Below are 57,671 nucleotides of genomic sequence, written 5' to 3' on the forward strand. Positions count from 1 at the left end.
CGTGAAACCACCGAAACCGAATCTCAGAACTACGGTTACAAATTCGGACAAGAAGAAGAAACCTACAACATCGTCGCAGCCCACGGCTACTTCGGTCGGTTAATCTTCCAATACGCTTCCTTCAACAACAGCCGTTCCTTGCACTTCTTGTTAGGTGCATGGCCCGTCGTCGGCATCTGGTTCACCTCTTTGGGAATCAGCACGATGGCCTTCAACCTGAATGGTTTCAACTTCAACCAGTCAGTGATTGACAGCCAAGGTCGGGTCATCAACACTTGGGCAGATGTCATCAACCGCGCCAACCTGGGTATGGAAGTAATGCACGAGCGCAACGCTCACAACTTCCCCCTCGACTTGGCAGCAGGTGAGTCCACCCCAGTGGCTCTGATGGCTCCCAGCATCAATGGCTAATTGCTAAAACTTAGCTAAATCAAAACGCTCTCCGCAAGGGGGGCGTTTTTTGTTTGGGGAAATAGAGAAAGCAAAGGACGTACAAGAAGCGATCGCAACCGATTATAAAACTTTGCTTGATAAGGTGAGCAAACGTGCTGGAGTGCGTGTGGCTGCTGATAAGTAGATAGAGGAATTAAAAAAATATAAGCTCTCTCCTCTTCCCTCTGCGTTCTCTGCGCCTAAAGCGCTAACGCGCATCCCTCTCGCGCATCCGCGCCGCTACGCGAACGCTAAGGCGGTTTGTTTAAATAACAACAGTTTCAGCGATCGCTCCCCATCTCAATCGCGATCGCTGTTAAGATACAAATCGCTATGCATCCTCCTTAAGTATTATGGGCAATACCTTCGGGCATCTATTTCGCATCACTACATTTGGCGAGTCCCACGGCGGTGGCGTCGGGGTGATTATCGATGGGTGTCCACCGCAATTGGAAATTTCTGCCGAAGAAATTCAGGTAGAACTCGATCGGCGGCGTCCGGGACAAAGTAAAATCGTCACACCCCGCAAAGAAGCTGACACCTGCGAAATTCTTTCCGGCGTATTTGAAGGCAAAACCCTGGGAACGCCAATCGCAATTTTGGTGCGAAACAAGGACACTCGCCCCCAAGATTATGATGAGATGGCGCAGAAATATCGCCCTTCTCATGCTGATGCGACTTACGATGCTAAATATGGAATTCGCAACTGGCAAGGTGGCGGCAGATCCTCAGCGCGGGAGACAATTGGACGAGTAGCTGCTGGCGCGATCGCTAAAAAAATTCTTCACCAAGTTGCTGGAGTTGAAATCATCGCCTATGTCAAACGCATCAAAGACTTAGAAGGCGTTGTCGATCCCAACACTGTCACTTTAGAACAAGTAGAAAGTAATATTGTCCGCTGTCCGGACGCTGAATGTGCAGAGCGGATGATTGAAAAAATTGAGCAGGTAGGGCGAGAAGGCGACTCTATCGGCGGAGTTGTAGAATGTGTTGCCCGTCATCTACCCAAAGGGCTAGGTTCGCCAGTATTTGATAAGCTGGAAGCAGACCTGGCTAAAGGTGTCATGTCTCTACCAGCAAGTAAAGGATTTGAAATTGGCTCTGGTTTTGCCGGTACTTTGTTATTGGGCAGCGAGCATAATGACGAATTCTCGATTGACGAAACCGGCGAAATTCGCACCAAAACCAACCGTTCCGGCGGGATTCAGGGGGGCATCTCCAACGGAGAAAATATTATTCTTCGGGTGGCATTTAAACCAACAGCCACCATTCGCAAAGAACAGCGCACCGTGACCCGCGAGGGTGAAGAGACTATACTAGCAGCTAAGGGACGTCACGACCCTTGCGTTTTGCCCAGAGCCGTGCCTATGGTAGAGGCAATGGTGGCTTTGGTGCTTTGCGATCATTTGCTACGCCATCAGGGTCAGTGCGGTACTTTAAAGCCTTGAGAGTGAAATGGAAACCAGCCCTTCTTCCGAGTTTTTGCTTCAGTTTTGGGGTGTGCGAGGCAGTATCCCCTCCCCTGGAAAAGATACCGTTCGCTACGGTGGCAATACTTCTTGTATAGAAATGCAAATCGGTGGGAAACGCCTGATTTTTGATGGCGGCACCGGCTTGCGCCTTCTATCTAAGGATTTGATAAACCAGCAGCAGTCAGTAGAAGCTTATATGTTTTTTACTCACTACCACTGGGATCATATTCAAGGAGTACCGTTTTTTAAGCCAGCTTTTATGGAAGGCAATTGCTTCCACATTTATGGGGCAGTGCCACCAGATGCAGACTCCATGAAACAGCATTTCTGCGATCGCGTGATGCACTCAAATTCTCCAGTGCCACTGCAAGGCATGGAAGCTGACTTGAAGTTTTACGAGTTAATTTGTGGCGATACCTTTCAGGTGGATGATATCACCATTGAAACCGGCCCGCTGAACCATCCCAACGGCGCGATGGGATATCGGGTGACGTGGCAGGGGCACACAGTCTTCTACTGTACGGATACGGAACATTTGCCGGATCGTCCAGATGAAAATGTGCTGCACTTAGCCCGCGAAGCCGATGTCTTGATTTACGATGCCATGTACACCGATGAGGAGTATAACAACCCCAAATCTCCCAAAGTCGGCTGGGGACACTCTACTTGGCAGGAAGGGGTGAAAGTAGCGCAGGCAGCAGGCGTCAATCGGTTGGCAATTTTTCACCACGAACCGAACCACAGCGATGACTTTCTCGATAAAATTGAGACACAAGTTCAAGAAGTCTCGCCGGGTTCGTTCCTTGCCCGTGAAGGGATGATTGTGCAGGTAAATTAAAAAATGCAAAATTAAAAATTAAAAAATAAGATTGTTTATTTTTAATTTTTAATTTTTATCGGTCGCGCATAAAAGCCCAGATGGTTCGCCACTGGGCGCTGCCGCATGGGGATGCGAGTATGAATCGGTGAATTGAGCGATGCTGCTAACACTTCGCTAGGCTTCTCTCCATGACGCGCTACCACCAGCGTTGTCGAACCGCCGCCATCCAAGTTCAGCGCCCGATAAACACCCAACTCGGCAAGAATATTTTGCAGCTCAATTATACTGACACCCTCACTATAGAAACGCTGGCGACCATCAACCAGAATTAACCACAATTTCTCGCCGCTTTCATCAGTCGCAACCACTGTGCGCGGAAATAACTTTTTTTGATCGCGGTTATCTTTCATCACCACTAAGTTGCCGCGTTCGATGATGATTTCGCCGCCTGCCAAAGCTTGAGCCGTATCCGCAGGACAACTCGCCTTGCTGATTTGGGCACGATTATCCTGAGAAAAACACAAAACGGGCCAGCCTCGCTCAAACGCAGAGTAGGTGACGCCGTTAGAAATCGCCTGCCCCAATACGTTCACGGGTTCGCCACTGTGGGGATAATATAACAGCCATTGCTCTTGGAATGGGTAAAAAAAGCTACCATTGATTGCCAATTGCAAGTTAAATTCCCGCAAAAAGTCACTGGTCGTTTGTGCTACGGTTTCTTTTCCTTGGGTGGGTTTTCCTGGCGTTACTAACACCCCAATTCCTGGCGCTTTTAGGTCGATAGTGACAACGTGGATCGTTAGGGGGCGCGGTGTTGAGCGGGGAATGCGCCGATAAACGATACCTTGAAATAGCGGTTGCTGAACGTCGGTGCGGGGTGGACGTCTTAGACACGAAACGCCATAGAAGACACCATAGAGTCCCAGAGACAACAGCACCAGACTAAGGGCAATGGCACTGAGCGATCGCTTCCAGGAAATTTTGCGTCGTTTGCTCATGCTGGTTGAGGATTTTTCGACCACCGATTATCCCAAGATATCTTCTCATTTTGAAGCAAGGGCCGCGATCGCATTCTCAGCGCATTCTCATAGCTAAGAGCGATCGCGCATCATTGAATAGCACTTAGGATAAAAAAGAGTTTTAAGTTCGTAGGACGCAAGCCATGCGATTACAGTGGTTACTGTGGGGAGCAATCCTCAGCGTTGGGCTGTCAGCACTGCCCGCTCAAGCACAGATAACAGATGCTAAAGTAGCGGCATTCGCAGAAGCGCTCAGGAAGGCAGCACCCCAAACCGGAAAACAGGACGATGGACTCTACAGCGACTGGCAAATCAAACTAAACAACATTCCCCGCTGGTCAAAACAATGCACCGGACGTGCCCTAAGCACAGCGGAATTTGAAGCAAATCCCGCCACCGCACGGAAAGTTGTAGAGTGCATCATGGGCAATATTCTTCGCCAACAGTATCAAGCGGCGGGTAACAATGAATCCGTAGCGGTACAACGGGCGGCTGCTTGGTGGATGACAGGCGATCCCACCCGCTATAACAGTAAAGACATCGCTTCCTACATCCAAAAAGTTTCTGGTTTTTACCAGCAGTCGCGCTCAACTTCATCCACAGTACCGCCTGCCTCAACCCCACCCAAACCTGCTACCCAACCAGCGGCTAAACCAACTCCAACTCCCACGCCATCACCATCACCCACCTCAAACCAGCCACCCGCAAAACCCCCTGTCACAACGGCGGCGGCTACCAATTCAGCAAAGATTTCTGATACCCATGTAGGGGCACTGGTGGAAGCGTTACGACGGGCAGCACCGCAAACTGGCACCGCTGATGATGGACTGTACAGCGAGTGGCAAGTTAAACCAGACAATATACCCGGCTGGTCACAACAATGTATCAATCGGGAACTAACACCAGCGCAATTTGAAAGCAGTCCCGTAACCGCACGAAGCATTCTGGTGTGTGTCATGCGCGACGTGTTGCGGGACGAGTTTCAGGCGAGTGGCAACAATGAGGTGGTAGCGGTACAACGGGCGGCTTCCTGGTGGATGACGGGCGATCCGACCCGCTATAACAGCAACGAAACCGGCCCTTATACAGAAAAAGTTCTTGGTTTCTATCAAGAGTTGCGCTCAACTTCATCGGCTTCACCACCTACCTCTAACCAGGCAGCTACAAATTCAGCGACAGAGCCGAAGTTATTTCCCCATCGCTAAACTGCTCGTAGTAGGGCATAGGAACCTAGAAGAGGGAGCAATTTCCTTTTAAGGGTAGGTTATTTTTCCTTCTTCCCCAACTAAGTCCGGGAATACTGCTGATAGGAGGCTCTAGCTCCTATCGGCAGCAGCCAATCCAATTAACATTTCTAGTGCAGCGTGAATTCTCCTAAAGAAAAGGTATTTTCCCACTTCATGCTCAAGGAAATCCATGAGCAATCAGAAGTTGTCCGAACTTGTTTAGAGGCTTTCTCAGAAATTCGTTTCAACGATCAACAGCCACGGCTTGAATTGACTCAACAACCTCTAAACTTAGGTTTATCATCCAACTTTTACGATGGTATAGACCAGATTAAAATTCTTGCTTGTGGCAGTAGTCTTCATGCCAGCTTGGTAGGTAAATATCTATTAGAGCAAGTGGCTAAAGTGCCAACAAGCGTACACTATGCCTCAGAATTTCGGGATGCACCATCGCCTGCAACTCCGAATACTCTCATTGTTGGCGTTACCCAATCTGGAGAAACCGCAGATACTCTCGCTGCCTTAGAAATAGAAAAACAGCATTGTTCTGGTGAAACTCGATTTTTAGGAATTACCAATCAGGCGGGAAGTTCCTTAGAAAAGCTGGTAGATCGTACAATTCATACTTTGGCAGGAAGTGAAGTAGCGATCGCTGCCACCAAAACCTTTGTCGCTCAGTTGATAGCGTTTTACTGTTGGGCGCTTGATGTAGCATACTGCCGTCAAACTCTATCGAGCGATCGCCTGCATCAAATCCTCACGCAATTGCACCGAATCCCCGATCAAATTGATTTAATTTTACAAAGCCAAAAGCACGTCATCGAGCAGCTAGCCAAAGATTTTACCCATACCCAAAACTGCATTATTTTAGGGCGCGGGATTAATTTTCCCATTACTCTGGAAGCAGCACTGAAACTCAAAGAAACCAGCTATATGCACGCAACAGGTTATCACGCTGGAGAGTTTTTGCATGGCCCAATTGCGATGCTAGATTCTTCTGTAACTGTAGTAGCGATCGCGATGCCCGGAACTGTGTACGAAAAAATCCTTGCTAATGCCCAAAAAGCAAAAGCAAGGGGGGTTCGGCTCATTGGCGTGACATCCACAAACAATTCAGAAATTACTGGCTTATTTGATCGGATGTTGACTGTCCCGGAGGTTGACGAATTACTTTCTCCCATCCTGACAGTTATTCCGCTGCAACTCTTAGCCTATTACACGGCTGTTCACCGGGGATTGGATGTTGACCGCCCCAGAAATTTGACGAAGACTTTGGCTGTGGATTAACCTGTTGATTTCAGAAATTGCGATCGCTTAATTCCCATTTCCTGGCAAGAAGTAACGTAGCCGCCATTGTCCGCGAGTCCGAACAAAACTGACGCGGTAATCGGTTTCTGAATCGTACACATAGCGGTTGAGAACCCAACCTTTTTTACCATTCCCGAGTTTCACTGGCGTCCAACCATCGATAACCTTTTCCTTCACCTCTTTCTGCATCTGCTCTGGTAGGCTGTTAAAGGTGTTGCCATCAAACCCTACAAAATCGTAAGACACAACCCCCACAACTTTGCTACCTGCCCCAGGGTTTGCACGGACATTCACATTTTGTCCTAAAATTGCCAGTTGTCCAACATTCGGTTTATCTGGGCGAATTGACTCCAGTGCTTTTGCGATATCTGGACACACCCAAACATCAGATCCCGGTTCTTTGTTCGCCACTTTTGCCTGATTGTCGGTAGCACAACCTAAACTAAGTGCCTTATCCATGTATGCCCAAAATTTAGAATTTTTGTCATCAATGTTGTAGCTGTCCAAATTGAGCGTACCGCCATAGTTCCATTCAGTTTCTGAGGTGACAAGCGTGCGAATAAAATTAGCATCCCGCCGACTAATGGCATCTAAAAGACGCACGCGAAACTGAGAAAACGAACTTTTGTCTGGCGGAGTTGTTTGAGTCCCAGTTGGTTTTGAAGTCGGCGGCGTATACGGTGGGGGCGATACCGCCACAGACGGGGGTATTGTCGGTTCTAGTGTCTCCGTTGTCGCCGGAGGAGCTGGAACTTCAGTTGTGGGTTGTGGTGGTTGGCTGTTGCGGTAGCTAATCGTTGCTAAAGTGGAACCTGCGATCGCTCCTATAGCGATCGCGCATATTATTAAAATTTGATAAGGTTTCATTCTCCCCTCCTGTTCGATATTCCAAGTTCCTACGTTTTCAATGCCTTATCTTTGGCGGAGCCAGTGCAAATCCTGCTTGTTTGCTTTTACTGCTTTCAGGATTAACTTGCTAAAGCGGTTGGGTATTGATTCCCATTTTTTTACTCATAGAAATACCCTCACCAATCATTTTTTGACGAGGAAATAACTTATAAAACTGATTTTGAGCTTTTTAAGTAGCAAGCTTCATCAAGGGGATGCCAGTTTGTTAAGCTGCCACATGATTTCTAAGTTATTTTCGTGACTAAAGCTTTTTTGATTGAGTGCCATTTTAAATAACTTTCACAACCTCATTGGCTTTTCTATGGTTAATGATTATGATCTAAAACAAATTATTTTCATAAGATTTTTCCTTGGTCTTTGGCGATACACATCAGATACCTCATCCCCTGAGATGGGAGTGCGGCTACGCTAGAAGAAAGAGAGATAATAAGAAACTGAAGTGTAGCGCTTAAACAGGTGAATTGATATCAGCTCGCTCTCAAACTTTTTACTAAATTAGACGCTTGATTGAGCTAAATGTTTCCCTCTGTAAGCTTGAGAAATCTAAAACAACTTTTTATATTTTATCAATTAATAATAGACCGAGATAATGCAGCGAGCCTAAACGATTCATGAAGGTGATATCCTCGAATTCTTAGAGAATTCGAGGATATGAACCGCTGGTCCGCCACTTAAATGGGATTGCTATATAAGCAACCGTTCCCCTTTTTCCTTTAGGAAAAGAATTTTTTAGAAGATATCTGAAAGGAATATTGGCATCTTGTTTGGGCTTTCACTCTCAGGAAATAAACTGCTGCACCCAATAAGAAACTTCTGCCCAAAAGCGAAAGCCTTTGTCGAGCAATGGTGTAATAACCAACTATAATTTTTCCACTACCAATTTCTAAAGTCCTGAGTTACCAGAACTGCTAATGATGCTATGACGGGGTCTTTTCTTATGATCTCGTTGCTTTGCCTGCCACCTAGCTTTCCAGTCTCGAAGCGCGATCGCTGTTCTGGCGGTAGGAGAAACATAATTTGGTGAATTTGCTTCTGATTTTTTCTTATCTGAATCTTTCCCTGAAGGACGCTGAGTTGTCATAAACTGCGCTAAATTGTCTTGAGGCGATTCCCAGCCAAATGCCTGCATAATCGCTGTTGCAGATTGATAACGTTCGCGTAAAGAGATTTTCAGCATTCTGTTGAGAATTTTGCCAAAGTCTTTACTGACTGATATCGTATCCTGCCACTGAATCTCACCCGTAGAGCGATCACTATCAAATTCTAGCGGTGCTTTCCCACTCAACAAGTAAAGACACGTTACGCCTAACGAATAAATATCGCTGGCATAAACAGGACGCAGTGAAAATTGTTCCGGCGGTGCAAATCCAACCGTGCCGATAAACTGGGTGGTTTGCTTCTGACCTCCTGTATCGCTTAAAGGAACCATCTCCTCTTTGACAGCACCAAAGTCAATCAGTACCAGCCTCCCATCGTCCTGGCAACGGATGATGTTCTGGGGCTTAATATCGCGGTGAATCACATTATTGCCGTGGATGTACTGCAACAATGGCAGGATTTGACGGAGGAAATATTTAACGCCCTCTTCCGATAAGGGACCTCCGCGCCGCACCAAGCGTGCGAGGGTATACCCTCGTACATATTCCTGAACTAAATAGAATTCTCCCTCGTTTACAAAGTAATCTAGCAGCATAGGAATTTGGGAATGGCTGCCCAACTTACTGAGGGTTCTTGCTTCTTGCTCGAAGCGTTTCCGCGCTGTTTGCAGTCCAATCGGATCGCTAAACTTGGGACACAGCTGCTTAATCACGCACAAAGGATCGCCTGGCAAGTTGGCATCTCTGGCTAAAAAGGTGATACCAAAGCCACCTCTTCCCAACATTCGCAGGATCTCATAGCGATCGCGGAACAACTGCTCGGTACCACACAGCTGCCCTAGTTCAGTTTGCTGTAAAACATCTGAGTGAAAAGTTGACAGATTTGTGGGTGGAAAATTCATGACCGTCACTGGCAGGAGGAGGGCAGGAGGGGGGCAGGATCTGCGCTATGCTCCTAGTCTAGATCCCAGTTGTGATAAAAAGCAGAGCGTAATTTTTATTTCCTGATGGTATGGCAATCAGCGGGGATGCACAACCTTCCGCAGTAATATTCCCAGGTAGATCGTTCTGAATGTAGAGACCGGATGATTCGGTCTGTACAATTAAGATGCAAAATTTGCGAGCCAAATCGGGCTTATGACCATGAATACTACACTACAGCGTGTCTTTGACCAAGGTCGTGCTTTAAAAATTATTACCGGATTGAATAACTTCAATCCGGAGCGAGTTGCTGCCACCGTTAAGGCAGCCGACTTAGGCGGTGCTACTTTCGTCGATATTGCCGCAGAACCCAATTTGGTGCGGTTGGCTCGTCAGTTGACAAGCCTGCCAATTTGCGTATCAGCAGTAGAACCAGAACTGTTTGCGATCGCAGTGGAAGCTGGAGCGGATTTGATTGAGATCGGCAACTTTGATAGTTTTTACGCGCAGGGACGGCGGTTTGAAGCAGAAGAAGTGTTGGCGCTGACGCAAGCAACGCGATCGCTGCTGCCAAATATTACCTTGTCTGTCACCGTGCCCCATATTCTGGAGCTAGATCGGCAAGTTCAACTCGCAGAAGCATTGGTAAAAGCCGGTGCCGATATTATCCAAACCGAAGGAGGCACTTCCTCAACCCCGACTCACGCCGGTACGCTGGGACTGATTGAAAAAGCGGCTCCTACCTTAGCAGCAGCTTACGAAATTTCCCGCGCTGTTTCCGTCCCAGTCCTGTGTGCTTCCGGAATTTCTAGCGTTACCGCACCGATGGCGATCGCTGCCGGTGCTGCGGGTGTCGGCGTCGGTTCTGCCATCAACCAACTCAACAGTGAAGTCGCGATGGTAGCGGCTGTTCGTAGCTTGGTGGAAGCACTATCCACTGTCAGCCGCGAACGTATTCATGCGTAATCCCTAAGCGGTCGGAGTGATGAGTGATGAGTGATGAGTTTTGAATTTTGAATAAATCTTGGCTAAGGAACGTGGATTAAAAAACTTACACTGATTCACGTTCTGTAGGGACATGGCAGTGCTATGCCCCTACGCCAGAAATCGAGGTTAATAAATCGACCCTCAAAACTCAAAATTCAAAACTCAAAACTTATCCCAAGCAGTCTTTCAAGCTGTAAACCACTTGCTCCTGTTCCTCCAGAGAAAGTTCTGGGAACATGGGCAAGGCCAAAACCTCGTGACAGACTTGCTCTACCACAGGGAAGTCCCCAGATTTATAGCCTAAATTCTTGTAGACCGGCTGTAGGTGTAAAGGCAAGGGATAGTAAACCATCGAACTAACGCCTTGCTGCTGTAGCTGATTGCGAACCTCGTCCCGATAGCTGCCGTTACTAGATTGGGTGAGGCGAATCGTGTATTGATTCCAGACACAGCGACCTCCTGGCGTTTCTTGCGGCTTCACCACCCCAGGCACCGGCTCTAACAATCGGTGGTACTGCTGTGCAACCGAGCGACGCAGGTCATTCCACGTATCCAGATAACGCAGTTTAATTTGCAGAATGGCGGCTTGTAGAGCATCCAAGCGGCTATTAATGCCAGTTGCTTCATGATGGTAGCGATCGCGCATTCCATGCTCCCGCAGCATCCGTATAGCAGAAGCGATCGCTGGATCGTTCGTCGTCACCGCACCGCCATCCCCACAAGCACCCAGATTCTTAGTCGGAAAGAAACTAAAGCAGCCAATATGCCCGATGCTGCCAACTCTAGATCCTGCCCACTCAGCGCCTGTGGCTTGGGCACAGTCTTCAATCACCGCTAGATTATGAGCCTGTGCTACGTCCATCACTGTCGTCATATCTACCGGCTGCCCAAACAGGTGAACTGGGATAATGGCGCGAGTTTTAGCGGTAATCGCCTTTTGCAGCTGGTCGATATTGAAATTAAACGTTTGGGCATCAATATCGACAAAAACCGGCGTCGCCCCCACCACGCTAATTACTTCAGCAGTGGCAATAAAGGTGAACGGCGTCGTAATTACCTCATCCCCCGGCCCAATCTGTAAAGCCCTGAGAGCTAGATAGAGGGCATCTGTACCAGAGTTACACGCTACACACTCTGAAACGCCTGTGTAAGCTGCAAACTGTTGCTCGAAGCCTGCAACCGAAGGACCACCAATATAACGACCAGAAGCCAAGATGCCTAGAACGGCTGCATTCACTTCTTCACTGATAATTTTGTACTGCCGCGACAGGTCTAGGGGGGGAATATTATTCACTCGTTGACACCACAAATTTTTATCTACATAGAACCAAATTTTGCTCAGAAAGGGAATCCACGCCTCACCATCCTTTTTGATTCAGAATGCCGAACTTACAAAATTGTTTCGCAGAATTTGGCAGATAGAGGGACGATAACAGGAAAACGAGGCAGACCCACAGAGGACAAGGGGAGCATTCCTATTTTCACTCACTCCTAACTCCTAACTCCTAACTCCTCAGCACTCAGTCCTCAGTCCTCAGCACTCCGCCCTCAGTCCTCAGTCCTCAGTCCTCAGTCCTCAGTCCTCAGTCCTCAGTCCTCAGTCCTCAGTCCTCCGCCCTCCGCCCTCCGCCCTCCGCCATCAAAACTTCCTCAACCCTGGCAGAATTAGGGAGAAAGCAAGACCTCATTTTGAACTGTGGATTCTTTAATCGCACTGAACTTTACAGACCTTGTCTTGGCGTTGGGCATGATGGCAGTTGCCATTGGTTTATCCAGGATTCAACAACTCGGATTAGAAGGGCAATTGGCGATCGCGACTGGTCGCACTATTATCCAGCTGTTGGGCGTTGGATATGTATTAGCCTTCGTCTTCGCCTGGAAAAATCCTTGGGCAGTTTTGGCACTTTTGATGGTGATGCTGAGCATTGCCGCAATTGTTGCTCGCAATCGCATCGGCAAAAAAATTCCCCAAGTATTGCCCGTGGTGTGGGGGTCGATTTTGGTGAGTAGCGCCCTGACATTGAGTTACACCACTTTGTTGATCCTTCAACCGCCTATTTGGTATGAACCCCAGTACCTGATTCCCTTAGCGGGAATTGTACTCGGAAATGCGATGAATGGAGCAGCGATCGCGGGCGAACGGTTGAGCAGCACCGTCAACGCTAGTCGCGCCGAAATTGAAACCCACCTGAGCTTAGGTGCAACACCACAACAGGCGGTTGCACAGTACCGCAAAGATTCCATCCGCGCCGGTTTGATTCCCACTCTCAACCAAATGATGGTTGTTGGAGTCGTGACACTACCGGGAATTATTACAGGTCAATTATTGAGTGGTGTTGACCCGCTGAATGCTGCATCCTACCAAATTTTAATTATGTTTATGCTTGCTTTTACCAACTTAGTGACAACTTTATTAGTCACTCAAGGGCTTTGCCGCCAGTTTTTTACTAGCGAAGCCCAACTCAAGAATCATTAAAAATAAAAAACGAGTTTTCTTAAAAAAAATCCTAGGTAGTTTAACTCAAATATTGCCCAGTTTTATTACGACTTTGCATCTGTTGTTTATTGGTTTGACAAATGCAAGATGTAATCCTAATTTCCCTTGATGATGCTACACATTTGATCCGCTCAACTGGGAAGGAAGACGAAGCAGTAAGTCTAGCAGCACAAAAGTGAAATGGTATAAGTAGCAACAGCAAAAGCTAACCCAACCTCAGGATTTGGTGGGTTGGGACAGAAAACATAACCGACCCTAATGTGAGACTTTTATTCCTAGCTAACTTTAGGATATTTGTTAATCAACGAACCATCTGGAGTATAGAGTTCAAGAGGAATACGGGCGTTATCGCTAATCGCTTCCAGTGCATCTCCTAGCGTTCGCAAATGAGCAGCTATCCCAGCTTGAGCATTAGAATCTCCCCTCAATTGTGCGGCGTTTACGGTTTGCGTCACCATCTGCATATAAGCGGGTGTCAACTGAACTCTGATTAGCTGACTGGTGACAGTATATTCGCAGACTTTCGGCGTTCCAGCGCAGGTTTTAATAAGATCGGTACTCGCTTTTTGGAGCAGGCTGGCATACCCTAGTTGGATTTCTGCTTGCCTGAGTTCGGCTTTATAAGAACTCATTAGGGAATCGCCTTGATTGTAGAAAAAAGTACCTCTGGGAATTTTTTGAATGTTAACGATTGCATTGCGCCAGTTCAGCACCGCTAATGTCCATTGGTTGCGCTGTTCGTAATTTTTGGCATTACGTGCGAGGGTTTGAGCAAAATTGTAGGCGTTAGCGGCAATTTGTTCTTTGTTTTTGCGATCGCGTGCTGCTGACAATCTGGGCAGATTCGTCGCCAGCAGTTGCTGCGCCTCCGGACGGGAAGTCGTGCCGACAGGAATCGCCTTGAGCCGATTGATTGCCATCTCCCAGTTCATTTCAGCCAGTCGCCAAGTGGCGATCGAATTAGCCACTCCTTCACGGGCTTCTGCTACCTGAAGCCCTTCTTTTGCAGCGTCGAGGTTTTTAAGCGCCTGTCGTTCGGCATTCACTCGCCCGTTAATCGCGGCTAAATTTATTCGATAGTCCTTAATTTTCTGCTGAGCCAGTTGATAGACCGTGCTATTTTTGGGCACGGGTTCCAAAAGCGCGATCGCTTCTCGCCATAGCTTCTGAATTTCTAACCATTCTGTCGCTGAATGGGGAGGATTTTGGCTCTGTCTAGCCGCCGCCGAACCTTTACTCAAAGCCATTACCAGCTGATCGAGCAATTCCGCTTGCTGCGAATTGTCGTTCAATTGCTTCTGAGCTTCGGAATAAGAACCAGACCAGAATGGAATCAGCTTCAAAAGGCGGATTGCCTCTTGTTGTTTCTCTCTTGCTTCTAGTATTTCTTGCCCAGATTTTGGTCGCTGAAGGGTTGCAAATGCCTCCTGGCTCAACGCTTGTGCCGTGAGTAGTGGCGTACAGGTTCCGATGACGCAGGGACGTGTCAAGGCGTAGAGAGTGAGCAGAAACGTCAATAAACTTACCCCCGCGCTTGCCAACAGTACCGGCAATGGCAATCGCTGGAGTTTACCAGCCAGTGAAGTCGGTGGTGCCTCGCTTTTAACCTCCCCCGGCGAATCATCCGGCTCTAAACTGAGTTCATCGGCGGGAAGGGAGGAAGATTCATCAATTGTCGGTGCTGAGCCGATTTCTGCCGAATCGGTATCCACTCCAATGCTGTCATCTGCCGCTGCTGGTGTCTCGCTGGGGAGATTTTCCGGAATTGTCTCCTTGCGCCTCAATTTTTTGGGTAGATTTTTGACCTCTGTCGAATTTGGGATTGTCTCCTCGATAACAACTGTCTCATCAGCGAGAGCAGTCGTTGACGTTGACGCAGTTGACGTTGACACAGGTGACGGGGACACAACAGGCGGATCGACACTGAAGGCATGGAAAGCATAGGGTTGCTTTTGCCCGACTACTCTTAAATACAGCTGGACTTGACGGGCAAATTCCGGTTGCAGACTTTTGAGAGTTTGCTCTAACGTTCTAAAGGTTCGTTGCGGGTCAGGCAGAAAATCCGCTGGGTGTTGCGTCAAAATAATTAACGCTTCCTGCGGTAAGGCACACCGAACTTGAAAGGGAACCTTCTCCGGTAATGCCGAGTAAAGGCGATTTTGTAGAATTCGCCCCAGTACCTCTAATTCGCTTTCGCGGGCTACTGTTTCCATCCAGCAACACCCTCCGTTTCACTTTCTTCCATTTTGAGGCAGGACAGCTAAAAAGCTTGCTCAATTTTCTACTTTCAAGCAGAGGAATCGCATCAGTAGTGCTTGCAATAATTAAAAAATCTAATCAAAAATCTAAAAATTTGTCTTGGCTACAGCGAATTGGCTATTGCTTGCAATGCTAGGGCTTACCATTAACAACTGTACGGGCACGCGGCTAAGGTGTTAGCCTACTGAACTCAAGTTATGAAGATCGATACTCCACCGCTATCTGAACAAGTCATCCTAATTACAGGAGCTTCTACTGGGATTGGCGCTGCTCTGGCGCAAGTTTTAGCGACTCAGTCGTTGGGAATCCGGCTCGTCTTAGCAGCTCGAAACCAGGAAAAATTGGAGGAAGTCGCAACTTTCTGCCGCAAAGCGGGTGCTGATGTGCTGGTTGTTCCCACCGATATCTCTCAAGTTGAGCAGGCTAAAGCTTTGGCAACTAAAACGATCGACCATTTTGGGCGCGTGGATGCCTTGGTCAATAATGCCGGATATGGACAGATGGGACCAGTAGAGTTGATTCCATTTGAGGCGGTGCAGCGGCAGTTTCAGGTCAATTTACTCGGCCCGCTTGCCTTAATTCAAGCTTTAATTCCAGGAATGCGGGACCAAGGGGGTGGACGGATCGTTAATATTAGTTCTCTAGGCGGACGGCTTGCGTTTCCCTTTGGAGGGTTATATAGTTCCTCTAAATTTGCTTTGGAAGGAATTAGCGATGCACTTCGGATGGAACTGGCTCCATTCAATATCAAAGTCAGCGTGATTGAACCAGGGCCAGTCAGTACGGAGTTTTTCGCGGTAGCAGCGCAACGGGTTGAGCAAGCGATATCAACTCCACAAGATACACCTTACCGGGCTGCTTTTGAGCGGCTAGAAGGACTAGAGGAACGAACCAGTAGTCGAGCTTGGACTTCCGAACGGGTTGCTAAAGTGGTTGTGCGATCGCTCACCGACCGTCACCCTCGTCCCCGCTACGTGGCTGCTACTGGGGGAGATATTCTACTGTTTTTAATGAACAAAGTGTTGCCTACCAGGGCGGTTGATGCCTTTTGGCAGCGTTTCTATGGAATTGATAAAGTCGCCAAAGACTGGCAAAGTCGTCAGAAACAGGGGTAATCGGGATTGGGTAATTGTCACTCGTCATTATCGTTAGCCATTCGTCTTTGGTTTGCTGCGACTGCCGAATAACGAATCCCTTTTTTCTCAATTACCATTCCCCATTCCCCATCCCTCATCCTTAAATTGCCATTCATGGATTTACTAGAATATCAAGCTAAAGAATTATTTCGGGAGATGGGCATCCCCGTTTTGCCTTCTCAACGAATTGATAATTCCAGAGACCTCAAAGGTTTGCAAATTCCTTACCCGGTTGTCCTAAAATCGCAGGTGCGTGCTGGTGGACGGGGTAGAGCGGGTGGAATTCGATTTGCAGAAAATACCATCGATGCGATCGCGGCAGCACGGACGATTTTTAATTTGCCGATTCTGGGTGAATATCCCCAAGTGCTTCTAGCAGAAGCAAAATACGATGCTACTCGTGAATTTTATCTAGCCGTCACCCTAGACTACGACCTTCGTCGCCCGGTGCTGCTAGGTTCCTCACAAGGAGGCATGAACTTGGAAGCGGTGATGGAGCTTCTTCAGCAAGTTGTTGTTGACCAAGAATTTTCCTCCTTTTATGCCCGCCATCTGACCCTGAAAATGGGACTCCAAGGTTCCTTGATCCAGTCAGTTAGCACCGTTATCGAAAAGATGTACCATCTGTTTATCCAAAACGATTTAGATGGAGTGGAAATCAATCCCCTGGGTGTAAGTCCTACAGGCGAATTGATGGCTTTAGATGGCAAAATTACAGTCAATGATGCTGCTCTCAGACGGCATCCCGCTTTGGCTTCTCTAGCGGCAAAAATGCCTCAGTCCGATATCGCGAAGGAAACGCCTACAGACATCGATCCCGGTAAGTTTCTACCCATTCAGAACTGGCTGAATCGAGATGGTAATATTGGGATTCTCTGTAACGGCACCAGCTTGGCGATGGCAATGGTGGATTTGGTTTACAGCGCTGGCGGTAAGCCGAGACTTTGCCTAATTGTGGGTGAGGAGGCAAGTGGAAATTTGACACCCGCATCTTGGAGAGAACAGCTCGAACAAGCGCTAGACCGTCTCACTCAAAATAAAAACATTAAAGTATTGCTGGTTAATATTTTGGGCAATATCGCAGCGAGTCAGGAAGTCGTTGCAGTGATTGATTCATATTTGCAACGAAAAGTCAATGAAATGCCAGAGCATCCGCAGCGAATGACTCGACGGGTTAGTACACCCAGCCCCAAGGACTCTCGCACCCGGATCGGCGATCGCAGACCAGAATTTCTCACCCTGCTTCCCCAATTTGTTGTGCGCTTAGCAGGTGGCGAACTCGACAAAAGCCAAGAGCCTCTAGCCACGATGCCCGTACACTGGAGCGATAATCTGGATGACGCTGTTGAGCAAGCGATTTCCCTAGCCAAAGCAGCAGCTAAAAGTAGATCCGGGACTCCCAGCACCAAATCGTGAGGCAAGGTTGTTTTAGCGGTCGAGCTTTCATGCTGCTTTGCTTGGCATTAAAGTTACATTCAGGACGTTGGCTTGCTCCTGTCAACCTGACTCGCTCATCTCAACCTGATATAGATGTATGGGAGATGTTAGATACCGACATTTGTTATTAGACCTCATGTGCTGTTCGCGCACGAACGTTGCATGGAAAATAGACTTTGGTAAAGGATCATGAAGTTAACGCCAGACAGTAAAATCCTGATACAAGGCATCGCAGAACCACTTGCGTCAACCTACACTGCCCGAATGACAGCTTACGGCACGAAGGTAGTAGCTGGGGTCAGTGCCGGTCAGGGAGGGCAAACGCTGGATGGCATTCCGGTGTTCGACCTGGTAGAGCAGGCGATACAGTCGGTCGGAGCGGTTGACATTAGCATTATCTTTGTACGACCTTACGCGGCGCTTGATGCTGCGCTAGAAGCGATCGCAGCAGGTATCCGACAAATTATTCTGATTACGGGTGGGATACCTCCCCTGGATATGGTTCGGCTGCTCAGAAAGGCAGAGGCGACTCAAACTCTCATCCTTGGCCCCAGCAGTGCTGGGATTATTGTTCCAGGCAAGGTTTTACTAGGCACTCATGAACCTGAATTTTATAGTCCTGGATCGGTGGGGCTGCTCAGCCGCAGCGGCAATCTCACCTACGAAGTAGCCGGAGAAATGACACGAGCCGGTTATGGTCAGTCGATTGCTGTCAGTATTGGCAGCGAGCCGTTTGTCGGATCTTCTGTCGTACAATGGCTGGAAATTTTGGCAGCAGATAAAAACACGAAGGTCATTGTTTTAGTCAGCCATATCAGCCATACCAGTTCTAGTGATGAACAGGCGGCAGCAGAATACATCGTTGCTACACTTGATAAGCCAGTAATTGTATATTTTGTCGGTCGCTTGCTTCCCCAAGAAAAACTTTTAGGCCCAGGGAATGCACTTGGTTTTTGGCGTCAGGAAGCGATGCTCGCTTTTCCACAGGCTGAAATTGCCGCCGAACAGACACCTGAAAACCGAAAAATTGCCGCCTTCAAGCAAGCGAAAATTCCAATAGCAGAGCGCCCTTCCCAAATTCCAGATTTGGTGAAAAAGGCGCTCAAAAAGTAGTACTTCAGGCTGAGTGAAAGAGGGAGAGGGGGAGAATCAGTCGCTACATTTCTCCCTCGCGGTTCTTTCTCACCGCTCTCCCCTGCCAAAGTGTTCTAGGGGGCGGGTGCTGATGGACGATTAGCAAAGATTGCTTTGGAGGAAGATTCGCCTGCTAATCGCATCTGCCGCGTCAATTGTAAGCTTAACAATGTCGTAACGCTCCACTGTCCCAAGATTGTCAGAAAAATGGGAATTGCGGAGGCTTCTTTTACCCCTATCCAGGGAAAGGCGGTAAGCAGCCACACACCAGAGCTTTGATAAAATGGCATCGACAGCACGCTGAAAAAGATTGGGGGAAATGCAATCAAGGCTATTACAGTTATGCCAGCCCAGAGCGATCGCTTTGCTGTTTTCATAAATAGCAGCGTCTGAGCGATACCCGCCAATATCAAGATCCAGTTTAGACTCAAGATCAAACCTAAAATAGCTGAAATCTTGGCACTGTTTTGAGGCCAAAACAGAATCCAAGCACCCCAAATTACGGTTTTAATGCCCAAATTTACTGCTACTGCCACCAGTGATGGGCTTTTTTCACCCCACAGCAAATCCTGCATTAAGCCGCTTTTCCAAAAACCTTTACGGTTAGAAACCTTTTCGCGGCGGTAACGCGCCCAATCCTGTAATGCCTGACGGTGAGGGGATAAAGCAGCAATTAAACCCAAGAACCATAGCAGATTTACGGTTTCCATAAAGACCAACAATCCCCACAGAAATCCAGATTCAGCAAATTGTGCCGGATTTAAGTGGTTCTTTTGTAGACAAAAACCTAGAAGCAGGAATTCAAAATAAGCGACCATCCAGTAACTTTGTTTTTTGCTGATAAGCGTGGCGTTGGCATTAGCAAAACGCCGATTTAAGGCTTGCCAAATCCAGTAAGTCCACAAACTAAAAGTTAGAATTGCAAAGGTCTCAGCTAACAAAAAGTTACTACCGAGCGGTATATAAAACCATTGCCAATAGTATAGTACTGAATCGCTCCAATCATAATTGGCCTGTGTAACCAGGGACACAGACCAATTAATTACATTTAGCCAAGGCAAAGCAAATACAAAGGTTAAAAAACTGGCTGACGAAGCTTGAAATTCGCTCAAAAATCCATAAAGTAAGGCAGCGCTATAGAAGAAATAGTAACTAGCACCTGAGAGCAAATAAAAACTCACCAGAAAGTGAAAAGGTACACCGGCACTAATCGCAGACCAGCAATGTAAAGGGAGTGCTAGGGCTACACCCAGATAAACTAAAATAGGCACTCCCAGGGTTTTTCCCGTCAAAATGCTTTGGCTAGACTGGGGACTCAATCGAATGAAATTGAGGGTGCCTCGACGTTCTTCTTTGCCAAGGTCGCTGATAATCATATGCACCCCAGCAAGTAATAAGATGAGAGGCAAAATCCAATTCAAAACGCTAAATAGGGTCTGCCACCACTGCTGCCACTCGATGACAATCTGACCAGCAGCATCCAAACGACAGTTGTAGTTACTGTTTCTGACGCAGAAGCTGCTGTAGGTTCCATCAAGATTTAGTTGTTCGTAAAAATATAAGACCAGTAAAAACTGACCAATCAAAGAGACACCGATAGCGATCGCTAACTTGCGAGTTTTCAGTTGTCCTTTGAGTTCGCGCAGAAACTGAGGGTTCCAATCGCCCAATCGCTCCATCCAAAGTAGGTTCATCTCTGTTTTCCTTGATCGCAAGTTTTGAGAAGAAACCCGTTTTCTGCCTCGAAAACGGGTTTTTCTAGATTCGTTTGTTTGTGTCCGAGAATTCGATTCGAGCGATCGCTTCTCTACAAGCCGTTAGCAGGCAAAGAGGGACGATTGGACATCAGCGATTTCGACGCGGACTCGCCCGCTTGTCGCAACTGTCGTGCTGTCTGAATACTCAACAAGCTGAACATTAGCCACTGACCCAGCACTGCCAGACCTAGGCTAGTCGCAGCAGCATCTTTTACAGCACCCCAGGCGAAGACGGAAAACAGCCATACACCAGGGATTTTAGCGGGAGAGATTGATAGTAAGCCGAACACAATCGGCGGCAATATAATCAATCCCGCCACTGTACTCGCTGCCCAGAGCGATCGCTTCGGCGTCTTCATGAACAGCATTAGCTGAGCAACACCTGCGTAAATCAAGATTAAATTGACACTCAGCAGGATGGTCGCCAGCGCTGATGCTTTATACGCACTTGCAGGCCAAAGGAGTATCCAAGGCACCATGATAGTTGAAGCAATCAGTAAATTCAGTGCCACTGCTCCCACTGAAGGGCTTTTTTCCCCCCAAACCAAATCCTGCACCAAGTTTTTCACGCGAGAAGATGTTTGCTCCCGTCGGTAACGCGCCCAATCCTGCAAAACTTGGCGGTGAGGTGACAACGCCGCCATCAGACACAAGAACAGCGGCAAATTTAACAACAGCAAACCACCAAAATTATCAAACAGTCCGCCTGGTATAGATTCTGGATTATCTGCGCGCCATTTGGGTAGGGTTAGGGCAAATCCCAGAACAGCCACTTCAAAGCAAGCCGTCATTATATAACTCTGCCGTTTGCTGAGGAGAGTCGTACTGGGATTGTGAAAGCAACGCTTCATCCCTTGCCAAAACCATAAAGTTCCCACCGCATAGTTCAGCACGCTAAAGCCGATGACATTCCAGATGCTGGTACCTAGAGGTAAGTAAAACCATTTCCAGGCTTCCAGTTGCGCCATTCCCATTGACGTTGAATAGGCACTTCCTTGAGAACTGGCATCAATGAGGTATGCCAGCACAATTGAAGGAGAAAATAGATGCAGCCAATCTAGGGGGGAATTATGGATGATTGTGCTGCTGTTAAGGCTCAAGCCAGTCATAAGGCTCAAGAACATCAGCACAATGCCGCTGCCAATCCAAGATTGAAATCCACCGAGTCCACCGGCGACCAATCCATAAAGTAAGGCGGCGCTGTAGATGCAAGCGGCGCTGGCAACCACGACACCATAAAAGCCCAGAATGAGGACTAAAGGAATTTCAGCCGACAGACCCGCCAACAAATGCAAAGGAATCGCCAGACCGGCTAGGAGATAAAGTAAAATCGGCACTCCCAGCAACTTGCCGCTGAAAATACTGGTTGTAGACTGGGGGCTAAGGCGAATGAAATTCAGCGTGCCGCGATTTTCTTCCCGCGATAGGTCGCTAATTAGCATATAGGTGCCAGCCACCAAGACGGTCAGGAAGCCAATAACACTCAGCCAGACGAACACATCTAGCCACCACAATTGCCAGTTAATAACAATATTGCCAAGGGGATCTAAAAGGCATTTCTGCCCATAACCAGGGCGATAGTCTAGGCAATATCTACTGTAGATATCACCCATACCTGTATCAACCGGCAGTTGAGTTGCGAAACTCATCAGCAGTAGCATTTGACCCATCAGCGCGATCGCTACTGCAATTAATACATTTCGGGGTTTAAGACGCCCTTTAATTTCTCGTAACAGCTGGGGATTCCAATCTCCCAGCCGGTCGCTCCAATTAATTTTCATGACTAAAAAATCTCCAGAATTAAATTCAGTGCTGAGTGAAGAGTAAGCATTGTTAATAACTCAGTCCTAAGTCTTCAGTCCTCAGTCCTCAATCTTGTTTTATGATGCTTGCTGGTGTCCCAGCTTCAGGAAAATGGTTTCCAAGTCTTCCTGAGTGCAATGAAATTCGGTCAGAGGAATGCCAGATTCAACAAGCGATCGCAACAACTTAGCACAATCTTCCTGACCCCCAGAAAAGTAAAGGCGCACTCGCTCTTGTCCCGCCATCACCTCCAATTCTTCGACTAAAGGATGGTTTCTCAGCTTTGATACAAGTGACTCTAGCTTACCCAACGTAGACAAGAAAATTTGCTGGCGGCTGAGGCGGCGGCGAAGTTCCTTGAGTGACGCACTTTCTACGAGAAAGCCGAGTTCCATGATGCCGACTGAGGTGCAAAGTTCCTCTAAGTCGCTGAGGACGTGTGACGAAATGACAATCGTCATCCCGGCTTCCTGCAATACTTTGATGATTTCCCGAAACTGCATCCTGGCAAGAGGGTCTAATCCGGAAACGGGTTCATCCAACAGCAGCAAAATCGGTTCGTGAATAATTGTCCGCGCCAGACTCAGGCGCTGTTTCATCCCCCGCGAGAGAGTGGCAATCATGCTATTGCGCTTACCCGTTAGCTGCACCAGTTCTAAAACTTCCCGCAAGCGCTGGCTGCGGTGTGGTTCTCGCAAGCGGTAGAGACGCCCAAAATAGTCTAGGTAGTCCCAGACTGTCAAATCGTCGTACAGGGGGAAGTCATCAGGTAGATAGCCGAGTCGCCGCTTCAGGGTAGGGTTGCTGTGATCGCGTTGCAGGCGATCGCCATTAATATAAATTTCACCTGTCGTTGGCTCTTCAGCCGCCGCCAACATCCGCAGCAACGTTGTTTTACCGGCTCCATTCGGTCCAATTAGTCCATAGACTTCACCAGCTTTTACCTGTAAATCAATATCATTAACTGCAATATGTCGATCGAATTGCTTGGTGAGTCCACAAGTTTGAATTGCCAGTTCTTTTGCCATAGCTGCTGAGGGTTGACTGTAAGATGGCTTGCTTGAGTGCTAGCGTAGCCTTTACCTACAGCATTTGCCACGAGCGTTTCTGAAATTTAAACAAGATTGCAGAACCGATTAGCCTTGTAATTCCTTAATTTGTCCCAATTAGGATAATTTCAGGGGGATCAGACATTTTACTATTTGGTTCAGCTAGCACCTTCAAGCATAGAAGGCTCTTACAAGAGCGATCGCACTTTTGGCTCTGTGTCAATGCCGTTCGTTAATATTCGGATGCTTTGTTCTTCCAATCCCCAAATAGCACGCCTGTAATCTTTAATAATTTTCTGCAAGCATTTTAATTAATTTTCTTTAATAAAGCTTACTGGTTTTTTTGGACATTCACAATTCCAATACATTACATCATTTATTGAAAAAATCTTTAATAAATTTGCTTGCGAATCAGCCTTAGATATTTTATTCTTTCATCTTGAACTTTCTTACTTGCAACTATTTAATAAATTCAAAAGAGGTTCAAAAGCCAGTTAGTAAAAGACACGAGTCCTAAATCAAATTCGACAATGGCACATAAATCATCCGATATCGAGCTGATAAAATGCTGAAAAATAGTATTGACATTTTATAGAGACGAAGGATTCGAGCGGCAATTTCTCCTTGTTAGCAGCATTGACTGAATGCTTTGCCCATTACATTATGAATGGTGTTATAACCAACTTTTCAGACATCCCGCTCCTGGCTGCCCTCACCGCCTTCTTTTTTGGCAGAAAGTTAGCAATCAGAGGAATTGCTGGTATTCCCGCACCTATTTAGGTCTAGCTGGGCTTTAGCGCTAGCTGGGCAGATTGTAACTGAATCTGAACGTTTTTCAGGTACATTTCCCCTGTATGATTAATAACTCGCAAGAGTTTTGAACAACCTATGACACAGCAGAACTACCGTATTACCCTACTTCCCGGCGATGGCATTGGCCCTGAAATTATGGCAGTAGCGGTAGACGTGTTGAAACTTGTCGGGAAACAATTTGAGATTCAGTTTGAATTTCAAGAAGCCCTTGTGGGGGGTGCGGCGATTGACGCTACGGGAGAACCGCTACCCGCCCAAACGTTGGAAACATGCCGCAATAGCGATGCTGTTTTACTCGCTGCTATTGGCGGTTATAAGTGGGATAACCTCCCTCGCCATCAACGCCCGGAAACGGGTTTACTAGGACTCAGGGCTGGTCTTGGCTTATTCGCCAATTTGCGTCCCGCCAAAATATTACCCCAGTTAGTGGATGCTTCGTCCTTGAAACGGGAAGTGGTCGAGGGCGTTGATATCATGGTGGTGCGCGAATTGACTGGTGGTATCTACTTTGGGGAACCGAGAGGAGTTTTTGCTACGGAAACAGGCGAGAAGCGCGGCGTCAATACAATGGCTTATACGGAATCAGAGATTGACCGGATTGGGCGAGTAGCCTTTGAGACAGCGCAAAAACGTAGTGGAAAGCTATGTTCGGTGGATAAATCAAATGTGCTGGAAGTATCGCAGTTGTGGCGCGATCGCATAACTGCGCTCTCTAAAGAATATCCAGATGTGGAATTGTCTCACCTCTATGTAGACGCCGCTGCTATGCAACTTCTTCGCTGGCCTAAACAATTCGACACAATTGTGACAGGTAATCTATTTGGTGATATCCTGTCTGATGCTGCCGCTATGCTTACTGGCAGTATTGGAATGTTACCTTCTGCAAGTTTAGGTGCATCTGGCCCCGGTGTCTTTGAACCCGTCCACGGTTCTGCCCCCGATATCGCTGGGCAAGATAAAGCAAATCCGCTGGCGCAGGTTCTGAGTGCAGCGATGATGCTGCGCTACGGCTTAGACCAGCCTGCTGCTGCCGACAGAATTGAGCAAGCGGTGATGCAAGTTCTGGAGCGCGGCGATCGCACGGGTGACATTATGTCTGAGGGGATGAATCTTTTAGGGTGCAGTGCAATGGGCAATGCATTAATCCAAGCACTAGAAAAGCCTTAAGAAAATTTCATCCTCAACTGCAACAAAAATTGGTATACCTATTGCAGTTTGCAGGAATTGCACGGGTAGATTATAGACTAGCTCAAATAACAGGGGTAGACGAGTGGTTTACGCTTCACAGCAACGGTTAGAAAATCGGACGGAAAGGATAGATATCCCCGTGTTGCTAGACCCCAGCATCGTCAGAGCAGCTCGACAAATCTATCGGACTTACTCGGAAGTCCATCCAGACCGTATGCAGCGCCCTCTAGGGGTGGCAATCGATCGGTATACCTATCGGGGCAAGCTGATTTTTGCAGGCAAACCGATTCTGTTGCCGCAAGAATGTTTTGTGCCTTTTAGTCAAATTGAGTCGGAAATATATTAGTGATTAGTCTAAATTGTCCTTAGTCATGACTCATGACCCACTACTAATGACCCATGACTCATGACCCGTGACTGATAACTAATTGCTATGGATGATTTGATGGCGTTGCCTGCTGCTGCGATTGTTTTTGCATTGGGTGCCTCAATTGGCAGTTTTCTCAATGTGGTAGTTTATCGCTTGCCAGCAGGTTTATCGATTCTTTGGCCCCCTTCTCGTTGCCCACAATGCCTGCATCGACTGGGTAAAGGTGAAAATGTCCCAATTGTCGGTTGGCTGCGGTTACGAGGGCGCTGTCGCCACTGTAGAAGCAAGATTTCCGGGCGCTATCCACTGGTAGAAGCGGCAACCGGGATGTTGTTTTTGCTAGTTTTCTTGACGTTTGGCATTTCGGTGCAAACGCTAGGATATTGGGCTTTTTTTAGCTGGCTGTTAACACTATCGCTGATCGATTTAGACACAATGACATTGCCCAATCCACTTACTCAAACCGGCTTAATTTTGGGTTTAGTGTTTCAGGCGATCGCCGGTTTTATGCCAGCAGCAAGTTGGGCAGAAAGTGCAAATCATTTGATGTCAGGCATTGTGGGTGGTGTAGTCGGAATTTGGTTGTTTGACATCATTGCTTTTGGGGGAGCGATCGCTTTTGGGCGAGCGGCAATGGGTGGAGGAGATGCTAAACTGGCGGCAATGATGGGAGCCTGGTTGGGCTGGAAGAATTTGCTACTGGCTGGGTTTTTGGCTTGTGTACTGGGAGCCTTTGCCGGTGGGGGAGCAATCGCGCTTGGCTGGCTTGACCGGCACCGGCCCATGCCGTTTGGTCCCTTCCTAGCACTGGGAGCGCTTTTGGCAGCTTTTTGGGGTGAGGCGATTTGGTCTGCTTACCTGCAACTCTTTTTCCCCCTCAATTAACGCATTCCCCCTGCCCTGATTTACCGCAATACTGCCGTATTGTAAGATATTCCAGTGTCTTGGATTACCCTAAAAACAAATTGCGCTCGCTGGGAAGCTGAATTAATGCAGCAAATGCTAGCGGCTCATCAAATTCCTAGTCGGATTCTCGACCTCGGTGTGGCACCTTATTTTGGTGCGGGGAGTCCTACTGCCTTACAGGTGCGATCGCAGGATCGGTGGGCCGCTCTGCTATTATTGAGTCCGATTCAGGAAGAGCAAGCTTAAAGCGTAGGAAAATCATTTTAATAAGAGGAATTAACCGTTTTCATGTCTCTATTTGATTGGTTTGCAAATCGACGAAAATCAGAGCCAATTAGTGAACAGCGGCAAGAGCGTGAGATTGCGGATGGGCTGTGGACAAAGTGCGAGGCATGTAGTGTCCTTGCTTATACCAAAGACCTCCGCTCAAACAATATGGTTTGCCTGGAGTGCAACCATCACAACCGGGTGTTCAGCGATGAACGCATCCGCCAGCTGATCGATGCCAATACCTGGATGCCGTTGGATGAACAGGTGTTTCCCACCGATCCGTTGAAGTTCCGCGATCGCAAACAATATTGCGATCGCTTGCGAGAAACTCAAGACAAAACTGGCTTGGTGGACGCCGTGCAGACAGGAATGGGGCAATTGGAAAACTTGCCTGTCGCCCTCGGTGTCATGGACTTCCGCTTCATGGGCGGTAGCATGGGTTCTGTCGTCGGAGAAAAAATTACCCGCCTGATTGAACGAGCTACCTGGGAAAGAAAGCCAGTCGTAGTTGTCTGTGCCTCCGGCGGTGCCAGAATGCAGGAAGGAATGTTAAGTCTGATGCAAATGGCGAAAATCTCCGGAGCCTTGGAGCGTCATCAAGAAGCCAGACTGCTGTATATCCCGGTTCTCACTCACCCTACAACGGGAGGCGTCACGGCTTCTTTTGCCATGTTGGGAGACATCATTCTCGCAGAGCCAAAAGCCACAATTGGCTTTGCAGGGCGTCGCGTGATCGAACAAACCTTGCGAGAAAAGCTCCCCGATGATTTTCAAACTTCTGAGTATTTGCTCCAGCACGGTTTTGTAGATGCTATTGTGCCCCGCACTCAGTTAAAGAAAACTCTAGCCCAACTCATTCGGCTACACCAATTTCTCCCCCCTGCACCGCCCCCCGTTCCCCTGTCAGAAACGATCGACTCCGAGCGTCCAGTTTCTAGATTGATCCCAAGCAACTAGACAGGGAAGGGAAAGCGACCGCAAGAGTGGGATGATATTGATATTAGAGCGGTTCAATCTCTCTCAATCATCATGGGTTTTGCAGACCTGTCCATTGCCGAAATCGCAGCAGACTATAACCTCCCAGTAGAGGAGGTTTTCAAGCTGTGCGAACAATTGGGAATCGCCTATAAAACCCAACAGAGCCGTCTGGCTCTGGAGGATGCCAAGGCCATCATTTCTAAGATTCTGTCTCAAAAGCAGGGATCGGGCACGGACGGAGGGTAAAATTAATCCCGACCAACTATCCTGAGTCCCAACAGTCGATTTTCCTTTTTGGCAATCGGCTTGCTTCTTTTTGTCCAGATGATTGGTTGAGAAGCCTGCAACTTAGGGGTCGGCTTACTAAGATTGAGTCCAGCTGTGTTGTGGATCAAAAACTCGCACCAAATTTCTTAAGGAGAACCATGCTTAAGCGATACATAAGTCTGGCTTTAGCCACTGTAATTTTCACCTTCGGATTGCTTGTCACTCAGGTAATGGCAGTCGAACTAACTGACGAAGTTCGCACTGTAAAATTAAACGATCGAGGACAGCAGGTGACATTAAACCTAAAACAAGTCGCCGAAGGCAAACGCCTATTTAACTATGCCTGCGCTTCGTGCCATGCTGGGGGCGTTACCAAGACTGATTTCAACGTCGGTCTAGGTCCGGACGATTTGGCTGGGGCAACCCCACCGCGCGACAACATTGCCGCTCTGGTGGATTATATGCATCATCCCACGACCTACGATGGGGAAACTGCAATCTCTGAAGTACACCCCAGCATAGAGAGTTCCGATATTTATACGGTGATGAGAAATCTCACAGATGATGACCTGTTTAAGATCGGCGGTCATATCCTTCTACAGCCGAAAATCCTCGGCGAACAGTGGGGAGGCGGTAAAGCCGTGCGCTAAGTAAAATTATGAGTTATGAGTTATGAATTTTGAATGCATTCATAACTCATAATTTTTACATTTTGTCAATCTGTAACACGGTCAATGCTGCGTCAATTCTTCTCACTTCGCCGTTTATTTTTGATTTTGGGCATCTGCTGGGGCGTCTGGATGGTGAGTTTACCGGCTCAAGCCGCAGCCTCCTACGTTCGGCAGTACCTGCGAGTTACCGAACCAATTTCCCTAGACTTAGATGGGCAAGGTCAGACTCGCCAGTTTTCTGTGGAAGATTTCTCGGCAGGGAAGCAGTTATTTGAACAACACTGTCTAAATTGTCATGTCGGCGGTGCTACCCTGCCAAATCCAGCCGTGTCTTTGTCCCTGAAGGACTTGAATGGTGCCACTCCACCCCGCGACACCATCAACAGCATTGTGGCTTTCCTTCGACAGCCGATGACCTACGACGGGAGCGAAGAAAGCTTTTGGTGTCGTCAAGTACCGGAAAGTTGGATGCCGCGACAGGAGGTGGAAACGATAGCAGCCTTTGTTCTAAGAGCCGCGCAGGTAGCACCGGGATGGGGTACAAATGATTTCTGATCTTCGTGCCGGTTCAGGATGCATCTGCCAATGCCTCCGATTGATAGAAAGCAAAAATGTTTTAATCTTCTACAGAATGTAAGCGTTAAAGCTAAAATATTACTAAACAAAATTAATTGACAATTTTGGGAGGAAACGATGAGATTGAGAATGGCAATTCCACGAAGCTTAGGTTTACTAATTTGCACAATTCTGCTAGTAGTCTCTAGCTTTGTGTTGTCAGCTTCTCCTGCATCAGCAGAAACCTATACGATTAAAATGGGCACAGATGCCGGGATGTTGAAGTTTGAACCGGCTAAACTCACAATCAAGCCGGGTGACACAGTAAAATTTGTCAATAATAAACTAGCTCCCCATAATGCTGTTTTTGATGATAAGGGAGTGCCAAACGGAGATAAAGCGCTGGCTAAGGATCTGTCTCACACCAAGTTGCTAAACTCTCCAGGAGAATCCTACGAAACGACTTTCCCCGCTGACACACCACCAGGCACCTATACCTACTATTGTCAACCTCACAGAGGCGCTGGGATGGTTGGTAAAATTACCGTCGAGGGTTAATAGAATCGTTCCTTTAGGCTGGCAATTCAATCATAATCACCCTTGAGGTTTAAGATTTCTTCTCCTCTTTGGTGATAGAAAAAGCCTTGAAGAAGCTTAGAATAGTTCTGCAAGGCTTTTTTTTATGACTGTACCTGTTAAGAAGAGGAGAATCAAGTTGAGGAAACTGTTATCGGTTTTACTGTTGACGATTGCGGTGTTGACAGGTGCCTTAACTCGCCCAGCCAATGCAGCTGATACAGTCAGTGGTGCTAAAATTTTCAGCGCTAACTGCGCTGCTTGCCATGTGGGCGGCGGTAACGTGATTATGGCTAATAAAACTTTAAAGAAGGATGCCCTAGACAAGTATGGGATGTACTCGATGGATGCCATTGTCAACCAGGTAATGAATGGTAAAAATGCTATGCCAGCCTTCAAAGGACGTCTGAATAAACAGCAAATTGAGGATGTTGCTGCCTATGTCATGGAAAAGGCTGCACAGGGCTGGTAGTCTGACAATAATTCCTTCATGCACCATGATTAAACCCCTCTAATGTCCCTAGAGGGGTTTATTTATTGCCTCTACCTTCTCACCGAGAGCGTCTCATACTGGATCTCTATCCAGAGGTGAAAAGACAGCTAGGAATAAATTAAGTTATGTTGTTTCCAGCTTTTGCTTGGATAGTTAGGAAAGACGCCTGTGGTTCCTTTACGTGATGATAATCCTACACGCCTCACTCCGTATGTCACTTATGGACTGATTGCTGCGAATATTTTGGCTTTTATATATGAGTTGACTTTGGCTCCACAACAGCTGGAAGGTTTTTTTCGCCTTGCCGCTGTGGTTCCTAGAGAGTTATCTGCTAGCTTTAGTGGCATACCCGTGAATCAGCCGGTACCGGAGTGGCTGACACTGGTGACATCGCAATTCTTGCACGGCGGGTTTTTACACCTTGCCGGTAATATGCTGTTCCTCTGGATTTTTGGCAATAACGTTGAAGACAAGCTGGGTCACGTTAGGTACTTAATTTTTTACCTGACTTGCGGGATTCTAGCGGCTTTAACTCAGTGGTATTTTTCAATGAACTCTGGCATTCCTTCCTTGGGGGCCAGTGGCGCGATCGCGGGTGTCTTAGGAGCCTACATTCTCAGATTCCCTAATATACAAGTGCTAACATTAATTCCTCTGGGTATCTTCTTCACCACGATTCGCGTTCCTGCTGTTTTCTTCCTCGGTTTTTGGTTTGTTCAGCAGGCTTTTTATGGTGTTGCGAGTCTGAATGCGCCTGCGAATATTGGTATGGAGCAAGGTGGAGTTGCCTATTGGGCACACGCTGGTGGCTTTGTTTTCGGGGCAATCTTAGCACCGCTGTTGGGATTGTTTTCTTCCAATTCGGACAATCATCCAGAACAGCAAACTTTTTAGCAAGCGGTTCTTGGCGGAACTGCATATTTTGAAAATCAGGAAAACAGGAAAAGCCGTCACTTCTTCTCCTGTGCTACAACCAATAATCTAAACTGGTTTTTTTAGACGCTTTACAGCTTGGTTTTTTACGAATGGCTAACTGCTCATTACCTTTCTACAATGGGCGGTTAGCCATTTGTCATTAGCGGTTTCCATCTGGGATGGATATCCAACCCAGATTTGCGATGATTAGCGCTTAATGTACTCATTTGGCACTTTTTCTGACCGAGAAGGGGAAGGTTCTAATTCTTCTTCTTCTTCTTCTATGTCGGCTTCAATGTCCTCATTGTTCGCGCTGGGAACCTGTACTGGCGTGTCTACCGCATTGATGAGCGCTCCCACCAGTGGTAGTTCTGCTTCGGTCAATTGATCGACTGCCTCTACCAAAATACTCTCCTGGGTGAAACCGGGTCGAGTCACCAGCACGATACCATCGGCGTAGGGTTCCAATAGGAGAGCATCGTTGCACCGGCTTAAGGCAGGGGTATCGAGAATCACCAAGTCAAAACGACCTCGCGCATCTTCGATCAGCCGCCTGAGTTCGCTGGATTCTAAAATGGCAGCAGCATTACGTACCGGGCCGGGACTAGGCACCACGTATAGGTTCTCAATATCTGGAACTAAACGGATACACTCACTTAACTGAGTGTAGTACCGTAGGGGTTCTAGACTAGCACCCGGATCGGGAGAGACTTTCAGGAATTTGGACTCAGAAGGCGATCGCAAATCAGTTTCTATCACTAGAGTGCGCTTGCCAGCACAAGCCGATGCGATTCCAAGGTTATAAGCATTGACTGTCTTACCCTCTTGGCTAATCGTGCTGGTCAATAACACAACTTTCAAGGGTTGATCGCTTGCTCGCCGCAGATTGCTGCGGAAGCGCTCGTAATACTCGTGATAAACAGAATCCTGCTGGAGCAGAACCGGCGTCTCGCCCAATTGCGGATCTTGGAGGACAACGAAAGGCACTTCACCCAGCACCAGAACATCCCGTTGTCGTAGTGCTGCCCGCACTTCCTCGACCGTGTAGAACGTGCCATCCAGCATCGCTAACAGGAAAATCAATCCGCCGCCAACTAATACTCCGACCAAAGCTCCCACGGCTACCGTTAACGGTAAGCTCTGGCTCTTCTGCTCGCTAGCAGCAATTTGTGGCGGTTGGGCAATGGTGAGACTGCTAACCGTCTCGGCTTCTGCTGCCTTGGCATCGACTAATGCCACCTGCATCTTATCGTACAGACCTTGTTTGAGCTGAACTTGCTGTTGTAGTCGGGCTTGATCCAGCTGTTTATTGGGGATTTTTACATATTCAGCACGGAGTTGCTGCTCGGTTTTGCGACTAGCCTGTAGTTGCTGTTGCAGCGTTTCGCGCTGGGTTTGTAAAGCTACCAGCGTGTTTGCCATACCTTGCCGCGTGGGGTCGAGGCTACTGTCTCTGCGAATTTGGCTGGGGGGCAAGGGTGCTGCTACACCGCCTCCACCCATTACCTCCGATGCTCGCGACGATAGCAGTTCATTGTAGGCTGTTAGCTGTTTTTTCAGCTGAATGATTTGAGGATGCTCCTGCCGCAAATCCCGGCTGAGAATTTGCAGCTGGGTTTCAGTTTGATGAATTTGCGATCGCAAGCTGTTAATAATTGGGTCAGCACTCAAGGCAGAAGACGTGTAAGCTTCAGCCGCCGTCAAACCCAACTTGTTTTGCAGACTGCGAATTTGGGTGTCAATTCCCTCCAAAGTCATCTGAAGCTGACGTTGCTGTTCTTGGCTGCCAGAAATTGCACCGAGTGTCCTCCCATCCTGAGCGGCAACCAGTGCGGGTCCCTCTGTGCGGATATACTGTTCTAGTCTCTGTTGCGCCTCTTTAAGTTGCATTTCAGCAGGAGATAACCGGGCACTGATAGAGTCAATAATCGCCCGTAGCCGGGAGCTGTTAATCAAACGGCTCTGTTCCACCATTCCCTGCATTAGCGCTTCCAAGGTTGCACTCGCTCGCTTCGGGTCGCTATCGCTGTAAGAAACTTGAATAACCTTCGGTTCGTCCTCCTCCGGCAGCTTTACTTTCACATTTTTAGCAATTTGTGTTGTGTCTGCTTTCACCCGCGTTGCTGCTGCTTTGACCACATTTTCTGCTAGCAGCGTATCCTCATTCAGCTCTTGACCCTGCTTTTGAATCGCTTGCGTCGTCGTTGAAAATGGTGCAATCGGCCCGTTATAAGCCAGCACCCCTGTGGCCTTGAAAACAGGAGCTGGTGATGGTTGTATACCAATGACGGCTGACGCACCGACAATGATAGTAAAACCAGCTAATCCAATCCATTTATGTTGATCCAGGGCGATCAGATAACGCTTAACAATGGGAGGAGTCATGGTCGTTTTCGGGCCTAGGGGCTAATGAGGAAATAAGGATTAGAAACAAGTAGAAATCAAAAATATAGACTAAATATTTTTCTTGTTTTGCTGCTTTGGCTTAGCATTTTTTACCATCTATTCTCTCATATATTTTTGGTTTGAGATAAAATTTATTACCAGTTTCTTTAATCGGAGTTATTGTTATTATCATTCGTCGGACCAAACAGATCGGTAGCACTTTCTCTTAGCTGGTCAAAAAATAGCAGAAATCCCAAAATATCCCGGAAGGGTTGAGTAAAAGTACTCAAGGCATAAGTGATTTTCCCAACTAAGTTACGACCCACCACAATGACATCGTTGTTCCTTAGGGGGACATTTTGAGCAATGTTTCCCAGTAGCGCTGCTTTCCCATCTATTTTCTGAGTAACTGCTTTGCCGCGTTCGGGATCGAATCGAATCAGGGCGATATTTCGCAGGTTAGAATTATCTGGACTAGGGCCAATCGCGCTTAAAGCATCAACAAATGTACTACCGTTGGGCAAGCTAATACTACCAATTCCCCCACCAGCGTAGCTCAAAACTCGGATGTTGATCTGCTGCTGAGACACAGTAGAACGAGAAACTAGCGCTCGATCGTAGTTTTGCTCCGTGGCAACTTCTAGCTTCGGGATGACTACTGCATCGCCATCTTGTAAGCGTAAATTGGGGAGTGACTGTCCATTTAGCAGCGGCGTAAACAAATCAACCCGTTGCTCAATTGTCGAGCCATCGATCCGGGCGCGACGCACCAAAACCGATCGCAGATCGCCGAGATTAGTGCTGCCACCAGCGATTAGCAATGCCGCAGAAAGTTGAGCGCCAGGAGCCAGGGTGTAAAAACCAGGTCTAACGACTTCGCCGCTGATAGTAACTTGGGCTGGACGTTGACCTGCCAGAGTTACAGTGACGGCGGGATCGATGACAAAGCGGTTTAAGCCCAAACGAATTTTTTCCTGGGCTTCTTCCAGAGTCAGACCTAATACAGGTATTTTCCCTAACAGGGGTGCTGCGATGTTTCCTTCCGCGTCAATGACGCTTTGAAAACTCAAGTCTGGAAAACGCTCAACCAACGCCGAAATCGTATCTCCCGTGCCTAGCAGGTAGCGATTATTAAACTGGGTCGGCTGTCCCTCAAACGGCTGAGGTGATGGATAACCCAGCGGTGGCGGCGGACTGGTGGGATCGATAGGAGCTGCTGGAATCACCACCGGCGATTGTATGTTCTCGTTGGTGTTAGGGAGAGGAGGTGGAGGCGGGAGGGGAGGCGCAACCGAGTTGGGTAAGGTGGGTAAAGTTTGACTCATCCCTCTACCAGCAAAAGTCCCTGAGTGTAGCATCCAGAGTAGGACACTACTCGGCAACGTGTAGACAGTGGTGTGGAGAGTGAAGAGAAAGAAGGCGGCGAAGCGGTGGAACCGGCCTCCAGAAGTGCGAGACATAAGTATATTCACTAAGACCTTAGGGAACCGATCATCAAATTTATCAGTTATAACTTACTGTGCAACTTTCTTTGCATTCTCAACAAAGCGATCGCGTCTTGAAGTTCCTCCCCAGAAATTCATCCCGTGATGTTTTAGACTGGCACGATTGCAAATCCTAAAACCCTTATGGAGCTTTAGGTTCCCTTCCAACATCCTTGGCTCAAGATGCGATAAACTTCTACCCGTTAGAAAGCCGTTTGGCTTCTAAACTCCACCGGGTTGCATCAAGGGTGACAATTCTCAAAAAGTTGCACATCTCGAAAAGTTGCACAGAGTGTAGTTATCAGTAAATTCATTCTTCAAATCCAAGCGAGTCAAGCAAACTTCCCCTCCCACTCTCAACTCATAACTCTTTCATCAAAGCAGCTTGAACCGTTTGACCGAGCGATTTAGCCAGCGGTAGAGCTGTTTCAACCTCAGCCAAAGGCTCCATCGGTATCAAGATGCTAACAGCAACCCAAGGTAAGCGGCGACGGTGCAATTGAGCCATTTGATCCGCCCAGAACCAACCACTAGGAGACGGATTTCCTCCTCCAGGCCAAGCGTACCACTGAAGCACGGCGAAGGTCTGCTGCCGAGTCCAACCGCGAAAGAAACGCGCCTTAACATCGGAAGATGTCGGACGTGTAGCAGAAGTTCCAGATTCTGTAGTGTTTTGGGTTCCCGTTTGTGCTTGAGTTTCAACCTTAAACTGCAACCGCTGCTCTTGATCGGTCTGCCACTCTTTAAACCCATTAATATCCATCCACTCAACCTCTGGTTGAGCCTTGCGATCTTCTTGAGGCAAAAGCAGCAAAGTTACCTGGTTTTTTTCATCCTGCTGGAGTTCCTGAATCGACCATTTATGACCGCCAATCGTTACGGTATCCTGTTGTTGAGTCTGCCAGCCGGGAAGCGCTAGACCAGCCTGCCGTATATTTTTGAGTTGTTTGAGGTTGGTCACTCGTGGGGGATTTGCCCAAGACCAGCGTCCTGTCAAGTAACTAGGAACTGCGCCAATTGCCATCAGTCCGACAAGAAAACTCAGTAAGACGACTTTAGAAAATTGAAAGCGCTGCAATTTCTTGGGCAGTTTCATGCTTCATCCTTCTGAGGCTCATCTGAAATATATCGATCGATCGCATTGAGTAGAAGCACAATTAACCCCAACATACAGGCAGAATAAACATCACCGCCCCAGCCTTCGTGCAGCCAATCAAAAGTTTTTTCTTGGCCAGTACCATGAAAGAAAGTTAGCAGCGTATTGCGGACGATATTACCAGTAACGCTAATGACTACTGCACCGACGACTAACAAAATCGTCTTCGTACGAGATGCCCAAGCACCCGTCCAGTAAAGCAACATCAAGGTTACATAAAGACTGGTGAATAACATCTTAAGTCCAGCGCAGAAAGGCGCAACTTCTACAATTCGTCCGCCTACGAATAAGTAAATCTGGTTGACAGTAACATTCATCCCGAACTGAGTCAGGATGAAACCAGCTGTTGCAGCAATGAATCGCTGGAGGGGCAAGGTATAGGGAGCTAGTAAGTAAGGAATTTGGGTCGGCGTTGCCAAAAATACGAGTAACAAAGGAAAGCCTTGAAGTTTGAAGCCAGGAACTCCTTTCAGCCACAGACAAAGTCCAGCTAATACAGCAGGAAAGGATAAATTTATCAGGTCAGTAATGCCGCTGAGATAAAATACCCCGCCCAAGGCTAGCAAGGCTGCGCCTAGTGGATGACTTGTATCTGGTAACTGACGCCATTGTTGTCGATTTGACCAGGTTATATAGGCGGCAAAAGGCAACCCAATTAAACCGTGGCTGTAATATTCATGTTCAATACTGATATTTTTGTTCAACCAGCCATCGTACCAGTGCCATAACAGTGGAGCATACAGAATCACCAGCAAAGCAACAATGGTTCCTGCTAGCAAGTAACGCTCAATGGCAATCGGAATCTTTCGCTCAAAATGCATAGTTTGACCTTAATTTTCTAAGCTTTTTTAATGCTAAGCGCAAAGTTAGAATCATTATTCTTAGCGTTTTTTACATTGAAAATTCATCAGGTTCTCACACACAAGGTTTGCAAAGTATCAATGACCTGATGGACTTGGGTATCGCTTAAGCCTGGATACATCGGTAAGGATAAAATTTCCAGTGCTAGAGCTTCGGCTTGGGGGAAGTCTCCGGCTTGATAGCCGAGATTCTCAAAGGCGGGTTGAAGATGACAGGGAATGGGGTAGTGGATGCCGGTTTGAATACCAACAGCCGCTAGTTTGTCTTGAATCGTCTGCCGGTCGAGGGGACAAGCTTCAGTGACACGAACAACATAAAGGTGATAAATGTGACCGTTGCCACTTTGGTTTTGGATGGGGAAAATTCCAGAGTTTGCCAGCGGCTTCAATAAGGCGTCGTACTGCTGGGCTGCTTGGTTACGTGAGTGGTTCCAGTCGGCAAGATGAGGGAGTTTGATGTTGAGGACAGCGGCTTGCAGGGTATCAAGTCGGCTATTGGTACCGGGTTCAGTGTGGTAATACTTACGGGAACACCCGTAATTGCGGAGCGATCGCATTTTCTTCGCGACTGCTTCATCATTGGTAATGACCATGCCTCCATCTCCTATTGCCCCCAAATTTTTACTGGGATAGAAGCTAAAAGCTGCTGCTTTGCCAATCGAACCAGCACGATAACCTTCTCGCTCTGCCAGGTGAGCCTGAGCCGCGTCTTCAAATACAATCAGGTTGTGGGTGTTGGCGAAGTCCAAAAGTTGGCGGGGCGAAACCATTTGCCCGTACAGATGCACTGGAACGATCGCTTTGGTTTTGGCTGTGACTGCTTTTTCGGCGGCTGTAAAGTCAATTAGCGCAGTTTGAGGATCGCAATCGACTAAAATCGGTGTGGCACCAGCGTGGACAACGCCGATCAGAGTGGCGATGAAGGTATTGGTGGGTAAAATGACCTCATCCCCGGCACCAATACCACAGGCTTCTAATCCGAGCGCTAGCGCATCTGTTCCCGAAGCGACTCCAATGCCATAAGCCACACCACAGGCACTGGCAAACGCCGCCTCAAAGTCAGCTACAGCCTGACCTAATATAAAATCTCCTCGTTGAATCGTACCCCGCACTGCCTCCTCGATCTGTGTTTGAAGAGGCTGGTGTTGGAGTTGAAGATCCACAAAGGGAATTGCTGTCGTAATATTGTTCATACGGTATGAGAATTAAAGTTACCGATAGTTCCTAGGGTTTTTGAATCGCCAACGAGAATGCCTTTTGAGGTATCAACAGCACTGATTGGAAGAAAAGCTTAGGCCTTTAGAGCGATCGCTTCCATAAAGTTTTCACTGTTGATCCAGCTAAAGACCAGTTTAAGCGAGACGAATACTCCCTGTATGAAGAGAAAGTAAAGCTTTTATATTGAGAATATTTACAATCTAAACGGCAAATTCTCTACACAGAATTTAATCAATTTTTATGTTATAAGTACGTAGTCGGGTTTTCCAAATATAAAAAGGGCTAATCAGGCTATTAGTAAAAAGCTCCATTTGGCAAGCAGCTACAATATCATCTTTCAAGGAAAATTTATACTTGATGAGATGAAATAATATTTTACGTAAATCGTTAACCATATACATAAAAAAAACGGCGGGTCGCTGCCAAGGTTTGAAACTTAGCATCCGAGTCCGATGGCGGCTCAAACCAATGCCGCGACATAATTTGATTAAATAGTCTTTCTCTAAGCGCCAGTGGGGAATTCGATGGTAAATACACATTTCAGGGTTGTACCAAATTTCCCATCCAGCTTGTTGAATATGTAATAGCGCTTCTAAATCTTCTCCTGCCAGCATATTGTCGCCAATTCGCCCGTGAAGAATAAAATTTTTCGGCACGCTTTCCAGCCAGACTTGGCGACGCACAACTAATCCAGCTCCAGGTGGTAGAACCTTTTTGTGGGGTTCGTAGCATAGAGCATTTGTTCCCCTGTCTGCAATAGCGAGCAGACAAGCGATTTCTTCAAAATTTTTGGGAGGAGTCCCTTGCAAGTCACCATAAATGCGGCTCCCATAACCGCCAACTTTCGGATGATTTTGCCCAAATGTGTATGCTGCTGCAACCCACGTAGATGTTGGTAAATTATCGTCATCAAGAAATCCAATCAACTTACCTCTGGCTTCTTGGACTGCACGTTGACGGGAAAAGGCAAGTCCTTGTTGGGGTTCAAAACAATATCTTAAAGGATAAGCGAAAGGCCAGTTTGCTTGGTATTCTCGAACAACTTTGGCGGTGTTGTCTGAGCTGTTATTATCAACAACTAAAACTTCCCAGACAAATTGCTCGGTATGAATTTGCGATCGCAGTCGCTCTAAGACATCAGGTAAACGGTCTTCCCCGTTATAAGTCGGAATGGCTACAGTAAAATCAACAGACATCGGTTTCAGAGCAGTTTTTTCAGATACGCGATCGTAATTAAGCATATGTTACATTCCTAAGCTTAATGATGCTCTTCTATACTCTTAGTATGCCCAGAAGTACTGGTTGAAATCGCAACCCCACGAACATAATTAGGACTGCGCGAATTGCCAACATTATCGAGAAGCTCTGCCCTTTGCAAACAAGATCGAAGATGCAGATGCAAATTTAATTTTTCTGGTTTCAGCACTGCCTAATCTGGAAGATCGTCGTCAGCCGCTGATGACGCGGGGAGATGACTCGGCTGTGGGTAGATGCCGGAGAAAAATCGACATTTGACGATTCAAAGCCAGATTGACGCTCCACGAGCCGCCAGGGACGCTAGGTTTTCTCGTGGCACCCTGAACGTTGGGGTTATGAGATGGGCACGACAAAGTAAGAGTCGCCTCTTATAAAGTTTAACTGCATTTACGGCAGTGAAGTTTCAGACAGCGATCGCCAACATTGTACGGATATCGCCAGTACCATTCACCACAATCAAAAGGTAGAAATTTAGGGTAAGGTTTATTTTCCTTGAGAGCATGATTTCTGGATGAGGGGATTAGCTGGGATGACAAAAAATTGCGCTTGCTAAATTTTCCAGAAATCCTTGGTATGCCTTATCTAGCGCCCTTCCGGAATATGCGGAACTAATGAGGTGGTGCCGCTCGTACCGAGAATTGGCATCTGTGTAGCAATGTTCTAGCAGTGAATCCCATTCGGGTTGGATGCGATCGCTTACCAAAAATCAGCTTTCACCATACCTCATTCAAATCCAACTCAAATCCAGGTAGCACATCCTCGCCAGATAGAGTTAAAGGAAACTCCAACACCTCTACATCTTGCCCTAAACGGTAAATTTCTACCTGCTTCGTCTTGGGATCAATCAGCCATCCTAAGCCAACGCCGTTGGTGATGGCGTTCATAGGCTGGACGGGTGATGCCTGAGTCGGTGAACTCAATTATGAAGATTGCTCAACTTGGCTTTCAGATGGCTGATTGGTGTATGGATGCGATCGCTCTTCACCCTGTTTTTCCAGTCAAAGTGCGATCGCTGTTGAATTTTTGAACCGCGTTGGCGAAGCCTGCGCGAAGCGCTTAGACGCGAAGGACGCAAAGTAAGAAAAGAGAGGCGCTTAAGCGTTTTTAATGACCGAGTAATTTGTCTCGTAGATGCTTAATGCGATCGCGGTATTTTGCAGCCTCTTCAAACTGCAAATTCTTTGCTGCTTCCTTCATTTGCGCTTCCAGTTGGGTAATCAACTCTGGAATATTCTCTAAAGGCAAATCGTCCGCCTGTTCGTAAATTTCTTCCAACTGTTGAGAATTCAGCCGCCGCGAAACATCTAGGTAAGCCAAAATTGAGTTATTGACTTTTTTGATAATCGGCTGGGGTGTAATGTTGTGCATTTTGTTATATGCCATCTGAATCCCCCGCCGCCGGTCGGTTTCGTCGATCGCTTTGATCATGCTATCGGTGAGATTATCAGCATAGAGGATGGCTTGTCCCCGGATGTGACGAGCGGCGCGACCAATGGTTTGAATGAGCGATCGCTCTGCGCGTAAGAAACCCTCTTTATCTGCATCTAAAATCGCCACCAGAGAAACTTCCGGCAAATCCAACCCTTCTCGCAGCAAGTTAACCCCAATTAGCACATCGAAATTGCCCTCGCGCAACTCTTGCAAGATTTCAATTCGCTCAATCGAGTTAATCTCTGAGTGCAGATAGCGGACTCGAATTCCTCGTTCTTGTAAATATTCTGTCAAATCCTCCGCCATGCGCTTAGTTAAGGTAGTAACTAGCACCCGTTCTCGCTTGTCAATCCTGTCTTTAATCTCACCTAACAAGTCGTCAATTTGTCCTTCCGTGGGACGCACAAAAATTTCTGGATCGAGTACGCCAGTCGGACGGATTACCTGTTGTACAATTCGATCCTCTGACTGTTCTATCTCCCAGTTACCGGGAGTTGCAGAAACAAAAATACACTGATTTACCTTCTCCCAGAACTCCTCTGACTTCAGAGGACGGTTATCAGCCGCACTGGGGAGGCGAAAACCATGTTCAATCAGCACTTTTTTTCGTGCTTGGTCGCCATTGTACATCCCCCGAATTTGCGGGACGCTGACGTGAGATTCATCCACCACTAACAGCCAATCTTTGGGAAAATAATCAATCAAGGACTCTGGCGGTTCTCCCGCACGCCGTCCTGCTAAATGTCGAGAATAGTTCTCAACGCCATTGCAATATCCGACTTCCCGCAACATTTCCAAATCGTAGCGAGTACGCTGATCGAGTCGTTGCGCCTCTAGTAATTTCCCAGCTTTTTCTAATTCTTCCAGCCGATCTTTGAGTTCCTGTTCAATGTCATTACAAGCGGCTTCTAGCCGATCTTCTGGGGTGACAAAGTGACGCGCTGGGTACACATTTACGGCGTCCATACTCTGAAGGATTTCGCCGGTTACGGGGTCAACGTAGCGAATGGCGTCAATTTCATCTCCAAAGAATTCTACGCGAATAATCCGATCTTCGTAAGCCGGGCCAATTTCCAGCACATCGCCCCGAACTCGGAACTTTCCTCGCCCCATTTCTACATCGTTGCGGCTATACTGCACGGAAGCTAAATCTCGCAGCAACTCGCGTTGATTCACTTCTCGCCCCATCTTTAAGGGAATCGCGGCTTTGAGATATTCCGAGGGAATTCCCAAACCATAAATACAGCTAATAGAAGCCACAACAATGACATCGCGCCGCTCAAAAAGCGATCGCGTGGCGGAGTGTCGCAACATATCAATTTCGTCGTTAATTGCAGCACTTTTCTCGATATATGTGTCGGTGACGGGAATATACGCTTCTGGCTGATAGTAGTCGTAGTAACTGACGAAATACTCCACCGCATTTGGGGGAAAGAACTCCCGCAATTCGTTACACAATTGAGCAGCGAGCGTTTTGTTATGCGCCAATACCAGCGTGGGTCTGCCGACGTTCTCAATAACGGCTGCTACTGAGAATGTCTTGCCCGTTCCCGTCGCTCCCAGTAGGGTTTGAAAGCGATCGCCTTTTTTTACGCCTTTCGTGAGTTGCGCGATCGCATTCGGCTGATCGCCCGTCGGTTGAAAGGGAGCTTGCAGACAAAATTGCGTCATACAGTTTTAAGAAGCTTTAAGAAAATTGTTTTTCGTGCCTGGAGCTTGGTCGGCAGATTACCACATCTCTCTTCTCTCTCATCCTAGCCATTTGCCCTCTTCTATGCCTTGCTCATCTAAGCGATCGCCAGAAATAAATCCTAACTTGTCACTGCCATGCACGTTCATCGCCAACAGCATAATTATTTTAATAAATATTGACAATTCTTATTTTTTGTATTCAAGCGGTAAAGCGATCGCTGATTCGTTTATCGGCTTCAACATTGCTTGCAAATGAGATTGTGTCATCCAAGTTTTTAGCGATCGCATTTTAGTTGCACTTGGGACTAAATTACTTCTCCCCATTTACTTGATTAGCACTCCCTCTGCAACTTTGGGAAGCTGCTTGTTTCTAGCGCAGGGGCGCTTTTACTGCAAAGGTTCGAGAGAGCTGTTGAAGGGAACTTATGAATGGGATAATAATCCCACGTTTTTAGCCGTGACAAGATTTCCTATTGTAAAAATTAAGAAGTTTTTTAAATTATCATCTACCTTTAGCCGTAGGAAATGCTCATTCTTTGAGCATAGGTAAAGAGTAATAATAGCGATCCCCATTTTTTCTGTCTGGGGGCAGAAGGCTATGTAAACAAAACTAGATACATTGAATACATAGAAGCAAAAGAAGACTGCGGCAATAAAGCAAATTTAACGCATCTTCTAAAATAAAAACTGTTTGAAAGATTAGGAGAAAAAAATGAGCGTTGAAGATAGAGCTAAAGCAACCGGCAAAAATATCGAAGGCAAAGCCCAAGAAGCGCTCGGCAATATAACTGGCGATCCAGAAGATAAAGCTGAAGGAAAAGCCAAGCAAGCTGAAGCCCAAGTAAGTCACACCAAAGAAGATGTGAAAGATAAGGCAAAAGATTTGGTTGATAACGCCTAATACTTGACTTTGGAGGTCTAGCTACTGAAAAGATTCATCTAGACCTTCTCCCTTATTTAATGCAGCCAATACCACAGACAGGCAACACCCTGATTCTGTCTTGTAAAGACAAGTTTAATAGGAGACTGAGGTGAATTTTCTTCAGCAATTTCGGAAAATTTTTACGGCTTTAGTCTTGGTTCTGTTCCTCTCTACAGCTACAGCTTGTAGTGGAGCCAGCCAAGCAACTCAACCGAAAGCTCTACCGGGTGCGAGTAGCGGTGCTAACAGCATTGTCGCATATCAACAGTTGGAACGCGGTAGCACTGCCGCCGGTCAAGAATTTGGTAACTGGGTAGTCCAGACAGCGAAAGGATTAGTCAAGGATGCCTACGTCCGTGATAACAACAAATTGGGAGTTGTGATTACGCCCCAAGTTCGTCCTAACGAAGTTAAAAGTTTAGCAAGCTCTTTAGCTCAAGGATTCCACAAGAATTTTCCCAACCAAGATTTAACCATTTTGATGTATGCGCCAGATAAAAAACTGATTTTGACAGCAAAATATGATGAGCAGTCAAAACAAATTCAGTATCAAGGTGCTTAGTTTAACTAAGGGGAAATGGTGAAAGCTGGGGCAATTCATCTAGCTTTAACTACTTTAGAAGGTGCATTTGTAGAGATGGGGTGAATCCCCTCTCTACCCAGAATTTACGATTTTTTCTTTTAGCTTTTGAATCAGGAGATAAGAAAATGACCAGCAGCGAACAATATAAGCGTCAAATCATGAATGATTTGGCTGGTGGTGACTCCGAAATGATGCAGGACGCTCCAAGCGATCCTAGCAGCGACTATCAAAATTTTGATGACTTTGCTCAACGTTCCTCTAGAGACGAACGCCGTCAACTGTTTGGGAAGTCTCTACATCCAGACAGCATTCCTGTCAGCCAGATGGAACCAGAACTGCAAAAAGCGATCGCGCAGATTCAACCCAGCGAACGGGATGACGTGGCGCGGGAGTTCTTCAAGCGGTTAAAGGAAAGAGGACTCAATGACCGCCAGTTAGAGCAACAATTAAGTCTCTCCACGCATCACCCCAGCCGCATGAGTGCAGATGATGTTAGCAAACTGGCTACCTTTACCTATCACACTCATCCTGACATCTTTCAAGATGTATTAGCTGATAAACCAGCTATCATGAAGTTTCTGAGCAATCCAGTGGTTGCCGCTGTATTTGGCATCATGGCAGCTAAGTGGCTCGGCGGTCGCAGACACTAAAACCCGTTACTGTTAGACAGCAATAGGTAGTAAAAAAAGGCGCTCCAGTCAAATTGGAGCGCCTTTTTCGGTTTAACAACTTAGCACTTTAAGAAATTCAATGTTTCGAGTAAATGTTAGCTAGGTGGTCAATTTTTAGACTTTTCCAGTGCCAATTTAATCTCAGAAGATTCTCCCAAAGCTTCATTTACTAAAACCAGCTTTCCCTGATTATCGGCTCCCAATTGTTGATTGGCATTAAGGAGTTCAATTCCATAAATAGTTCCATCAGGCGCTATATCTACATTCATTTCATCGCTCACTTGGATGGTTTCCACCTGTACTGTTTTTTCTTGTAAGTAGATATAAGCGACGTTGTATCTAGGATCGTAAGTTAGTCTCATAAAATATTGTCCCTAAAAAAATTTGACAATTACAGTGATAACCAGCCAGTCTTCTTCGTTTTCTTTAACAGCGATAACCTCCACCTTCTTCGTAGAATAATAATTTCCTCGCCACTCAGCATTGAAGGGAAAGTTACGCCTAAACCCTGTTCGCTCCAATTGGGCAGGAAATAGTGTATCACCTTCAACAGTGGCAATAACTTCTGCCTCAGCTGCACCACACTCAATTAATCTTGCTTGAGCATGAGGATGTAGCTTAACGCTCACCTTTGTTAATCCCTTGAGATTCTATAAATTAAACTGTCCTTTTTTAGGAAGACAACCGCCAAATCTTGATAGTCTTGTCCACACTGCCACTAGCCAGTATCTGCCCATCCGGGCTAAAGGCGACAGAATAAACTGTGTGGGAATGACCAGTGAGGGTGCCGATTTCTTTGCCGGTACTCAGTTGCCACAGTTTAATCGTTTTGTCCCCACTGCCACTAGCCAGTATCTGTCCATCCGGGCTAAAGGCGACAGAATTAACTGGGTAGGAATGACCAGTGAGAGTGCGGATTTCTTGACCGGTACCTAGTTGCCACAGTTTGATAGTGTCGTCCCCACTGCCACTAGCCAGTATCTGCCCATCCGGGCTAAAGGCGACAGAATAAACTGTGTGGGAATGACCAGTGAGGATGCCGATTTCTTTGCCGGTACCTAGTTGCCACAGTTTGATAGTCTCTTCCTCCTCTTCCTCTTCCAAACTGCCACTAGCAAGTATCTGCCCATCCGGGCTAAAAGCGACTGATCTACTAACCGAGTAAGAATAATTTGTGAGAGTGCGGATTTCTTTACCGGTACCCAGTTGCCACAGTTTGATAGTGTCGTCCATACTGCCACTAGCCAGTATCTGCCCATCCGGGCTAAAGGTGACTGATCTAACCGAGTCGAAATGACAGCGCAAACGCATCTTATTTTTGAACTGCCCACTTAACAAGGGTTTGATTCTTTGAGTATTTATACTTATGAATTCATGAAACCCAGACCGAAAAAGGAATCTAGAGTTTAGATGTGTTTGCCCTAAGTTGGAATGACCAGCGAGAGTGAGGGTTTCTTTGCCCGTACTCGGTAGCCACAGTTTGATAGTTTTGTCCGAACTGCCACTGGCAAGTAGCTGCCCATCCGGGCTAAAGGCGATGGAATTAACCGACTCGGAATGACCTGTGAGAGTGCGGATTTCTTTACCGGTACCCAGTTGCCACAGTTTGATAGTGTTGTCCTCACTACCACTAGCCAGTATCTGCCCATCCGGGCTAAAGGCGACGGAATTAACATAGTTTGAATGACCTGTGAGAGTCATTACACACCGCCAAGTTTGAGGAACCGCTACAGCAGGTGTTGAGGATTTTAGATTTTGGCTTTTTCCTGGTAAGGAAGGGTTTAAAGGAGTGGATTTTGGAGAGGATTTTGGATTAGGTGTTATCGATTGTGTAGAGGGTATTGTTCCTAAACCCTCCCCTACATTGCATCCCAGCAAATCCAACCATTCCTGCACAGACTGAGGGCGATACTTTTGATTAAGCGCCATTCCCCGCATAATTGCCTGATTTACTCGGTCGCTAATGTTGGGATTTAACTGTTGCGGTGGTGCTAAAGGAATATTTTGCAATCTCGCAGGCGCAGGCATTGGAACCTCTGCGGTCAGCAAAGTATACAATGTGGCGGCTAGGGCGTAGACATCTATATATTCTCCCCGTTCTGCATTGGGGATATATTGTTCGGGTGGCGCGTAGCCAGGAGTAAGATTTTCTGTATGCGTCTGGATAACATTGGGGATAAATTCTCTGGCAATGCCAAAATCAATCAGCACAGCTTCCGATTTGCCAGCGCGTAACATAATATTATTGGGCTTGAGATCCCGATGCAGCAAGCCGCGTTCGTGAATCTCCGTCAAAGCATCGCCGATTTGCCCGATGTATTGCAGCGCTTCTGATTCCGATAGTACGCCGATTCGGAAGACACGACGATCCAAGTCTTCGCCTTCGATGTATTCCATCGCTATGCAAGGCAGATTCCCTTCATCAAAGACATTTTCTATCTGCACCACATGAGAGTGACGACACAAAGCCAGCCGCAGCGCTTCATCGCGGAAATCTTGCCGTAGTTTTGCTTGGCGCGGTATCCAAGCGGGATGATTGAGAATTTGTTCTCTCAGGGTTTTAATTACCCGCAGTTCGCCGCGTTTATTTCTGGCGAGATAGGTAATGCCGATACCGCCTTCGCCTAGCCGCTTTTCGATAAAATAGCGATCGCCAAACAACGTTTGCCCATTCGTCCAAACCATCTTTCACGATTGCCAAATGCTGGTACTTATTCTGGCACGCCCTCTTTATCTAACAACAAAAAAAGCCTGCGATCGCAGGCTTTTTTCATCTAGTAGGAATGCGATTCATCGCGTCTCTACAGGCAAATTATTAAATTCTTTCTACACAGTCGCTAATTCTGGTGAAGGACGCTTACTATTGCGAATCCCTTCGATTGCCTGTGCATAATCCTTCGCCTTAAACACAGCAGAACCAGCAACAATTGCATTCGCTCCTGCTTCCAAAACCTGCCAGGTATTATCTACTTTTAGTCCGCCATCCACTTCAATCCAAGGGTCAAGACCGCGTTCATCGCACATTTGACGCAACTTCCGGATTTTCGGCACCATCTCTGGGATAAAACTTTGACCGCCGAAACCGGGGTTAACGCTCATAATTAATACCAGATCGCAAATCTCCAGCACATACTCAATCAAATCCAAAGGAGTAGAAGGATTGAGAACGACCCCCGCCTTTTTACCCAGTTCCTTGATTTGTCCTAGAGTCCGGTGCAGATGCGGTGAAGCATTGTGTTCCGCATGAACGTAGATATGATCTGCCCCCGCCTTCGCAAAATCTGCGACATACTTTTCTGGTTCCACAATCATCAAGTGGACATCCAGTGGCTTTTGGGTAACCGGACGAATCGCTTCTACAATCAGCGGGCCAATTGTAATATTCGGAACAAAGCGACCATCCATCACATCAACGTGAATCCAATCTGCACCGGCGGCATCCACCGCCTTAATTTCCTCTCCCAATCGACTGAAGTCAGCTGATAGGATTGATGGAGCGATAACAATCGGCTTCTGGGATGGCGTTTGGGTCATGGTTATTTATACTCTCTTGCGTCCTCGTCTGGTATTCAGTTTAACAAAAGACGTGGCAAGCCTTAAAAAAGTATGAAGTATGAACGATGAAGTGTGAATTTAACCTTCAATCTCTAACCTTCAACCTTGAAACTAAGATTTTCAACCTTCAACCTTCAACCTTCAAAACTTCAGTGGAGAAGCTTGCGTGGCTCACCAGCAGATTTTTAAAAAACTAACATGGCTTGTTTGGGGGCTGGGAATTACCGCCTTAACCGCTCCTTCCTCTCTGGCTAACGAAACCTCATCACTGGGAGAAGCGGGCATTGATGCCCAAAGGCTACACGCTGCTCCTTATAACTTATTGGGTCGTAAGATTGCTATCGGTCAGGTAGAGATTGGAAGACCGGGACAATTTGGTTTGGATAAAGCGGTTTCCCGGAATCGAGCCTTCTCCTTGATCCGAGTCTTTTATCGAGATGCCCCAGCCAAAGCTGATAGTAATGTTGATGGGCACGCAGCAATGGTAGCAAGCGTGATGATTAGCTCGGATAAAGGTTTCCCCGGAGTGGCACCGCAGGCACGACTGTATGCTTCAGCTGTTGGCGCACCGCAAAAAACAGGTCAACCGGAAGAGTGCTTATCCACGCAGTATGTAGCAATGCAAAATGGGGGCGATGTTCGGGCAATTAACTTTAGTTTTGGAGAGTCTCTGGAGCGAGATTCTCGACCGAACCCGATTCTGGATGGCAACGCTCTACTAACCCAGTGTATTGACTGGTCGGCTCGCGTCCACGACTCGCTTTATGTAGTAGCGGGGAATCAAGGGACTGGGGGGATTCCGATTCCCACCGATAACTATAATGGCGTCAATGTTGCTTATACAACGCGCCGCGAGGGAATTTTTACGAAAGTAGATTTTGCCAACTTGAGCGCTGCGCCTATCGGGATTGCGAAGCGTCTGCTTGACCGGGAAATTAATGTTGGCCCCCGTCGCTCGATTAGTTTAGTAGCACCCGGTAGCCAGATCGAGGTATTAGACATTAAGGGTAAGGAAACTCGTGTCACTGGAACGAGTTTTGCGGCTCCCCATGTCACCGCATCTGTGGCGTTGTTACAAGAATATAGCGATCGCCAACTGCGAACACAACAGCCCAACTGGACGCCAGACGCCCGTCGTCATGAAGTTATGAAAGCTGTGCTGCTGAACTCCGCAGAAAAAATCAAAGACACTGGCGATGGACTGCGCCAAGCGATGAGTCGCACAATTTTGACTAAAGATAACCGCGACTGGTTAGCCTCCGATGCTTACAAAGACCGGAAAATCCCATTAGACTTCCAAATGGGTACCGGACAGATGAATACTTTTCGGGCTTACCAGCAATTTAGTCCCGGTCAGTGGAATTCTGAAAAGCCGGTGCCGTTGGTCGGTTGGGATTACCGCACAGTGAAGGAGTCTGCATTTCAGGATTATGTCTTGAACCAACCATTGCAGCAAGGGAGTTTTGCCTCGATCACGCTCGCCTGGGATAGGCGCGTGGAGTTACAAGATCAAAATAACAACAAGCAGTTTGATGTCGGGGAAAGTTTTAGCGATCGCGGCTTAAACAATCTCGATATCTACCTGATGCGAGCCGAAGATAATGATATCAGCAAGAGTATCTGGTCTTCGGAAAGCGATGTTGATAGTGTAGAACACATTTTTCAGGAAATTCCTGCCACGGGTCGCTACAAAATTCGCGTCCAATATCGTCAGAAATTCAATGAAAATACTCAAGCCTATGCCTTAGCTTGGTGGACGGTACCGGCGAAAGAGCTACTCAAAGGGAAAAATTAAACATAAAATCGCGATTTGAGATTGAAGAATATAGGGGTGCGTTTAACAAAATATCGCGCCTTCTATAGACACGCTCCTTAAACCTTCTTCGATCCAGTTCATACCATTTCACTTTATGTCTGCCACAAATACGTCTATTGCCCCCCTTTTGAAGGGGGGTTGGGGGGATCGCAAATGTGACATCAAAATAGTAAATTGGTATCAGTTGCCAAAACCGTAACCAGTGGAACGTCCCTGGCTGTTAGCCGTCATTCTAGAAAAGGAATGTTACGGCAATATAAACAGCTATATGAAGCGACCAATGTTCAGTTTAATGGTAGCGATCACATCAGTCAGTATCATCCTACTCGGTTTCCTGGGATGCTCGATGGTCAAAAATCCGCAGGCTGCAATGGGCGAACCCAGGCAGCCTGGAACCTCTCCTACCATCAGTCAGCGCCAGAAGAAAACTGTGGATTCGAGACTGGTTGCGGCGAATACAAAATTTGGGTTCAAACTATTCCAAGAAATTTTAAAAGAGGACAGCGGCAAGAATATTTTTGTCTCGCCTTCTAGTGTAGCGATCGCACTCTCGATGACCTACAACGGTGCTAGCGGCGATACTCAACAAGCAATGGCAAAAACCTTGGAATTGCAAGGATTAAGCCTACAAGAAGTCAATCAATCCAATGACGCCTTGAAAGCGCTCTTAGAAAATCCAGACCCCCAAGTGCAGCTCACCATTGCCAACTCTCTTTGGGCAAAGAAAGGCCTCTCTTTTAACCCAGATTTTCTTCAAAAAAATCGCCAATTTTATCAGGCGCAAATTGCAGAACTAGACTTTAGAAATCCTAGCGCTATATCTGACATTAATAACTGGGTAAAACAAAATACTCGCGGTAAAATCAATTCAATTGTCAACGAAATTCCACCCGATCAAGTGTTATTTTTGATCAACGCTCTTTACTTCAAAGGGACTTGGACAAAGAAATTTGACCAGAAGCAAACAACAACTGAACCGTTCTATCTTTCCGATGGAACTCAGAAACAACACCCAATGATGTCTCAAAGGGATAAATATAAATACTACGAAAACGACCAGTTTCAAGCCATTAGTCTACCCTACGGAAAAGGAAAACTTAGCTTATATGTTTTTCTGCCAAAAGAAAATTTTAAACTTACAAATTTTTACCAGCAGCTAAATACTGAAAACTGGGAGGAATGGATGACTCAATTCAAAACGAAACCGGGATTCATCCAGATGCCTCGCTTCAAAATGGACTACGACATAGAACTCAACGACGCTCTCAAAGCGCTGGGTATGGAAGTAGCTTTCGACTCAAATGCTAATTTTACTCAGATGAGTTCTATCCCACTCCAGCTCAATCAAGTCAAGCACAAAACCTTTGTGGAAGTGAACGAAGCAGGAACCGAAGCAGCCGCAGTCACTGCCGTCGGAGTAATGACAACATCTGCACCGATCCCAGAGGAACCCTTCGAGATGATTGTTAACCGCCCGTTTTTCGCTTGTATTCGAGATAATCAAACTGGAACCGTTCTATTTATGGGGTCTATTGTGGAACCAAAATGAAAGACATTGACCCGTTTGAAAATCAAGACATCAAGAGGGACGGGTTGGAAACCCCACTTTACCAACTGTTTATCTATTTGATTCCTGTAGTTGGCTTTTTCCCAGCCCTCTGGACGTTATACCGACGTGATAGCGACCGGCAACAACAAACTGTGAGTAGGCTATCGGTAACGCTGGCGCTCGGTTGGCTGTTGGCATACGGTTTATTGGGGGCTGGAGTTGCACAAGCTTCAGAAACTTTAACCTTGCGTTTGTTATTTATCAATGGTCTATTGACATCGGGTTATTTTTTGGTCAGCTTATGGTTGATGGTGCGTCTGTGGCAACGGAAGTCTGTACGTATTCCGGGTGTTAGCGGGCTTGCGGAGGGAGCCGTTCGCAAACACTTGTCCTAAACGAGCGTGTATTAGTTCGCCTCAGCTTGGGACGAGGCAAGAAAGGTTGTAGGCGCACAGTATTTTTTCAAAGAAAGCAACCGGAGTTACGAGCGCAACCCATTTGTATCCGGATGCTTTCCTTGAACAAAAGTAAGGAATGGGGAAGGTCGAATGAAGATTTGGCCTATGCACTTGATAGCTGGTTCTCCCTCTAGCCTACGCATCTCTATCGAAATGAGGTTAAACTCTTGCCAGTGTTTGCCTGATTTTGCAGTAAATCGGTAGAAAAACTGCTATGAGTGTTCTAGTGCAATCCTTCTTAAGGACGGATTTTGTTAGAAATAAACGTCCCAGCTCCAGATTGCCAGATTCCGCGCCCCTACCTTGAACACAAATTCGTGTTATCTTTTTTGCGTGTGTGAGGAAGCCAGTGTCAGCCCGAAAAATTCCTGAAAAACGCCCGTGGGGGCAAACATCCAATCAACCCATCAAGAAAAGGCCTGTTCAAAAACGAAACCAGGTGAACTGGCTTTGGCTTGGGTTGGGCTTGACTGGGGTGGCAATGCTGTCAGCAACTGCGGGAGCTTTGTTAGCCGTGTCTTTTTCCAGTACGCCGTTGCTGCAAAGCCAGCTAAGTCCGGAAGAAGCTGCGGTGTTTGATGGCGATCGCATTTCCCGCACCAGTATGCGATTGCCAGAACTGACCCGCCCGGTAAATATCTTAGTCATGGGAATCAAGGTCATCTCCTCCGACCTGGATAACCCTCCTCCTGAAACGAAAAATCTGGGATACCACGCGCTGGTAAACTCCTTCGAGGGTCTATCAGATACCATGCTCTTGCTGCGGTTTGACCCGGAGGCGCAAAAAATCGCGGCTTTATCAATCCCACGGGATACCCGCACCTTTGTTGAGGGCGTCGGCGTTACCAAGATTAATGCAGCGAATCTTGAGGGGGGACCAGCCCTCAGTGCTAAGGCAACCAGCGAACTCCTCAGCGGCGTGGGAATCGATCGCTACATCCGAATAAACGTTCAGGGGGTAGAAAAGCTGGTGGACGCCTTGGGTGGCGTTACCGTCTATGTCCCCAGGGATATGAAATATCGAGATGAGAGCCAGCACCTGTACATCAACCTGAAAGCAGGAAAACAACATCTCAATGGTAATCAAGTGCTGCAATTGCTGCGCTTCCGCTATGACAAGTATGGCGACATCGGTCGGATTCAGCGGCAGCAAATGGTAATGCGGGCACTGATGGAGCAAGCACTGAATCCAACCACTTTAGCGAGAATGCCGAAGATTCTTTCGGTTATTCAGTCGCATATTGACACCAACTTGACGGTTGAGGAGTTGTTAGCCCTGGTTGGCTATGGTGTCAAGACCGACCGTTCCCAAGTGCAAATGTTAATGGTACCGGGTGACTTTAGTGGCAGTGGGCATCATGAGGTGAGTTACTGGGTGCCAAATCGCCGCCGCATCCAGACGATGATGGCGCAGCATTTTGACCAGGGATTGGACGGTGGTGAAGCAACTGACCCAGCCTATATCCGGGTAGCGATTCAAGATAGTACAGGTGATATGAAGGCTGTCCAATCTTTAATCAACACGCTAAGGAATGCTGGCTACCGGAATGTCTACGTTGACGACCCGTGGCCCGAACCGTTGCGGGTAACGCACGTAGTGGCTCAACAGGGAGATGGAAATAGTGCCAAAGCCATCTACCGTTCGCTGGGATTCGGGGAAGTGCGTGTTGAAAGTACGGGCAATCTAGTTTCGGATGTGACGATTCAGCTGGGTCAAGACTGGCTTAAGCGGAGTGCTAACCGGGACTCATTTTAAATGAAGCATTTAGCAGTTCTCAGTTGGGTGCAATATACACACTCGGAACCTCACCCCCAACCCCTCTCCGTGAACGGGGAGGGGGAATATTGAACCTAGAGAGGTTTACGGGGAGGGGCAGAGGAGGGGTTAAACCGTACTGCATCCAATAGAGAATTGCTATAGATGCCCCAATTCCAGCACTTCTAAGTATTCTCAGCTAAAACTTGATTGTCCGAGTACATCTGCAATATCCAATCCTGCAAAATCGGGTTAACTAACTCAGGCGCTTCATCCTGGGGACAATGCCCGACACCTTCGATGGGAATAAACTTCTCAATTTGGGGGTAGTTGGCAAACTCTCGCCCCAGTTCTATGGGTTCCCAAGGATCTTCCGTTCCCCAGAGTATGATTGTCGGGCAGGGCAAAAGGGGCAGCAGGTCTTCCGGCAGCGGCCCTTGAGAATAGCGGGTAAAGGCTACAAAAACGTCCACAGCCCCCTCATCAAACGCGGGTGCCATGAGCATATCCACCAGTTCATCTGTCACCGCTTCCGGATGCTTGTAGGCTTGCAGGAGAACCTTCCTTACCACCTTCGGCTTGGCAAGTTGGCTAAAGAAGAATTTGCCAATCCACTTGACTGCCAGCAGTCGTTGAACGATGGGTGCGCCAAAACTGCGATACCAGGGCAGCTGGGCGCGTTTGCGGTCGTGCAGCAGCCGCAGAGAACAGTTAATGAGGGCAGTTCCCAAGACAATATCTGGATGATCGACTGCTGCTTGCATTGCCACAATACAGCCGATGGAATTTCCGACTAAAAAAACGGAACCGCCCACCACCTCGCGGCAAAAATCAGCGAGTTGCTGTCCCCAAGTTTCAAAGGTGTAGGAAATCTTGCCCCCTGGGGTGGGTTTCGCGGAACCACCAAAGCCAATTAAGTCAATGGCATAGACGCGGCAATTTTGAGCCAACACCGGGATGTTTTTGCGCCAGTGCCCCCAAGATGCCCCAAATCCATGTACCAGCACAACCGCTGGCCCTTGAGTTCCCTGAGTCTGGTAGCAGATGGGAAAACCTTGCCAAGTCCAAGTTTTCGTGACGATATGGGCAGCCGTAGGTGCAGTTGGAGTGGTGGAGGAAGATGGAGTCATGGGATAGATAGCGATCGCATCTCTTTGATTTCTATCCCGTCGCACCTTGAATGCGCTCTCAACGCCACGGGTAGACTTATGCTTTCCTAATTTTACAATTCTTCAACTCTGGAAAACACTAATTCCAATAATTTTGAGCAACTGAATCGAAAATCCCGTAAAAACTCTGATGCCAAGTGTAGATAAGCCTGGTACACAGGTGAAGACTCTCACAAGAAGCGGAAAGTGACACGGAGAATTCCAATTTTCAATTTCCAATTTCAAAACCTTAGTTTTTCATCTGTGCGTAGCACTCAAAGCGGGGAGTATGTCAGTATCTAGATTGGTGACTCCCTCATGAAATTTAGTTGGTGATGACTACGGTGCAAACTCCTACTTCTGTTCTGCCATTCCTTGGTCCTGATTTAGCTTCTACCTACGATGCCGCGCGAGTGGTGATTTTGCCGATTCCTTATGAGGCGACGACAACGTATCGAAATGGCTGCGAAAATGGGCCAGATGCGATTCTAGAAGCCTCTGGGCAGGTGGAATATTATGATGAGGAGCTAGATTGGGAAACTGGCAAAGACATTGGAATTTATACGGCTGAATCGATTGCAGACACCCGCAACGGTCGTTCAGTTTCATCCGAGGAAATGCTGCAAGTTACCCGCGAAACGGTATCTCAGATGATAGCTGACGGCAAGTTTGTTATTGGTCTGGGTGGCGAACACAGCATTACAACTGGTCTTGTAGAGGCATACCGAAAAGCCTACCCCGATGAACCCTTTACGGTCGTGCAAATAGATGCTCACGGCGATTTGCGCTATGAGTACGAAGGCTCGATTCACAACCATGCTTGCGTGATGCGGCGGATTGTGGAAATGGGATTGCCAACTGTGCAAATCGGCATACGCGCCATTTGCAAAGAAGAAGCTGACTTGATCAAAGAGAAAAATTTGACGGTGTTCCGGGCGAGAGAAATTGCAACGCAACCGGATTGGATGGAAAGGGCGATCGCAAGTATCCCCACCAGACGCGTTTTCCTCACCATTGACCTCGACGGGATTGACCCCACCCTGATACCTGGTGTCGGCACCCCAGAACCCGGTGGATTAAATTGGTACTCCCTACTCTCTTTTTTGCGGCAAGTGTTTCAAAATCACGAAGTGATTGGTTGTGATGTTATGGAATTGGCACCGATTGTAGATTCCGTAGTATCAGAATTTACTGCTGCAAAATTAGTCTACAAACTAATCGGTTATCAGGCGTTCTCCCAAGGCAAATAGAGACCGTAATTGCTTTGTTCTTTACGACTGTAGCCCCCTCGTACTTTGTTGTAATTACCCAGGGATAAGTAAATGAGTGTAATGGAAAAGACCGGCACTCCTATTGGTAGTTATGCTCCAGATTTTGAATTACCGGGAATCGATAATCAAGTCCACCACCTGGCTCGGTATTTAGAAAAGTATCGAGCTGTGGGCGTTGTTTTTATGTGCAATCATTGCCCATACGTGCAGTCCTATATGGGTCGGCTAATCCAGATTCAAAGCGAGTTCCAAAGCCAGGGATTTACCCTGATTGGCATCAACGCCAATGATGCGGTTCAGTCGCCTGAAGACAGCTTCGAGAATATGCAAAATTTGGTAGCAACTCACGGTCTAAATTTTCCTTATCTGAGAGATACCACACAGGATGTCGCTCGTTGCTTTGGGGGACAGACAACGCCAGAGGTTTTCTTATTAGATAATTCTGGGATACTCCGCTACAGGGGACGGATTGATGATAATTCCCAAGATCCAGCAGCGGTGAAGGTGCATTATTTACGGGATGCGATCGCTTCTTTACTGCAAGGAAAAACGGCGATTACAACCGCCTCAACTGAGGCGGTAGGCACCCCGATAAACTGGCGTCCTTAACACGTAGTCTCAAGGCTCTCCACACTTTAGTAACTGAATTTGCGGATAATATCACAAAACTTACTCCTCTACTGTTATCTTATGGTGGAGGTATTTTGAGTGAGACAATAGTCTGGGCATGGGGATAACTTATCGGCGGGTTTTACTAAAGCTGAGCGGTGAAGCTTTAATGGGCAACCTGGGCTATGGAATCGATCCAATGGTGGTTCAGGAAATCGCGCAGGAAGTCGCAGATGTCGTGGCAAGTGGCATTCAGATGGCAATTGTCGTCGGTGGCGGCAATATCTTTCGCGGTGTCAAGGCAGCTTCGGCTGGCATGGATCGGGCGACAGCCGACTACATCGGGATGATTGCAACGGTGATGAATGCGATGACCTTGCAAGACTCCTTGGAGCAAATCGGAGTACCGACACGAGTCCAAACAGCGATCGCCATGCAGGAAGTAGCGGAGCCTTACATCCGGCGTCGCGCCATTCGCCACTTAGAAAAAGGACGGGTCGTAATTTTTGGGGCTGGATCGGGAAACCCCTTCTTCACCACTGATACGACCGCTGCCTTGCGAGCGGCGGAAATTGATGCGAATGT

Annotated in this window: 52 protein-coding genes and 2 pseudogenes (1 of these 54 running past the window's edge); 31 read left to right on the forward strand and 23 right to left on the reverse strand. The window is 47.3% G+C overall.

Features of this window, described 5'->3' with window-relative positions; all coding sequences use genetic code 11:
- The 3 genes and pseudogenes from NC996_RS05375 to NC996_RS05385 all read left to right on the forward strand — a co-directional run.
- A pseudogene (locus tag NC996_RS05375) lies at positions 1-411 on the forward strand (photosystem II q(b) protein); the annotation flags it as partial.
- A 374-nt stretch (positions 412-785) separates the two neighbouring features.
- Entirely contained in the window at positions 786-1,880 is a 1,095-nt protein-coding gene (aroC, locus tag NC996_RS05380; protein WP_190687496.1) for a chorismate synthase, read from the forward strand.
- Positions 1,881-1,887: 7 nt separating this feature from the next.
- Positions 1,888-2,742: an MBL fold metallo-hydrolase gene (locus NC996_RS05385; RefSeq protein ID WP_190687499.1), complete on the forward strand. Its 855-nt coding sequence runs from the start codon at positions 1,888-1,890 to the stop codon at positions 2,740-2,742.
- A 41-nt stretch (positions 2,743-2,783) separates the two neighbouring features.
- Here the strand turns inward: NC996_RS05385 and NC996_RS05390 are convergent, their stop codons facing one another.
- The gene (locus NC996_RS05390; RefSeq protein ID WP_190687504.1) at positions 2,784-3,722 is read right to left on the reverse strand and encodes a phosphodiester glycosidase family protein; all 939 of its coding nucleotides are present in this window, start codon (positions 3,720-3,722) and stop codon (positions 2,784-2,786) included.
- Positions 3,723-3,886: 164 nt separating this feature from the next.
- Here NC996_RS05390 and NC996_RS05395 point away from each other — a divergent pair, with 164 nt between their 5' ends.
- The gene (locus tag NC996_RS05395; RefSeq protein WP_190687506.1) at positions 3,887-4,948 is read left to right on the forward strand and encodes a hypothetical protein; all 1,062 of its coding nucleotides are present in this window, start codon (positions 3,887-3,889) and stop codon (positions 4,946-4,948) included.
- 159 nt (positions 4,949-5,107) lie between these two features.
- The gene (locus tag NC996_RS05400) at positions 5,108-6,256 is read left to right on the forward strand and encodes an isomerizing glutamine--fructose-6-phosphate transaminase (protein WP_339380398.1); all 1,149 of its coding nucleotides are present in this window, start codon (positions 5,108-5,110) and stop codon (positions 6,254-6,256) included.
- 27 nt (positions 6,257-6,283) lie between these two features.
- Here NC996_RS05400 and NC996_RS05405 read toward each other — a convergent pair whose 3' ends face one another.
- Positions 6,284-7,144 carry an SH3 domain-containing protein gene (locus NC996_RS05405; protein WP_190533546.1) on the reverse strand — a complete coding sequence of 287 codons (861 nt, stop codon included), beginning with the start codon at positions 7,142-7,144 and terminating at the stop codon, positions 6,284-6,286.
- A 925-nt stretch (positions 7,145-8,069) separates the two neighbouring features.
- Positions 8,070-9,185 carry a serine/threonine-protein kinase gene (locus NC996_RS05410; protein WP_190687509.1) on the reverse strand — a complete coding sequence of 372 codons (1,116 nt, stop codon included), beginning with the start codon at positions 9,183-9,185 and terminating at the stop codon, positions 8,070-8,072.
- Positions 9,186-9,420: 235 nt separating this feature from the next.
- On the opposite strand from NC996_RS05410, the gene NC996_RS05415 reads away from it, so the two are divergent.
- Positions 9,421-10,170, forward strand: coding sequence for a DUF561 domain-containing protein (locus NC996_RS05415; RefSeq protein WP_190414319.1), 750 nt, complete (start codon positions 9,421-9,423; stop codon positions 10,168-10,170).
- A 190-nt stretch (positions 10,171-10,360) separates the two neighbouring features.
- Here NC996_RS05415 and NC996_RS05420 read toward each other — a convergent pair whose 3' ends face one another.
- Complete coding sequence (locus NC996_RS05420) at positions 10,361-11,485, reverse strand: aminotransferase class I/II-fold pyridoxal phosphate-dependent enzyme (protein ID WP_190687512.1); 1,125 nt, start codon at positions 11,483-11,485, stop codon at positions 10,361-10,363.
- A gap of 402 nt (positions 11,486-11,887) precedes the next feature.
- On the opposite strand from NC996_RS05420, the gene fetB reads away from it, so the two are divergent.
- Positions 11,888-12,667: an iron export ABC transporter permease subunit FetB gene (gene fetB / locus NC996_RS05425; protein WP_190414315.1), complete on the forward strand. Its 780-nt coding sequence runs from the start codon at positions 11,888-11,890 to the stop codon at positions 12,665-12,667.
- Between the two features lie 296 nt (positions 12,668-12,963).
- On the opposite strand, the gene NC996_RS05430 is transcribed toward fetB, so the two are convergent.
- Positions 12,964-14,901 carry a hypothetical protein gene (locus NC996_RS05430; protein WP_190687515.1) on the reverse strand — a complete coding sequence of 646 codons (1,938 nt, stop codon included), beginning with the start codon at positions 14,899-14,901 and terminating at the stop codon, positions 12,964-12,966.
- 243 nt (positions 14,902-15,144) lie between these two features.
- Between NC996_RS05430 and NC996_RS05435 the strand changes: the two genes are divergently transcribed.
- From NC996_RS05435 to NC996_RS05445, 3 genes are all read left to right on the forward strand, one after another.
- On the forward strand, positions 15,145-16,062 hold the full coding sequence (locus NC996_RS05435; protein ID WP_190427258.1) for an SDR family oxidoreductase: 918 nt from the start codon (positions 15,145-15,147) through the stop codon (positions 16,060-16,062).
- Positions 16,063-16,197: 135 nt separating this feature from the next.
- The gene (locus NC996_RS05440; protein ID WP_190687518.1) at positions 16,198-17,499 is read left to right on the forward strand and encodes an ATP-grasp domain-containing protein; all 1,302 of its coding nucleotides are present in this window, start codon (positions 16,198-16,200) and stop codon (positions 17,497-17,499) included.
- Positions 17,500-17,709: 210 nt separating this feature from the next.
- On the forward strand, positions 17,710-18,633 hold the full coding sequence (locus tag NC996_RS05445) for a CoA-binding protein (protein ID WP_190687521.1): 924 nt from the start codon (positions 17,710-17,712) through the stop codon (positions 18,631-18,633).
- 95 nt (positions 18,634-18,728) lie between these two features.
- Here the strand turns inward: NC996_RS05445 and NC996_RS05450 are convergent, their stop codons facing one another.
- The 3 genes from NC996_RS05450 to NC996_RS05460 all read right to left on the reverse strand — a co-directional run bounded on the left by NC996_RS05450 (position 18,729) and on the right by NC996_RS05460 (position 23,242).
- Complete coding sequence (locus NC996_RS05450) at positions 18,729-20,348, reverse strand: hypothetical protein (RefSeq protein WP_190687524.1); 1,620 nt, start codon at positions 20,346-20,348, stop codon at positions 18,729-18,731.
- A gap of 113 nt (positions 20,349-20,461) precedes the next feature.
- Positions 20,462-22,192 (reverse strand): ABC transporter permease, encoded by a 1,731-nt coding sequence (locus NC996_RS05455; RefSeq protein ID WP_190687527.1) that lies wholly within the window; start codon positions 22,190-22,192, stop codon positions 20,462-20,464.
- A gap of 99 nt (positions 22,193-22,291) precedes the next feature.
- Positions 22,292-23,242 carry an ABC transporter ATP-binding protein gene (locus tag NC996_RS05460; protein WP_190687529.1) on the reverse strand — a complete coding sequence of 317 codons (951 nt, stop codon included), beginning with the start codon at positions 23,240-23,242 and terminating at the stop codon, positions 22,292-22,294.
- A 909-nt stretch (positions 23,243-24,151) separates the two neighbouring features.
- Here NC996_RS05460 and leuB point away from each other — a divergent pair.
- The 11 genes from leuB to NC996_RS05515 all read left to right on the forward strand — a co-directional run bounded on the left by leuB (position 24,152) and on the right by NC996_RS05515 (position 31,244).
- Positions 24,152-25,243 (forward strand): 3-isopropylmalate dehydrogenase, encoded by a 1,092-nt coding sequence (gene leuB, locus NC996_RS05465; protein ID WP_190427273.1) that lies wholly within the window; start codon positions 24,152-24,154, stop codon positions 25,241-25,243.
- Between the two features lie 103 nt (positions 25,244-25,346).
- On the forward strand, positions 25,347-25,610 hold the full coding sequence (locus NC996_RS05470) for a hypothetical protein (RefSeq protein ID WP_190414298.1): 264 nt from the start codon (positions 25,347-25,349) through the stop codon (positions 25,608-25,610).
- An 87-nt stretch (positions 25,611-25,697) separates the two neighbouring features.
- Entirely contained in the window at positions 25,698-26,519 is an 822-nt protein-coding gene (locus NC996_RS05475; RefSeq protein WP_190687532.1) for an A24 family peptidase, read from the forward strand.
- A 54-nt stretch (positions 26,520-26,573) separates the two neighbouring features.
- Positions 26,574-26,786: a hypothetical protein gene (locus NC996_RS05480; protein ID WP_190414294.1), complete on the forward strand. Its 213-nt coding sequence runs from the start codon at positions 26,574-26,576 to the stop codon at positions 26,784-26,786.
- Positions 26,787-26,828: 42 nt separating this feature from the next.
- A complete protein-coding gene (gene accD / locus NC996_RS05485) occupies positions 26,829-27,767 on the forward strand; it encodes an acetyl-CoA carboxylase, carboxyltransferase subunit beta (protein ID WP_190414293.1) in 939 nt (312 codons plus the stop codon).
- A 72-nt stretch (positions 27,768-27,839) separates the two neighbouring features.
- Positions 27,840-28,034 carry a translation initiation factor IF-2 N-terminal domain-containing protein gene (locus NC996_RS05490; protein ID WP_190414291.1) on the forward strand — a complete coding sequence of 65 codons (195 nt, stop codon included), beginning with the start codon at positions 27,840-27,842 and terminating at the stop codon, positions 28,032-28,034.
- 179 nt (positions 28,035-28,213) lie between these two features.
- Positions 28,214-28,705, forward strand: a complete 492-nt coding sequence (gene psbV / locus NC996_RS05495) for a photosystem II cytochrome c-550 (RefSeq protein WP_190414289.1) — start codon at positions 28,214-28,216, stop codon at positions 28,703-28,705.
- A gap of 84 nt (positions 28,706-28,789) precedes the next feature.
- A complete protein-coding gene (psbV2, locus tag NC996_RS05500; RefSeq protein ID WP_190676646.1) occupies positions 28,790-29,281 on the forward strand; it encodes a photosystem II cytochrome PsbV2 in 492 nt (163 codons plus the stop codon).
- A gap of 138 nt (positions 29,282-29,419) precedes the next feature.
- Positions 29,420-29,839, forward strand: a complete 420-nt coding sequence (gene petE, locus NC996_RS05505) for a plastocyanin (RefSeq protein ID WP_190414285.1) — start codon at positions 29,420-29,422, stop codon at positions 29,837-29,839.
- Positions 29,840-29,996: 157 nt separating this feature from the next.
- Positions 29,997-30,329 carry a cytochrome c6 PetJ gene (gene petJ / locus NC996_RS05510; RefSeq protein ID WP_190414283.1) on the forward strand — a complete coding sequence of 111 codons (333 nt, stop codon included), beginning with the start codon at positions 29,997-29,999 and terminating at the stop codon, positions 30,327-30,329.
- A gap of 189 nt (positions 30,330-30,518) precedes the next feature.
- Entirely contained in the window at positions 30,519-31,244 is a 726-nt protein-coding gene (locus NC996_RS05515) for a rhomboid family intramembrane serine protease (protein ID WP_190414281.1), read from the forward strand.
- A gap of 228 nt (positions 31,245-31,472) precedes the next feature.
- On the opposite strand, the gene NC996_RS05520 is transcribed toward NC996_RS05515, so the two are convergent.
- The 10 genes and pseudogenes from NC996_RS05520 to NC996_RS05565 form a co-directional block, all read right to left on the reverse strand.
- Positions 31,473-33,650 (reverse strand): tyrosine-protein kinase domain-containing protein, encoded by a 2,178-nt coding sequence (locus tag NC996_RS05520; protein WP_190687535.1) that lies wholly within the window; start codon positions 33,648-33,650, stop codon positions 31,473-31,475.
- A 167-nt stretch (positions 33,651-33,817) separates the two neighbouring features.
- On the reverse strand, positions 33,818-35,110 hold the full coding sequence (locus NC996_RS05525; RefSeq protein ID WP_199303209.1) for a polysaccharide biosynthesis/export family protein: 1,293 nt from the start codon (positions 35,108-35,110) through the stop codon (positions 33,818-33,820).
- A gap of 385 nt (positions 35,111-35,495) precedes the next feature.
- On the reverse strand, positions 35,496-36,230 hold the full coding sequence (locus NC996_RS05530; protein WP_190687537.1) for a cyanoexosortase B system-associated protein: 735 nt from the start codon (positions 36,228-36,230) through the stop codon (positions 35,496-35,498).
- A complete protein-coding gene (gene crtB, locus NC996_RS05535; protein ID WP_190687540.1) occupies positions 36,227-37,111 on the reverse strand; it encodes a cyanoexosortase B in 885 nt (294 codons plus the stop codon). Before crtB ends, NC996_RS05530 begins: the two co-directional genes overlap by 4 nt.
- 86 nt (positions 37,112-37,197) lie before the next feature.
- Entirely contained in the window at positions 37,198-38,343 is a 1,146-nt protein-coding gene (locus NC996_RS05540) for a DegT/DnrJ/EryC1/StrS family aminotransferase (protein WP_190687542.1), read from the reverse strand.
- 252 nt (positions 38,344-38,595) lie between these two features.
- Positions 38,596-39,564 (reverse strand): hormogonium polysaccharide biosynthesis glycosyltransferase HpsE, encoded by a 969-nt coding sequence (gene hpsE, locus NC996_RS05545; protein WP_190435872.1) that lies wholly within the window; start codon positions 39,562-39,564, stop codon positions 38,596-38,598.
- 252 nt (positions 39,565-39,816) lie between these two features.
- Complete coding sequence (locus NC996_RS05550; protein WP_190428899.1) at positions 39,817-39,978, reverse strand: hypothetical protein; 162 nt, start codon at positions 39,976-39,978, stop codon at positions 39,817-39,819.
- A gap of 360 nt (positions 39,979-40,338) precedes the next feature.
- Positions 40,339-40,500, reverse strand: a pseudogene (locus NC996_RS05555) (Uma2 family endonuclease); the annotation flags it as partial.
- Between the two features lie 229 nt (positions 40,501-40,729).
- On the reverse strand, positions 40,730-42,727 hold the full coding sequence (uvrB, locus tag NC996_RS05560; RefSeq protein WP_190428900.1) for an excinuclease ABC subunit UvrB: 1,998 nt from the start codon (positions 42,725-42,727) through the stop codon (positions 40,730-40,732).
- 78 nt (positions 42,728-42,805) lie between these two features.
- Positions 42,806-42,931 (reverse strand): hypothetical protein, encoded by a 126-nt coding sequence (locus NC996_RS05565; protein WP_348245633.1) that lies wholly within the window; start codon positions 42,929-42,931, stop codon positions 42,806-42,808.
- Positions 42,932-43,460: 529 nt separating this feature from the next.
- Between NC996_RS05565 and NC996_RS05570 the strand changes: the two genes are divergently transcribed.
- The 3 genes from NC996_RS05570 (at position 43,461) to NC996_RS05580 (ending at position 44,903) form a co-directional block, all read left to right on the forward strand.
- A complete protein-coding gene (locus tag NC996_RS05570; RefSeq protein WP_190414269.1) occupies positions 43,461-43,649 on the forward strand; it encodes a CsbD family protein in 189 nt (62 codons plus the stop codon).
- A 130-nt stretch (positions 43,650-43,779) separates the two neighbouring features.
- Positions 43,780-44,232 (forward strand): hypothetical protein, encoded by a 453-nt coding sequence (locus NC996_RS05575; protein ID WP_190414267.1) that lies wholly within the window; start codon positions 43,780-43,782, stop codon positions 44,230-44,232.
- Positions 44,233-44,378: 146 nt separating this feature from the next.
- Positions 44,379-44,903 (forward strand): hypothetical protein, encoded by a 525-nt coding sequence (locus NC996_RS05580; RefSeq protein WP_190414265.1) that lies wholly within the window; start codon positions 44,379-44,381, stop codon positions 44,901-44,903.
- A 128-nt stretch (positions 44,904-45,031) separates the two neighbouring features.
- On the opposite strand, the gene NC996_RS05585 is transcribed toward NC996_RS05580, so the two are convergent.
- The 4 genes from NC996_RS05585 to rpe form a co-directional block, all read right to left on the reverse strand.
- Complete coding sequence (locus NC996_RS05585; RefSeq protein WP_190687545.1) at positions 45,032-45,286, reverse strand: DUF2283 domain-containing protein; 255 nt, start codon at positions 45,284-45,286, stop codon at positions 45,032-45,034.
- Positions 45,287-45,298: 12 nt separating this feature from the next.
- Entirely contained in the window at positions 45,299-45,553 is a 255-nt protein-coding gene (locus NC996_RS05590) for a hypothetical protein (RefSeq protein ID WP_190687548.1), read from the reverse strand.
- A 43-nt stretch (positions 45,554-45,596) separates the two neighbouring features.
- Positions 45,597-47,609, reverse strand: coding sequence for a serine/threonine-protein kinase (locus NC996_RS05595; protein WP_190687551.1), 2,013 nt, complete (start codon positions 47,607-47,609; stop codon positions 45,597-45,599).
- Positions 47,610-47,750: 141 nt separating this feature from the next.
- The gene (rpe, locus tag NC996_RS05600) at positions 47,751-48,458 is read right to left on the reverse strand and encodes a ribulose-phosphate 3-epimerase (protein WP_190687554.1); all 708 of its coding nucleotides are present in this window, start codon (positions 48,456-48,458) and stop codon (positions 47,751-47,753) included.
- 202 nt (positions 48,459-48,660) lie between these two features.
- Between rpe and NC996_RS05605 the strand changes: the two genes are divergently transcribed.
- The 4 genes from NC996_RS05605 to NC996_RS05620 all read left to right on the forward strand — a co-directional run bounded on the left by NC996_RS05605 (position 48,661) and on the right by NC996_RS05620 (position 54,058).
- Entirely contained in the window at positions 48,661-50,274 is a 1,614-nt protein-coding gene (locus NC996_RS05605) for a S8 family serine peptidase (protein WP_190414340.1), read from the forward strand.
- Between the two features lie 289 nt (positions 50,275-50,563).
- Positions 50,564-51,844 carry a serpin family protein gene (locus NC996_RS05610; RefSeq protein WP_190687741.1) on the forward strand — a complete coding sequence of 427 codons (1,281 nt, stop codon included), beginning with the start codon at positions 50,564-50,566 and terminating at the stop codon, positions 51,842-51,844.
- Positions 51,841-52,239 carry a hypothetical protein gene (locus tag NC996_RS05615; protein ID WP_190435880.1) on the forward strand — a complete coding sequence of 133 codons (399 nt, stop codon included), beginning with the start codon at positions 51,841-51,843 and terminating at the stop codon, positions 52,237-52,239. Before NC996_RS05610 ends, NC996_RS05615 begins: the two co-directional genes overlap by 4 nt.
- A 412-nt stretch (positions 52,240-52,651) precedes the next feature.
- Complete coding sequence (locus NC996_RS05620; protein WP_190687556.1) at positions 52,652-54,058, forward strand: LCP family protein; 1,407 nt, start codon at positions 52,652-52,654, stop codon at positions 54,056-54,058.
- A gap of 185 nt (positions 54,059-54,243) precedes the next feature.
- On the opposite strand, the gene NC996_RS05625 is transcribed toward NC996_RS05620, so the two are convergent.
- A complete protein-coding gene (locus NC996_RS05625) occupies positions 54,244-55,188 on the reverse strand; it encodes an alpha/beta fold hydrolase (RefSeq protein ID WP_190687744.1) in 945 nt (314 codons plus the stop codon).
- Between the two features lie 353 nt (positions 55,189-55,541).
- Here NC996_RS05625 and speB point away from each other — a divergent pair, with 353 nt between their 5' ends.
- The 3 genes from speB to pyrH all read left to right on the forward strand — a co-directional run.
- The gene (gene speB, locus NC996_RS05630) at positions 55,542-56,456 is read left to right on the forward strand and encodes an agmatinase (RefSeq protein WP_190435888.1); all 915 of its coding nucleotides are present in this window, start codon (positions 55,542-55,544) and stop codon (positions 56,454-56,456) included.
- 72 nt (positions 56,457-56,528) lie between these two features.
- Complete coding sequence (locus tag NC996_RS05635) at positions 56,529-57,086, forward strand: thioredoxin family protein (RefSeq protein ID WP_190411995.1); 558 nt, start codon at positions 56,529-56,531, stop codon at positions 57,084-57,086.
- A gap of 118 nt (positions 57,087-57,204) precedes the next feature.
- Positions 57,205-57,671 carry the 5' portion of a UMP kinase gene (gene pyrH, locus NC996_RS05640; protein WP_190411994.1) on the forward strand. Its footprint extends 262 nt past the window's final position, so the window shows 467 of its 729 coding nt (coding positions 1-467); its start codon is at positions 57,205-57,207; the stop codon falls past the right edge of the window.

Origin of the sequence: Trichocoleus sp. ST-U2 (assembly GCF_039961875.1) — a bacterium.
GTDB lineage: Bacteria > Cyanobacteriota > Cyanobacteriia > Cyanobacteriales > FACHB-T130 > FACHB-T130.

Excerpts from the sequence above, each read along its gene's own strand:
- aroC (WP_190687496.1), top strand. The coding sequence starts at position 786 with ATGGGCAATACCTTCGGGCATCTATTTCGCATCACTACATTTGGCGAG.
- NC996_RS05385 (WP_190687499.1), top strand. The coding sequence starts at position 1,888 with ATGGAAACCAGCCCTTCTTCCGAGTTTTTGCTTCAGTTTTGGGGTGTG.
- NC996_RS05390 (WP_190687504.1), bottom strand. The coding sequence starts at position 3,722 with ATGAGCAAACGACGCAAAATTTCCTGGAAGCGATCGCTCAGTGCCATT.
- NC996_RS05395 (WP_190687506.1), top strand. The coding sequence starts at position 3,887 with ATGCGATTACAGTGGTTACTGTGGGGAGCAATCCTCAGCGTTGGGCTG.
- NC996_RS05405 (WP_190533546.1), bottom strand. The coding sequence starts at position 7,144 with ATGAAACCTTATCAAATTTTAATAATATGCGCGATCGCTATAGGAGCG.
- NC996_RS05410 (WP_190687509.1), bottom strand. The coding sequence starts at position 9,185 with ATGAATTTTCCACCCACAAATCTGTCAACTTTTCACTCAGATGTTTTA.
- NC996_RS05415 (WP_190414319.1), top strand. The coding sequence starts at position 9,421 with ATGACCATGAATACTACACTACAGCGTGTCTTTGACCAAGGTCGTGCT.
- NC996_RS05430 (WP_190687515.1), bottom strand. The coding sequence starts at position 14,901 with ATGGAAACAGTAGCCCGCGAAAGCGAATTAGAGGTACTGGGGCGAATT.
- NC996_RS05435 (WP_190427258.1), top strand. The coding sequence starts at position 15,145 with ATGAAGATCGATACTCCACCGCTATCTGAACAAGTCATCCTAATTACA.
- NC996_RS05440 (WP_190687518.1), top strand. The coding sequence starts at position 16,198 with ATGGATTTACTAGAATATCAAGCTAAAGAATTATTTCGGGAGATGGGC.
- NC996_RS05445 (WP_190687521.1), top strand. The coding sequence starts at position 17,710 with ATGAAGTTAACGCCAGACAGTAAAATCCTGATACAAGGCATCGCAGAA.
- NC996_RS05450 (WP_190687524.1), bottom strand. The coding sequence starts at position 20,348 with ATGAACCTACTTTGGATGGAGCGATTGGGCGATTGGAACCCTCAGTTT.
- NC996_RS05455 (WP_190687527.1), bottom strand. The coding sequence starts at position 22,192 with ATGAAAATTAATTGGAGCGACCGGCTGGGAGATTGGAATCCCCAGCTG.
- NC996_RS05460 (WP_190687529.1), bottom strand. The coding sequence starts at position 23,242 with ATGGCAAAAGAACTGGCAATTCAAACTTGTGGACTCACCAAGCAATTC.
- leuB (WP_190427273.1), top strand. The coding sequence starts at position 24,152 with ATGACACAGCAGAACTACCGTATTACCCTACTTCCCGGCGATGGCATT.
- NC996_RS05475 (WP_190687532.1), top strand. The coding sequence starts at position 25,698 with ATGGATGATTTGATGGCGTTGCCTGCTGCTGCGATTGTTTTTGCATTG.
- accD (WP_190414293.1), top strand. The coding sequence starts at position 26,829 with ATGTCTCTATTTGATTGGTTTGCAAATCGACGAAAATCAGAGCCAATT.
- NC996_RS05490 (WP_190414291.1), top strand. The coding sequence starts at position 27,840 with ATGGGTTTTGCAGACCTGTCCATTGCCGAAATCGCAGCAGACTATAAC.
- psbV (WP_190414289.1), top strand. The coding sequence starts at position 28,214 with ATGCTTAAGCGATACATAAGTCTGGCTTTAGCCACTGTAATTTTCACC.
- psbV2 (WP_190676646.1), top strand. The coding sequence starts at position 28,790 with ATGCTGCGTCAATTCTTCTCACTTCGCCGTTTATTTTTGATTTTGGGC.
- petE (WP_190414285.1), top strand. The coding sequence starts at position 29,420 with ATGAGATTGAGAATGGCAATTCCACGAAGCTTAGGTTTACTAATTTGC.
- NC996_RS05520 (WP_190687535.1), bottom strand. The coding sequence starts at position 33,650 with ATGACTCCTCCCATTGTTAAGCGTTATCTGATCGCCCTGGATCAACAT.
- NC996_RS05525 (WP_199303209.1), bottom strand. The coding sequence starts at position 35,110 with ATGTCTCGCACTTCTGGAGGCCGGTTCCACCGCTTCGCCGCCTTCTTT.
- NC996_RS05530 (WP_190687537.1), bottom strand. The coding sequence starts at position 36,230 with ATGAAACTGCCCAAGAAATTGCAGCGCTTTCAATTTTCTAAAGTCGTC.
- crtB (WP_190687540.1), bottom strand. The coding sequence starts at position 37,111 with ATGCATTTTGAGCGAAAGATTCCGATTGCCATTGAGCGTTACTTGCTA.
- NC996_RS05540 (WP_190687542.1), bottom strand. The coding sequence starts at position 38,343 with ATGAACAATATTACGACAGCAATTCCCTTTGTGGATCTTCAACTCCAA.
- hpsE (WP_190435872.1), bottom strand. The coding sequence starts at position 39,564 with ATGTCTGTTGATTTTACTGTAGCCATTCCGACTTATAACGGGGAAGAC.
- uvrB (WP_190428900.1), bottom strand. The coding sequence starts at position 42,727 with ATGACGCAATTTTGTCTGCAAGCTCCCTTTCAACCGACGGGCGATCAG.
- NC996_RS05570 (WP_190414269.1), top strand. The coding sequence starts at position 43,461 with ATGAGCGTTGAAGATAGAGCTAAAGCAACCGGCAAAAATATCGAAGGC.
- NC996_RS05580 (WP_190414265.1), top strand. The coding sequence starts at position 44,379 with ATGACCAGCAGCGAACAATATAAGCGTCAAATCATGAATGATTTGGCT.
- NC996_RS05585 (WP_190687545.1), bottom strand. The coding sequence starts at position 45,286 with ATGAGACTAACTTACGATCCTAGATACAACGTCGCTTATATCTACTTA.
- NC996_RS05595 (WP_190687551.1), bottom strand. The coding sequence starts at position 47,609 with ATGGTTTGGACGAATGGGCAAACGTTGTTTGGCGATCGCTATTTTATC.
- rpe (WP_190687554.1), bottom strand. The coding sequence starts at position 48,458 with ATGACCCAAACGCCATCCCAGAAGCCGATTGTTATCGCTCCATCAATC.
- NC996_RS05610 (WP_190687741.1), top strand. The coding sequence starts at position 50,564 with ATGAAGCGACCAATGTTCAGTTTAATGGTAGCGATCACATCAGTCAGT.
- NC996_RS05615 (WP_190435880.1), top strand. The coding sequence starts at position 51,841 with ATGAAAGACATTGACCCGTTTGAAAATCAAGACATCAAGAGGGACGGG.
- NC996_RS05625 (WP_190687744.1), bottom strand. The coding sequence starts at position 55,188 with ATGACTCCATCTTCCTCCACCACTCCAACTGCACCTACGGCTGCCCAT.
- speB (WP_190435888.1), top strand. The coding sequence starts at position 55,542 with ATGACTACGGTGCAAACTCCTACTTCTGTTCTGCCATTCCTTGGTCCT.
- NC996_RS05635 (WP_190411995.1), top strand. The coding sequence starts at position 56,529 with ATGAGTGTAATGGAAAAGACCGGCACTCCTATTGGTAGTTATGCTCCA.